Raw genomic sequence first — 57,671 nt, forward strand, 5'->3', positions numbered from 1 at the left:
CGGACGGCAACACCAACTCGGCAGCAGAGCATACGATTGCCATGATGACCGCCCTTGCACGCAACATTCCCCAGGCCTTTCTTTCGCTGAAGGAAGGCAAATGGGACCGGAAAAAGTTCGTAGGCGTGGAACTTAAAGAAAAGACGCTCGGTATTGTCGGCCTCGGACGGATCGGCGCGGAAGTCGCGCGCCGCGCAAAGGGCCAGCGCATGTCGGTCATCGCCTATGACCCGTTCCTGACCGGGGAACGTGCCAAGGAAATGGGCATTGCCGTCGGCACGCTGGATGAAGTGGTGGCCGCAGCCGACTTCATCACCGTCCACACGCCCCTCATGAAAGAAACCCGTCACCTCATCAATGCGGACCGATTCTCCAAGATGAAAGACGGAGTGCGCATCATCAACTGCGCCCGGGGCGGCATCATCGACGAGGACGCGCTTTACGATGCGATCGAATCGGGGAAAGTCGCCGGCGCTGCGCTGGACGTTTTCGAGACAGAGCCGTTCGTCGGACACCGTCTGCTCGATCTGCCGCAGGTCATCGCCACGCCCCACCTCGGCGCAAGCACGATCGAGGCGCAGGAAAGCGTCGCGATCGACGTAGGCCGGGATGTCGTGCGATTCTTCGGCGGCAATCCTGTCCGCAACCCGGTCAACATGCCGTCCGTGTCGCGCGAAGTCCTGGCGAAGATCGGGCCGTTCTTTGACCTGGCCGAAGATCTAGGCGCCTTCATCTCCCACCTGGCCGACCAGCCGCTGACCGAAGTGAACATCCGCTATGCCGGCGACCTGGCCGAGTACGATGTGCGCCCGCTCACACGCAATGCGCTGAAAGGGATCCTGAAGCGCAATCTCGGCACGCATGTAAATGATGTCAACGCCAAATTTCTCGCCGATTCGATCGGCATCGGTGTCTCCGAACACAAAACGACCCAGTCGAAAGGCTTCCAGCACCTGATCACCGTTGAAGTGAAGGCCGGCGATGAGGCGCACAGCGTATCCGGCACCTTGCTGAACGGACTCGGGGAGCGCATCGTCAAGGTCGATGACTATGTCGTCGATGTCGTTCCGGCAGGCCACCTGCTCCTCATCAAGCACAAGGACCAGCCGGGCGCGATCGGCCGCGTCGGCACCCTCCTTGCGGAAGAAAACATCAACATCGCCACCATGCAGGTCGGCCGTTCCGCTGCAGGCGGAGACGCGATCATGATGATCACCGTCGACAATGAGGTGAAGCCGGAAGAAGTCAGCCGCCTTCACAAAATTGAAGACATCCACGCAGTCCGGACGATTGATCTTTAATAGAAGATAAAGAAGGCTCCCGCCAACGGAGATCGCTGTTTAAGTCCATAGTAAAGCCGCCACTCAGATTTTTGAGCGGCGGCTTTTTTCATGATTTGCGAACTGACTTAGCCTGGCAACGGCAAAAGATAGCGGAAAACGGCGGTCTGTCGGTTTCGTCATTCGGGCACCTGATTTCGTCATTCGGGCGCTTGGTTTCGTCATTCGACGCCCAGATTTCGTCATTCGTCCTTTTCCGGGAAGCGAATGACGAGATTGAACGGATGAATGACGAGATTGAACCCGTGAATGAAGAGATTGAACCCACGAATGACGAAATGACCTTCTGCCCAAAAAATTAACGGGACCGGCTTCGGTCCCGTTTACAGCTTATCTGTTTGCATCGCTGATCACGTCTGCCAGTTTGCCGAGGTGGTCGATTTCGTAAGTCGGTTTCACTTCTGGATTCGGTTTGCTGCCTTCCCGGTTCAACCAGACGGAGCGGATGCCGGCACGGTTTGCACCGAGGATATCGGTCATCAGGTTGTCGCCGACCATCAATGCCTCATCTGCCTGTGTGCCCATTTTCTCGAGAACATGAAGGAAAATTGAGGCATCCGGTTTTCCTTTTCCGAAATCGCCCGAGATGAGAATGAAATCAAAATACGGCGAGATTTCAGGAGTGATGGTCAGTTTCTCGTTCTGGAGGCTCGGTGCACCGTTTGTGAGGAGTACGAGCCGGTAGTCTTTTTTAAGGGATTCCAGTACTTCAAACGATTCGCCAAAGACGAACGGGGCTTTGCGGCGTTCCGAGATGAACTTTGCGACCAGCTCGTTTGCCAGTTCGTAATCTTCCACGCCGACTTTCTTCAGCCCTTTTGTCCAGGCGTCCTTCTGGTAAGTCCGGATGATGTCGCGCATCCGCCGGAAATCATCCCCCTCATCCTCGAAGGAACCCCATAGACCTTCGAACGGGTTAATGCCGATCATCTGGGTGAACTCGTATGTATCATACGAAGCGTATAGCTCGCGTGCTGACTCCCGCACTTTTTCCTCAAGCTGCTTCGGGTCGACTTTGGCCTTTTCAGCGGCAAATTCGCATGTGCGGTCGAATGCCGTCTGGATGCTTTTCTTGTCCCACAGGATCGTATCGTCCAAGTCGAAAATAATCGTCCGTATCATCGGGATCGGCCTCCTTTCAACTGGTATCCATTATAGCGGATATCCGGAGCAACAGGCGAAAATATTGGAATGTTCCGCACATCCGAAAGAAGCTTGCAAAAATCGCCCCATTTTATCTTTCACCCCTATCTCTTTAGTCTGCCTATTTTAAAAAAACTCCGATTTACGACTCTTTCCTTCCGATCCCTTAGCACCATTTTTATCCTTCTCATCGTTTCCTCATGATTCTCTCATCAGGTTTTATCTTTCAGCGGATAAAGTGGCGATGACATCAAACGAACGAGGAGGAATTGACATGGATATGAAAATTGTAATGGTACCGTCAGGATTCAAAGAGTGCCTCGATGCAGAAAATGTGGCGGAGGCGATGGCGAGAGGTGCCAGGAGGCTCGGAAGCAACATCCGGGTGGAGATGCTGCCGATGATCGACGGCGGCGAAGGCTTCGCAAAGGCAATCACTCAACTGAAAAGCGGCGAGCTGGTTCCCTTGCAAGTTACCGGGCCTGTAGGGGAACCGGTGATGAGCCACTTTGGACTCTTTTCTGAACGGGGAATCAGAACTGCTGTGATTGAGATGGCGGCGGTGGCCGGGCTTACTCTTGTTCCCCGTGACATGAGGAATCCGTTGCGCACGACGACTTATGGGGTCGGGGAACTCGTCCGCTCAGCCCTTGATGCAGGTGCGAAACGCATTCTGATCGGGTGCGGGGATTCCGGAACATCAGATGGCGGCGCAGGGATGGCCCAGGCGCTAGGCGTCCGTTTTCTCGATCACCGCGGATTGCCTGTGACCGTCGTAGGAGGCGGAGATCTCTTGCAGGCGGAGCGGATTGATACTTCCGGCATCGATCCTCGTCTGGAACATGTCAAAATCGATGTAGCCTGCAACCACCGTAATATTTTGTGCGGCGGTCGAGGTGTTGCCCGGGTGTTCGGACCGCAGAAAGGCGCGACACCCGAGCAGGTCGAGGAGCTGGCAACGGCGCTCGAACACTATGGCGTACTAATCCGTGATGCAACGGGCAAAGACATCCGTTTCCAGCCGGGAAGCGGCGCATCCGGAGGCCTGGGCGCCGGACTTGCTGTGTTCACCGGTGCACAGCTGCATTCCCGTTTTGACATCATCCGGGATTACATCAATATGGAGCACGTCATCGCCGATGCGGACCTGGTCATCACCGCCGAAGGAAGTCTCGACTTCCAGACACCTGACGGGAAGATACCGGCAGAAGTAGCCCGGATCGCCAAACAGCACAATATCCCGGTCGTCGCAATTGCCGGCACAATCGGCAAGGGAGCGGACCTGAACTACGGTGCCGGTATCGATGCGTTCATGAGCATTATCCAAAAACCCGCAACCTTGGAGAAATCGATCCAAAAAGCGCCGAAATGGATTGAAGACACGACGGAGTGTGTGCTCCGCCAAATCTCAATCGGCCTTTCAATCGCGGAAAGGACCCGGGCAAATGTAGGAAGTACAGCGCAATGACGACACGGGCTGAACTTCACCGGAGGCATCGTACCGGGGCTCTTCATGTGCTTCGCAAGGTACCAAAACCGGTTCTCACGGTTGTTGGGCTACACATTCTGTATGCTGCACTGATCGCACCTGCAGGCAGCCTCGGATACGATGGCAAAGTAGCTCTTTTCGCGTTTCTGTCCGCCATGACACTCTGGGCCGGAACCCAGCTCCCAACCGGCTATGTGGCCCTCTCCCTCGTCTTGTTCATCATCTTGTTGAAAGCGGGCGAACCGGATCTGCTTTACCTGTCGATGGCGGAACCCGTTGTCTGGCTCATGATCGGCGCTTTCATCATCGGTGAGGCCTTTACCCGTTCGGGGCTCGCGGATCGGATGACACATGCGGCACTTCGCCATTTCGGGAGAAAAGGGAGCCTGGTGAATGCACTGACTGGCCTGCTGTTCGCCACATCTTTTTTCATTCCGTCCACTTCCGGGCGGGCGGCGCTGGCCAAGCCAATCCTCAATCGGCTTGGCAGCCGGTTTACCGCACGCGAACAGCATGTGCTCTCAATCCTCGCTCCTGCAGTCATTCTGATGAGCACATCAGCAACTCTTCTTGGAGCGGGTTCCCACCTGATCGGGGTCGGGCTGCTCGAGACAACTGCAGGCCAGTCGATTTCATTTATCCGATGGCTTGTCTGGGGCGTTCCATTTGCCGCAGCGGCGACATGGGTCACCGTTGTGGCCATCCGGCTGACGCTGTGGCCAAAAAATGAAACGACCGTTAAGGAAGATGGGCTTGAAACAGCCCCGCCCCCTATTAAAATGAGCGCCACAGAAAAAAGGACGCTCATTCTCATTTCAGTCATGCTGATCGGCTGGTTGACGGACGGCCTCCATGGTTACGGAATTGCTTTCGTGACGATGGCTGGGGCTGCTCTGGCGATGGTGCCCGGGTATGGTGTCCTTTCTTTTAAGGAAGGTGTCCGTTCCGTTTCCTGGAATCTGATTCTCTTTGTCGCTGCCGCAACAGCGCTTGGAACGGCCCTGATTGATACAGGTGTCGTCAAGGTGGCCGAAGAAAAGCTTTCCGGACTGCTTCTGTCTGCCGGGCAGGCCCCTGAGTGGCTGCTTGTCCTCGCGCTTGCCGCGGTCTCGGTGACAAGCCATCTCTACATCACGTCCCATACGACCCGTGCCGTGGTGCTGGTGCCGACACTGATCCTGTTTGCCCGCAGCATTGGCGCCGATCCGGCAGCGGCCGTGTTCCTTGGTCTCATCGGCATGAACTATTGCCTGACAATGCCCGTCAGCTCCAAGGCTCTGCTTTTGTTCTATGAGGAGGGTGATGCCTCCTTCAGTGTGAAGGACCTCGCCAAGCTCAGTTGTATCCTTGCTCCTGTTTACATCGCGCTTATGGTGTTGTTCTACTTCACCTACTGGAAATGGACGGGGCTGGGGCTGTAATAAAAATGAAGCGAAGCATGCCCTCTTGCATGCTTCGTTCTTGTAAGTTCCGGAAGTACACTTTCTCCCTAAGAAAAACCGTTTTTCTAAAAAACACCTTCCCGCTCCATGATGGTAATAATAAATTACTGCAACAGGCAGGGTTCTCTTCCAATCTATGCTACGATAGGGAACATATAGAGTCAGGAGGGAAACGCCATCAAAAGAATGGACCCGCAAACCCAGAATTTACTTCTTGAAGCGATGCTGGACGGCAGCCAGACAGCCGCTTTAATCACGGATCCTTCACAGGAAGATCATCCGGTCCTCTACGCCAATAAAACGTTTGAAAAACTGACCGGATATAGCCCGGAAGAAACGATCGGCCACAACTGCCGATTCCTTCAGGGGCCTGACACCGAGCTGAAAGACGTGCAGAAAATGCGCGATGCAATTAGAGATGAACACTCTGTCACCGTTACATTGAAGAACTATAGGAAAAACGGCACACCATTCTGGAACCGGGTCAATATCGAACCGGTCCGTACGGGAGGACGCCTTTTCTTTATCGGTACCCAGACCGATGTCACAGTCGAAGTGCAGCAACGAAAGAGTCTGGAGGAGAAGGAACGGGAGATCGAGCGCCTGTCCCTGCCTGTTCTGGAAATCGATGACGGCATCGCGGCCATTTCCCTGAATGGTGAAATGGGTGTCGAGCGCTATCGGCGTCTGACCGTCAAACTCAGCGAATATGTCCAGCAACATCATTCCCATTCGGTCATCGTGGATATTTCAGGGCTATACTGGGACGAGGACACGCCGGTGTTTGACCTGCTCCAGCTCCAGGATGTCCTGAGACTGATGGGATGCCAGCTGTTCGTCACCGGCATTTCCCCGAAAGCGGCACGCGATATCGGATCGGAAGTGGACAAGGACCGCAAGCTGATCGCTTTCTCCTCATTTAAACAGGCCGTGGTCTCTGCGAAAAGAGCCGGTTCCTTTTCCTGACTCGTAAACACGCAAAGCCCCTTCCGGCAGTTGCCGGAAGGGGCTTATTCGAAATTATTGAGTGACAGCAGCTTTTTCGCGGACTGTCTTGAGCGCGCCTGCCCAAGCATTCACTTCGTCAAGCATTGCAGTGACGTTTGTAAGGTGCAGTTCAGCCGGCTTGAACTCGGAGAAGTTTTCGAAGTCTGTGAACAGCGAGAGTGTAGGGTGCGTGCGCACGTCTGCCACTTTCAGTTCGCCGAGGATGCCGCGGAGGTGTTCCGCTGCACGCGCGCCGCCAGTTGAACCGTAGCTCACGATTCCTGCAGCTTTGTCGTGCCATACTTCACGTGCGAAGTCGATTGCGTTTTTCAGAGCGCCGGAGAGGCTGTGGTTGTATTCCTGAACGACGAAGACGAAGCCATCGAGGCTTGCAAGCTTTTCGTTCCATTTCGCGATTCCCGGTTCCGAACCGTCAGTAGTGCCGAGGAACGGAAGCTGGTAGTCAGCGATGTCCACGATTTCGTAGTTTGCGTCGCCGCGGCCGTCCGCGATGCCTTTTACCCACTGACCGACCTGAGGGCTTACACGACCTTCGCGTGTCGAACCAAGAATAATACCAATGTTGAGTTTTTCTGCCATGTTGTTTGGCCTCCTTGTTGTTGGTTACTTTACGTTACTTACTATACATTGGTTTCATCTCGGAATCAAGACTTTTTATCTCGAATTCCATCTTTCTCTTCGATATTTAATTATTTTGACAAACCAATCGGGTTTGATAGGATGAAATCATCTTAGTTTTGGAGGCGAATGCCATGTCAGAAGAACTGATTGCCCGTTATGCGAGCGTCCCGACTACAGCGGTTTCGGATGCAACCGGCGGGCTGAACAATATGGACTCTATGATCAAGCCGCTCCGGGAGGAATACCGGATTGCGGGACGCGCCGTCACGGTGAAGCTTCCCGGAGGCGATAATCCGGCGATGCTCAAAGCGATGCGGACGGCCAGCCCCGGTGATGTACTTGTCGTGGATGCAAAAGGTGACTTGGCGAAAGCGGTGGCCGGGGATTTTGTCGTCGGCATGATGCAGACACTCGGCCTTGCGGGGCTCGTCGTCGACGGTGCCATCCGCGATGTCCGTGATATCAAGGCGCTCGGCTTCCCTGTTTTTGTCCGGGGAACGACCGTTGCCGCTAGCAGCAAGACAGGTGCCGGTGAAGTGAATGTCCAGATTTCCTGCGGCGGAGCGGCTGTCCGCCCGGGGGATCTCATCATCGGCGATGCGGACGGCGTCACCGTCGTTCCGCGAGAGCAGGAACAGGAAATCTTGCAGGGAGCCCTCGCCAAACTGGAAAAAGACGACGCACGCGAACGGGAAGTTGCGGGAGACATTGAAGCGGTGCGCCGCTATCTGGACCAGGCAGCTTCCAAATAAACAAGCTGTGCGGCATATACGCCGCACAGCTTTTAATTTTTCACGAATACGTTTTTGTACGCCATTTCATCTTCTTTTCCAAACACATTAAAGACGATTTGGCTGAACCGGTCAGGATGGCTGGCGAGCCAGCCGCTTACCGTTTCCACTGCCACGCTTGCGGCCTCTTCCTTTGGGTAGCCGAAAGCGCCCGTTGAAATCGCACAGAAGGTGATCGTCTTGATCTCCTCCACTTCTGCAGCGGCCTCAAGGCAGGATATGTAGCAGGAGGCGAGTTGTTTCTCCTCTTCCTCTGTCGGTGTCCGGCCACCTTCAATGATGGGACCGACCGTGTGCAGGACAAACCCCGATGGCAGGTTATAGGCCCTCGTCACTTTGGCGCCTCCCGTTTTTTCCGGTTCTTGCTGCATCGCCATGATCGTATTGCAGTCCTCCCGCAACTCCGGTCCGGCGGCAGAATGAATCGCGTTGTCGATGCATTCGTGGAGAGGCTGCCAGCAGCCCAGTAGCTGCTCGTTTGCTGCGTTGACGATGGCATCCGTATCAATCAGCGTGATATCTCCTCGCCAAAGCGACATTTTGTCCGCATGCTTTACGGAAGTCCCCGGGAACTCGTCCGATGTCATTGGCAGTGACGATGCCTCGGCCACTCCCCTTTCCTTCAGTTCAAGCTGCAGCAGCCCATCAAGATTGTTCAGGAAGTCAGGTTCCATCGGATATGGCGGTCTGATGTTCAGCAGTCCCCGGAGCAGCTTGCGCTTTTCTTCGTAAGACTTAGGAATTTCTGCGCTTTCCGGCATTTCCGGCTCCCCGAGCAGTCCTTCGATCAAACTTTCCGTGACCCGGACGCGCTCCAGCGGATTGACCGGATCGATCGGAATGGACCGTTCATGAAGGTGAATGGCCGGGCCGTATTCTTTAATCGTCAGTTGTGCCATGTTGATCAGCTCCCTCTCGTGAATCCATTTATCTTCCTTGCTCATTTTCCACGCCGGGACGGCAGCTCCTCCCCAAAATCCTAAAAAGACTCCGGACAGATACACATCAATCGTGATGATAACCACTTAACCTTTATACGGGTTTTCTCCCGTTTCCAACAATGCCTTTAATCCTTGGAACATCAGGTCCCAACCGTGTTCCGTACTGTCATGATACTCTTTGCGAAATCCATCATCCCCTTGAGGGATCGTAGCTTTCGATAAACTCGACAAATTTCCTTACCGCCTTCAGTTTCAGCGATTTTTCGTGGTAGAACATCCACGAGCCTCTCCTGATCAGTTGCCCCTCCCGGTCTTTCAACTCGGTCTTATGGATATCTTCCATGTTACGGACGACGAGACTCGTGACGATCGAGTATCCCAGACCGTTCCTGATCATTTCCCTGCAGCTTTCTGCTTTGTCCATGACCATTGAAATCCTCGGAACTTCACGGAAGTTCACGTCCCACCATGAGCTGATCATCGTATCCAGCTTTATGTCCTTTTTATAGTCGATCCGCGGCGACGCAGGCAATTCTGCAAGCGGAATCGGCTGTTTCGATGCGATACAGAGCGTTTCTTCAAAAAGCAGATGTTTTCTTCCCTGCCACTGATAATCCCCCCTGATGAAGCTGACATGCACATCGTCATTCCGGACCTGGTCATACATGTCCCTGCTCCATCCGGTGGTAATCTGGAAATCCACTTCCGGATACTTTTCCTTGAAGGCGCGGATGACATTGAAAAGCAGGAAACTGGTCAGGAAATTGGAAACGGCGATCTTGATCGTCCCTTTGACCTCTTCTTCCATATTCCACAGCGTGTCCTTCATCACCTCATACTCCTTCAGGATGGACCTTGCACTATCGGCAAGGTACTCACCCTCCGGAGTAAAGTGAATTCCCTTCTTTCCCCGGAAGACGATCCGCACATCAAAGCCGGCTTCCATCTGCTTGAGCCGCTTGGTGATCGTCGACTGGGAAAGCTGCATGTTTTCAGCAGCTTTCGTGATATTCAGATGCCTGGACAGCTGGTCGAGAATTTCCCAGTCCTGATTGTTCATCGCTTCTCCTTTCAAAAAATCAGTTTGGATACATATACGGCCAGTGTGACGCTCAATGCGCTGAGCGCAGTCGTCACTAGAACAATCTGGCCGGCCAATTCGGGATAGTTATTGTATTCCAGCGCGAATTGGGCGCTGTTCCGGGACGACGGAAACGAACTGGCGATAAAGAGAGCCTGTGCCACGATCCCGTCCAGTCCGAGCAGAAAGATGATGCAAAGCGATACGGCAGGATTCATCAAAAGCCGGCCTATACTGCTGGCAATGATCACTTTATTTATTTTCCCGATTTTGATGAAAGCTACCTGTGCGCCGAGGGCCAAGAGTGCAACTGCAAGAAAGGCATCCGCTGACCGTTCAATCGGCTCCATGATAAAGAACGGCAGCCCGATATCCAAGCTTTTCAGAACCAGTCCGAGAAGCAAGGCATGCAGTACCGGCATCTTCAGGAATTCACGGATCGCCTTTACCCCGCCGTGCCGGGCGGACAGCGAATTGTACAGCCCATATGTATAGGTGATGAGGTTCTGGATGATCATCACGATCACCTGTACCGCGACTCCGACCGGCTGGCTCTGGAACACCAGCTGGCTTACCGGAACGCCGTAATTGCCCGAGTTCATCAGGACCACGCTGTTCTTGAAGGTGGCGTCCATGCCCCTGTCCAGTTTCAGAAGCCGCGACATGCCCGAGGAGATTCCGGCCATGACCGCCGCAACAAGCAGCTGGACGATGACGATAGTGAAAAACATGTCGCCCGTGATCTGACTGTCGTAGACATTAATGAATGCAACGACCGGAAGAAAATAGTAGGTCAACAGCTTTGAAAGTGTCGACAGATTCAAGTTGAATATTCTGTGCATCATGGCACCTGCCCCGATCAGGACAAAGACGGGAGCGATGACTTTCAGGAGGATGGTGAACAATATCTCCATACGGAAAACCCCAGTTCATTCTATAAGTCTTGTTTATTGTGGTGTGCATGTTCTTCTTTCATAAAGTCGATGAACGCGCCGACCAAACTGATTTCTCGGAACTCCCCCGGATAATACAAATAGATGCCCGAGGAAATCGGCAATCCGTTCCGGCTGGTAATTTCATGGCGGTGCAGCTGGTCGCTGTCACCGATGATCATCTCCGGCAGAATGGCGTAGCCGACACCGCTCTTCACCAATTCCTTGGCCGTGTCCGCTTTGTCTACATGAAATCCGGTCTTAGGCGGATCACTGAAATTCTCAGCCCACCACTGCTCCGCCAGTTTCTCGGAATGATGCTCCGTCTGGTATTCGATTCTTGTCAGATTAGGCAGCTCTTCTTTCCGGATTCTTCCCGTCGACACGGCGACAAGCGGGTCATTCATCAAGAGTTCGGCCTGGTGCACCCAGTTGAATTCGCCGTTCACGATCCCGACATGCACCTGCTTGTCGTTCACCATGCCAATGATTTCTTTGCTCCACCCAGCGTACACCTGGTAGTTAATCTGCGGATACTGCAGGCGGAACCGGCTCAACAAATGTGGCAGGCGATTCCTTGAAAAGTGATTGGACACCCCGATTTTCAGCGTTCCGGCCACCTCGTTTTTCATCCGAATAACGTTTTTTCGGATCTGGGCAAAACGGTCAAGCATCCGGTCCGCCTGGCCGGCCAGGTACTCGCCCTGCTGAGTGAAGCTGACTCCCCTCCTGCCCCGTCGGACTATCTCCGTTCCGAACGCCTCTTCAATCTGTTGGAGCCGCTTGGTCAGATAAGGCTGGGAGAGATATAGCTCTTCTGCTGCTTTTGTAATATTGCGGTGGGCAAACAGCGTCTTCAAAATCAACCAATCCCGCTCTTCCATTGCGCTCATCCCCCGATTCTTCCTAGCTTTTTCATTATAATCTCCACAGTGACATAATTAAAATACCGTTTATTCATCAATAAGCATGAATAATAGGAATGACTAAAACCCGACCCGGCATTTGCCGGATCGGGTTTTCATTGTTCTTCAATTGTACGCACACTTAAGTAAAGTCCCGGGGAATCTCAACTTCCCAAGTCTTGTCGAACACTTCCTTATCGCCTTCATAGGCGGTCAGGCGGTTCGTCAGGTAATAGTTTTTCTCGTCAGCGGTCATGACACTCTTCGTGACCAGATGGGTCTGCCAGTCTCCCCGGCCGACATCCAGCGTCCAGTCGCATTCGACCTTGGCACTGAGCGGGTCTCCGCCTCGGATCGTATAGACGTTGCGGTTTGTGCTGCCGTATTCCAGTCCGTTGACATGCAGGCGGCGCGAACCTTCATCGGAGAAGTCATCAAGCGTCCAGATGTCAGTGACCACATCATGCTTGATCTCGCGTGTACGGCCGGCCTCCCGTAGGATGTCTTTCGTCAGGACAGGAGCGGTTTCGGCAGGAGCGAACGGCTTCAGTTCCGCATCAATTGCCTTTTCCCCGCGGACCGGAAGCGAGAGGTATGTGTTCTCTGAGGGGTAGACGGTGAGTGTCGCTTCTTCCGGCGACGGCCAGGCATGCGGCCAGTAGTTCGGTGAAATGGCAAGTTTCCACTGGTGCCCCTTGGCAAGCGTGTAGCCGATGACATCCATTTTCACGTCAACTTTGTACTTCTTGCCCGGCTCCAGCGCTTCCGGGAATTCATCGTTGTCACGATGGGACAGGTTCAGCATCCCCCATGTCACCCGTGTGGATGAACCGTCCGGAGCAACGTCGTTCAGGCGGACCGCGATCAGTGCATCCGGTTTGTCGGAAGACAATTCCACGCTGAAGGTCGGGTGTCCGAGAATCGGCGTGTCCTGCTTAACCGGTTCAGATTCAAATACCACGGCATAGCCGTTTTCATTCCGCTGGTCGGCAGGCAGATCACCCGGCTGCCCGAACGGACAGTAGACACCCGCGTGCATGCCGTGCTGCTGGACGCTTCCGACCCGAATGTCCGAGCAAGCTTCCGGTTGCAAGATCAATTTGTTTTCACCCAGGTAAAGACGCTGGTCATTGATCGCTGCAGGCGGCCACTGTTTTTCAGCGATCCAGTGACCCGGCCGGTAGTCATAGCTTGTCTGCGGCGGCACGCTGTCCTGAAGGTAAGCCCGGAGCATCGGCTCTTCCATGATGCCGGTGTCCTCCCCCTTCAGCCACTGATCCCACCAGCGCAGGCATTCCTGGAGAAATCCGATCTGAGGGCCGGGCACGGCCATCTCCGGATACTCATGCGCCCACGGCCCGATGAGGCCCTTACGCGGTACTTCGAGATTTTCGAGCATTCTCGGAATCGCATTTGGGTAGCCGTCCGCCCATCCGCCGACCGCAAAGACAGGGATTTCAATCGCCTGATAGTCCTCATTGACAGAACCGTGTTTCCAATAGGCGTCGCGGCGCTGATGACGGACCCATTCCTCGACGAATGGCGGAGTGTTCTCCATGCGTTCCAGCCAGTTCGACTTCCAGGACTCGCCGACCACTTCGGGATCTTGCGGCCGGGCGTTGTAGGCGAACATCGTCGAGGCCCACCAGAGCATGTCCGATGCCAGCATGGCACCGCCTTTGTAATGGACATCGTCCGCATAACGGTCGTCCGTCGAGCAGATGGTGATGATCGTCTTCAGCTGTTTTGGACGGCGTGCAGCCACCTGCAGCCCGTTAAAGCCTCCCCACGACTTACCGATCATCCCGACACTTCCGGTCGACCATGGCTGCTGTTCAATCCATTCGAGGATTTCCAGCGCATCGTCCTGTTCCTGCTTCAGATACTCGTCATAGAGGATGCCGTCCGAATCACCGGTCCCGCGAATGTCGACGCGGATGCTTGCATAACCGTGCCCTGCAAAATACGGGTGCCGGAGCGAGTCACGCAGTGCCGTGAACTCGTTTTTTCTGTATGGCAGATATTCGAGGATGGCCGGAACCGGATTTTCCTCTGCCCCTTCCGGAAGCCAGATCTTGGCGGACAGCTTTGTCCCGTCCGACATCGGAATCCAGATGTTGTTCAGTTCTTTTATTTTATGGGGAAATTCGTCCCGAACAGAGCGGTTTGTTTCTCGTACGTTAAATACCAACGGTTATTCCTCCTTGGAAGCCTGAGTGATTACATACCCTGATTTTTTCGGGAAGTCCTTCTTGAGCCACCTGACCAACGAGACAATCAGCAGAAGGTAGAACAGGAAGATCGGGACAGACACCACGACTGCCGATGTCTGGACAACCCTTAATCCGCCGACAAGGAGAAGTGAAATCCCCATCACCGCGAGCACGCCGCCCCAGATCATCCGGTGCCAGCGGGCCGGCTCCTGTCCCGGACGCATCTCTTTCGTCGCGATGGCCGCAAGGACGTATGTCGCCGAGTCCAGCGAGGTGGAAAGGAAAATCACGGCAAGGACAATGAAGAACGGCAATACGATGGCACTGAGCGGCAATGAACTCAGAATCTCGACAACTGCTGCGTCGCCGCCTTTTTCCGCAAGAATATCGGTCAGGTTCAGTTTGCCGGTCAATTCGGCATTCATCGAGTAGCCGCCAAAGACCATGAAGTAGATCCATGCCCCGATCGATCCCCATAGAAGCATGTGCATGATCAATTGGCGGATGGTCCGGCCCCTTGAGATCCGCGCAACAAACAGTCCCATGAATGGCGCCGTAGCCGCGAACCAGGCCCAGTAAAAGACTGTCCACGCCTGAGGGAACCCGCTTTGCCCGATCGGGTCCGTATAGAAACTCATCATGGCGAAGTTCTGGATCATCATGCCGAAACTGTTCGTGAAGTAAGTCAGGATAAACAGTGTAGGACCGGCAAGGAGCACGAAAATCGCAAGTGCAAGAGCGAGGTAGACGTTCAGGTCGCTCAGGCGGCGAATCCCTTTATGCAATCCGAGATAGGCACTTGCCGAGTAAACCACAGTGATCAGGATGACCAGTATGGCATCCAGCATCAATGACGGTTCGAGTCCGAACACTCGGGCGACAACCTGAGACACCATCGGCACGCCCAGTCCGAGCGTCGTTCCCAGTCCGCCGATCAGGCTCCAGATCACGAGAATATCGATCACCTTGCCCAGCCAGCCGTCTGCGTATTTTCCGAGCGCACCGCGAAGCGCAACGCTCATCTTCAGCGAAGGCTGCTTCCTGATGAAATAGGAATAGGCAATGACAACTGTCGGGAATGCGTACAAGGACCATGCGGAAATTCCCCAATGGAACAGCGCATAAGTTAGCGACCACTCGGCCGCCGCCTGGCTGCCGGGTTCAATTCCGAATGGAGGTCCGGAGTAGTAGTGGAGCGGCTCCACCATGGACCAATACATGATACTTGTCCCCATCCCCGCCGTGAACAGCATCGTGCCCCAGCTGAATGTCGAGAACTCCGGCTTTCCATCGCCCAGCCTAATCTTTCCGAAGCGGCTGAACGCCAGCCAGATTAATAATACAAACAGGCCGATCGTGAGAAACTGCCAGGCCCAATCCATTTTAAACGTGATGCCGGTCATGATCTGATCTAGTACCGGCTCTGCACTTTCCCTGAATACTACCAGGGACACCGTGGCCAATAGGACGACAATAATCGCAAACCAGAAGATAAATGAATCTATCCGTGCTTTCTGCACCCAATCACCTCTCAAATGTTTTTAGGTATCCAATTGCCGATACGTATGTGAAGTCACACTTGCAATCAGAAAGAATTACAATCATGATATATAAAGTAATCATGATTATTTTTGTAACATTGATTATGCTAACATATGATAAGATGGTTTGCAAAAGCGCTTTCAAGATTTTTTCAGTTACGGAGGTGCCGGTCCGGTATGACAAACAAGCAATTACAGAAGAGCCGGATGTGGAAGTATTTCATTGAAGCGACAGTGGAAATCATCCATGAAGAAGGGATCGACAAAGTGACGATCCGCAAAGTGGCAGACCGAGCCGGTTATAATAGTGCCACTCTATATAACTATTTCAGCGAACTGTCCCATCTGAAGTTCTTCGCAGCGATGCGGCTGCTGGGTGGTTATATCGAAGAAGTGACTGCACGGATGGATGACGCGGAAACACCGCTCGACAAGTATGTGATCGCCTGGGAATGCTTTATCCGCCATTCCTTCAGATCACCCAAACTTTTCAACGCGGTATTTATCATGGACCTCGGAGACCAGCCGGGAAAACTCATGGAGCGCTATTATGAGGTGTACCCGGCAGAACTGGTCAATGTCCCTGACGAACTCCAACCCACCCTGTTTGAACGCAGTGTGATGAAGCGGGGCAAGTCCATGCTTCAGATGGCTGCCGAAGAAGGCCAGATTCCGATGGCACAGATGAATCCGGTCAATGAAAAGACGAACCTGATCTGGCAGGGCATGATGACGAGCATCCTCAATAACCGCCTTGACTACGATATTGGGGAAGCGGAACGGAATACCATGAAGTATGTTCGTGAAATTATCGAAGATGCCCGGAAATCAATCCAACCGTCATGACCAAACAGGCCCGACCCGGCATTTGCCGGATCGGGCCTGTTTGTCTTTTTATCAGGTACGGTCCCAGAATCGTTTCATCGCAAGCGCTTCGATGTACTGGTCTGCAAAATCAGGATTGTTTTCCGCCATGACGACGCCGTCCAGGTTGTTGGCTTCGGTGCTCATGGCGTATTGGGCGGCACCGGCACCAACGGCGATCGGCTTCATGAACATGTAATGCATCTTGAAGAAGTCCATCGCGCCCTGGTCGAACTTAAGCTGATTCATCTTCGCTTTGCCGCCGACGAGGTAGACTGAATCATAAAGCGTCGGGTGGACGGTCAGGAACGTGTTCGTCGGGGTCAGCTCCATGCCGTCTTTCCCTTTGACCGGCGAGAGCGTCTCGGAGACGATATCGATCACCGCTCCGACGCCTTTCAGTGCAGCCAGGGCCTTGTCGACTTCTTTCTCGTCGAACCCATCGCCGATGACGACTGCGACTCTGGAAGTTATTGCAGAGTGCGGCGAATTCAACTGGCTCAGGGACGGATAGCTTTTTTCATAGTCGACATGCTTCGTTGCCGGTGGGGTCACGCCGACGTTTTGCGCAAGCATCGCAGCAAAGTCGGTGTCGACATTCGCGAACATCTCCACCGTCTTCTGACGGATTTCCTTATTTTTCACGCCGCCGACGTGGAAGCTGAACGACTCGATCAGGTCCTGCTTCTCCGGCATCGACAGGCTGTTCCAGAACATGCGCGGCTGGGAGTAGTAATCCTGGAAGGAATCGCTCGGGTGCTCTCTCGTCACATAGCCTTCGACCTTCTCCTGGTAATTCTCGTACCCTTCCGGCGCAGGAGTCTCGTGAGGGGTGCCGTCCGCCTGCATGTTGTTGTGGAAGTGGACGTTGTCCTGCTCGATCGGATACTTCAGATAGCTGTCGCGCAGGTTGTGGTTCACATCAGAGATCGGGCGGTTGATCGGCAGCTCCTCGTAGTTAGCGGAGTGGTGGCGGTGCAGCTCCGTATCGCGGTAAGCGAACGAGCGGCCCTGCAGCACCGGATCATTCGTGAACTCGATGCCCGGGACGAGGTTCGCCGGGTTGAATGCGGACTGTTCCGTTTCGGCGAAGAAGTTGTCCTGAAGACGGTTCAGCACCATCTTGCCGACGACCTTCGGCGGCACTTCCTCCTCCGGCCACAGCTTGGTATCGTCCAGAATGTCAAAGTCGAACTTGAACTCATCTTCCTCATCAATCAGCTGGACGCACAGGTCATATTCCGGATACGCGCCGCTCTCAATCGCTTCGATGATGTCACGGCGGTGGAAATCCGGGTCAACGCCGCCGATGATATTCCCCTCATCCAGCGTGACAGAGTGGACGCCAAGCTTCGGCTTCCAAATAAAGCGGACAAACGTGGACTTGCCTTTTTCATTGATCAGCCGGAACGTGTTGACCGGGAACCCTTCCATCATGCGCCAACTGCGCGGGCGGCCGCGCATCGACATGAGCCACATGACCATATGCGCCGACTCCGGGTTGCTCGTGACATAGTCCCAGAAATTATCGTGCGCGACTGTGGCCTGCGGCATATGCTGCTTGGGCTCCGGTTTCGCTGCGTGAGTCACGTCCATGAACTTCATGGCATCGGCCAGGATGAACACCGGGAACTGGAGCGCCAGCATATCATAGTTGCCTTCTTCGGTGTAGAACTTCGTGGCAAATCCGCGGATGTCGACCGCCGTGTCCTTGGAACCGCGATTCCCGACAAAGTTTGAGAAGCGCACGAAGACCGGTGTTTTCTTGCCCGGCTCCAGGAATTTCGCCATCGTGTAGTCCTTCATCGATTCCGTCGCCACGAATTCCCCGTGGACACCGTAGCCCCGGGCGTGGACGACTTTCTCAGGGATCCGTTCACGGTTAAAATGGGACTGCTTTTTGTAGAAGTGGAAATCCTGCATGAGGAGCGGGCCGCGCTTGCCCGCTCGAAGTGTTTTCTGGTCATCCGCAACTTTACTGCCGTTGATGTCGGTCATCGGCTTACCCGTGTTCTGCCTCCTGAACTGCTCAAGCTGCTTGTCTTTTTCATTGCCACCGTTTTTCTGATCCATGTTTTCACCCTTTTCCAGTAATCATTTCGTTCAGTAGACGAGGACTCCCGTTTACGTGACCCCCCACATCTGGTTCTCTTCCCTTTTCCCTATAGATTGATAGTTTCAAACAATAACGGTTGATTGATTCTGAACGTAATTTAAAAGGCGGCCCGAAGATTTTCTTCGGGCCGCCTTTCACGTCATGAAATTTTATCGTGGGTTCTGTTTTCCTGGGATTGGTTATAATACTGGACGCTGGTCATCGCACCTTCCGACACCATTTCCGCATCATCGATGTCGGCCGGCTTGCCAAGCTCTTTTTTGTAATCCGGGTTGAACACACGGATTGCCTCGTCAATTTGTTTTTTGACATTTCTTCTGTTTTCTTCATTTGTGAGATACGCTGCCCCGGCAACCAGTCCGGCTGCGCCCACCAACTTTGTCAGTTTCCCCATTCATCTCAGCATCCTTTCCTGCCCATCTGCCAATCATTTTAAATGATTGAAAGCCAATTACTCTATTCCCTTATCTGCTGCTCCTTAAACAACGCAACCGGCCGTAGCAGTGAGCCCGATTGGTTCCCTTTGGAGTAATTGAACAAAGCCTTGGTCAACCAGACGCTGAGATGCCTTCCAATTTCTATCCAAAAAGCCACCATCCGCTTGAGGATGATGGCTTTTGTTCTGAACGTATGTGATTTAGACCATGCTTGGTTCTTTCGTTTCTTTACGGATTGTCTTAAATGCCGTTGCCCATTCGTTGACTTCACCGAGCATCGTATTGACGTTCTCAAGATGCAGCTCGGCCGGCTTGAACTCCGTAGCATTCTCGAAGTCGGTAAAGAGCGAGAGGGTCGGGTGCGTCCGGACATCGGCAACAGACAGTTCACCGAGGATGCCGCGAAGGTGTTCCGCTGCACGCGCGCCGCCCGTCGAGCCGTAGCTGACGATGCCTGCCGGCTTATCCGCCCACGCTTCCCGCGCCGTGTCGATTGCGTTTTTCAGGACGCCTGAAATGCTGTGGTTGTACTCCTGGACGACGAAGACGAACCCATCAAGGCTTGCGAGCTTCTCGTTCCACTTTGCGATGCCAGGCTCCGAACCGTCTGTCGTTCCGACAAACGGGAGCTGGTAGTCTTGGATGTCGATGATTTCATAGTTGGCATCATTGCGACCTTCCGCGATGCCTTTGAGCCACTCACCGACCTGAGGGCTCACACGGCCTTCGCGTGTAGAGCCGAGGATGATACCGATTTTGAGTTTTTCCGGCACTACTGGTGCCGCTTCCTGTTTTTTGCCGAATAGTTTAGAGAAAAATCCCATGATGATCACTCCTGATTAATTGTTTCCAAAGTCTGAGAAACGAATTTACATTGAGCCGACCGCTTTCCGGACAGCCGGGGCGACCTCGGTGGCGAGGAGCTCGATGCTCCGGGCGACCTGCTCATACAGCTGGCCGCCGATGTCCAGCTGTGCGAGGAAGCGGGTATGGCCAAACAATTCATGCTGGCGGAGGATCTTCTCCGTCACTTCTTCCGCGCTGCCTACAAATAGTGCATGGTCCGGTCCGGTGACTTGATCGAAGTCCTCACGGCTCATACGGAAGGCCATGCCCCGCTGGCGGTTTACCTCTGCCCAATATCCTGAGTAGTACGGATAGAATGTGTCCCGTGCGGTTTCCCCGTCTTCTGCAAGGAAGCCGTGTCCGGTGACGCCGACACGGAGTGAATCCGGATCATGCCCTGCCGCCGCGCCCGCCTGCCTGTACAGATCCGCGAACGGCTTGAACCGGCCAAGCGGTCCGCCGAGGATGGCAAGTGCCATGCCGGCACCGAGCCTTCCTGCACGGACCGCACTTTCAGGTGTTCCGCCGACGCCGATCCAGAACGGGATTTCCGGCTGGACGGGACGCGGTGCGATTTCCGCGTTCCGGAGAGGAGAGCGGAAACTCCCGCTCCAGTCCACGACTTCGTTTTCATTGAGCACACTGAACAGTTCCGCGTTTTCTTCGAACAGTGCATCATAATCCGCCGTATCGAAACCGAACAGAGGGAACGATTCAATAAAGGCCCCGCGGCCGGCCATGACTTCTGCCCGTCCGTCCGACAGAAGGTCGAGTGTCGCGAAGTCTTCAAAAAGCCGGACAGGATCGACGGTACTGAGGACGGTCGTCGTGCTCGTCAGCCGGATCTGTTCCGTCGCCTGTGCGACCGCAGCGAGGACAACCGGCGGCGCGGAAACGGCATAGTCCAGCCGGTGATGTTCTCCGACGCCGAACACATCGAGGCCGAGCCGGTCGGCCAGCTTGGCCGCATCGATGATTTCCTTCAGCCGCTGGCCGGCGGAAAGCGTCTTTCCGGTATGAGGGTCCCTCACGATATCGCCGAGCGTGTAGATGCCGATCTCAAATGCCGGCTTTTCATTTGATGGATTCATCTTCCTGTTTCACTCCTGAATACAACGGGGCCATGGCCACATCTAGCAGATCCCCGCCTAGAAAATTGTTCTCAAGTTACTTTTCGTAATCAACTATATTTTAATATCTCGATTTCGTCAAGTCTATTGTGCTGAAAAATGGGGCCACAAAAAAGCCGCCTCCGATTTTTAAGTGGCTGCACATCGTTACGCGGCTGATTTGTGATAACGGCCACTGATACGGAATATGGGCGGTGCGTTTGGAGTACGTGCCCAGCAGTTGGAGTAACGCCGGTACATTTGGAGTAAAGGGCCCCGCGTTTGGAGTAACTCCGGCCCATTTGGAGCAAGCGCCCCGCGTTTGGAATATCGGCGAAACAATAATCTATACACCCGGCCCGGTCATGATTAAAATGACATAGTTGAATTCATGCAGGAAGGTTGAGCGGTTTTGCTGAAATCATATGCCTGGCTGACTTTTTGTGTACTGGTATGGGGAAGTAACTTCGTCTTCGGCAAAATGCTGGTACAGGACTTTTCCCCTGCCGCACTGACGATGCTCAGATTATTGTTCATCATTCTTTTTCTTGTCGTAATCTCCTTGCCTCGGAAGCGATTGCCTCGTTTGTCCGCGCATGACTTCCTGGTGGTCGTGATTCTCGGAATCATCGGCGTATTCATCAATCAGTGGTCCTTCTTCGAAGGGCTTCAAACTGCCGATCCTACCACTTCCGCGCTGATCCTGGCCACCGCTCCCGTGCTGACCGGATTTCTGGCTGCTGTCTTTCTGAAAGAAAGATTAACGCTCCGAATGATTGCCGGCTCATGCATCGCCATATTGGGCATCTTCTTTGTAGTGGCCCAGGGGAATATGTCGTCAATCCGGATTGACCCTGGCCTTTACTGGATCGTCATCACGATGGTGACGTTCGCCATCATGGTGATCGTTACCCGGCTCCTTTCCAACAGGGTCGATCCGCTGACGCTCACCCTTTATTCGAATATCGTCGGATGGGCGGTGTCGGTTCCATTTGTCTTCATATTGGATCGCCCGCTCAAGGTCAGCACGGAATGGTCCCATTGGATGCTGCTGATTGTGACAGCGGTTGTCGTCCACGGCGCGGCCAATCTCATCTGGAATCAGCAGATCCGGTACGTGGATGCCTCAAAAGCATCGATTTTATCCAATCTGGAGCCGTTTGTGGCAATGGTCATGGGCCTCATCCTTTTGGGCAATCCCATCACCGGCTACCAGGTCCTCGGCTCCCTGTTCATCATCGGGGGTGTCCTTTTGTCGACGTATCAGTGGAGAGTGCGACTGAAAAGCAAAAAGTGACGGCGCGTCACCGTCCACAAGAAACGCCCGGCCTGGGAAACCCGGCCGGGCACTTTTCTGTCTAACCGATCTTCGTCAAGGTTCCGAACAATGTCGTCCGGTTGTCCCCGTTGTTCTCAAAACCGATCATTTCTTTCTCGTCACAGAACAGGACGTCCCCTTCGGTGGCCATCACTTCCTCCCCGTCTACGGTGAATGTGCCGCTCCCTTCGATCACGACCAGATACAGTTCCTTTCCCGGATGGCTGTGGGCTTTCATCACCTGGCCTGGAGAAAAGTTCAGTGTGAATGCCGTGCTGTGCCCGTTTTTCATGAAATCGACTTTCGTAAACCGGTTGTCGTCATACTGCTGAAATGCCTTGAGCGCCTGATGGTCCATGTGCAAGCCTCCTTCAAAGTGTTGGTATTTGTACTATACCGTTGTCGGAAAGATCGAAAACCTGATGACCTTGTATATAATGGAGCAAGGGGAATGTATAGGGGGGCCACGGATAGAAGGGGGCATTTCATGATGGCGGGCTTTGAAGTGTTTATTTTCATCGCATTAGGTGCAACACTCCTAATGGTGATCGCGTCGATCGTTCTTCAAAAATCAATGCCGGAGAAGAAAAAACAATATCTGAGATTTGGTTTTCTGGGTCTGCTGATCCTGAGCTTAGGAATTTTTATTTTTAGTTTCTATATCGGAGGTTGGCAGGGGATCGGTTATGGCTTTATGGCCATCTCGATTCTGGTCGGCACTTTATTGGGTGGACTGATTAACGTGGTTACAGATTTCATGAGACGCAGCAAATTGATTAATAAACAAGAATAAACCTCCAAAACCATTATTGGTTTGAAGGCACTGCAAAGGGACCCTCTTTCAAAATATCCAGGGTTCCTTTTTGAATGCCGCAAGTTGCCTGACGGCCTGGCGGATCGCTTCCCCGCCAGGCGGCAGGCCGACCGTTCCGCGGGAGCGTTGCACAGATCGGTCATCATAACGGACCGTCACCTCATATGTCCTGCCCTCCAGAACCGGCGAACCTAAATCCGTTTTCCACTCACTGATCGTGAATTCGGTACTGAGGGAATCGAGGAAGGACGCCGTTTTTTCGGGATCGACGTTGTACTCATCCTTTATGTGGCGCATGCCGCGTTCGTTTTCCCCTTTAGTCGAGAGGACTTCATGGACAATAAGGCCGTCCCTGGTGATCCTGACGTCGTGGACGCGTTCCTGATTTGGCAGGAGCGGGCCGCTTTCGGTGGTTTCAATACGGATTTCGGTGATCACGGACAGGCCTCCTCTTTTTCTCAAACTGCTGACTTTCTTTTTATGATGTTCAGGTTGTTCCATCCTTTTCCGTAAGCCATCGCCATCAGGCCCAGCACCAGCGCATAAAACAGGAACTTGGACAGTTCCTCCTGTTCGGCTGTGCCGGATTGCAGACCGTCGGACAGGTAGAAGACATTCAGCATTCCATGCAGGATGGCGGCTGGAATGACTGACCGGCCGGCTTCTCTGACGTAGGTGAGCGTCATGGAGACCAAGAACAGCAGACCGATGTAAGTTGTGATTCCCGTCCACAAATCCCCATACCCTTTATAAAAAACGGCAATCGGCAAGTGCCACAGCGACCAGGCTGCAGCTATGATGACAGCCGTCCTGAACAGGGGATGGTTTTTCCGCAGATGGTGATGAAAGTTCCCGCGCCAAACCACTTCTTCCAATAATGCGGACAAGGTCGCAACGGTCAGGCCGATCACGAACAACAGACCCAGTTCCTTCTCCTGCTCAAACAGGAACTGTATGCCATGATAGCTGAGATAGACGTGAAAAGTGATTCCCAACAAGACCGGAAATAATATAGAAAACAACATGCTCTTCAAGTTCGGACGGAACAGTCCCAGTGTGGATCTGACCGGGAGTTTACAATAAACAGCCTGATATGCTAAAACGACGATCAGCGGGACTGCCATCACCGCTCCCAGAAACGCGCGTCCGTCCTCCAAATTGACAAGGACCGCATGGACAAGGAAAGTGACCAAGAAGATGAAGGCTATAGACGTTCCAACAATATTCTTCCGGTTTTGCTTCACCCACCCACTCCCTCTCAGCTACTCTTCAGCAATCTTATCCAACACAGTATTCATTACGGAGTTTGCCTCCTCGTTTACATTCTTTCCTTAAGTGGTGCCTGCCTCCAACGCTCCCATTGCCCTCTTTTTCATTTCTTCCACATCCACCGTCTGCCGTTTTCCGGATCCCTCAAGCACACAGCGTTGGACGGGCAGATTCAGGATGCGGTTCATGAACCCCAGTTCGTCCGGATAATCCACTATCAGCTCTCCTGTTTCAGGATAGCCGTGCTCCTTCTGCCAGTCGATCAGCCCTCTGCAGAAGTTGGGGTTATTGGGGATCTCAATCTGGTCAAATAGATTTTCCGGCAGCAGATGTCTCGCAATGTGATAAAGGCCGTGGGCTTCCGTGCACAGGCTTTTGTAGAGTTTCGGCCTGTCCACTCTCCTGGAAGTCTTACAGACATTGCCCAATGCTTCTGTAGCCCGATCTGCATCCCGGTCCGCAATCGCCAACAGATATTCCATGATCGCTTTTTCCCACAGGCCTTTTTTCTGGCCTAGCAGTTTCGTCCCTTCCGTATAAGCCGCATCCAGCCATTCATCATTCCGGTACCATAAAGCCATCAATAAATTACTTGTTTTCACAAAAGGCGGATAGCCGTTCTTGCCCAGACCCAGTTCTTCCGGTAAACAGGCTTCAACCGTCTCCACGTGATTGGAGGCCATGGCGTCCAAGACCTTCCAAAAGTTCCCGCTGTGGTCATATCCTCCAGAGCTGAATTTTGAGAGTTCATGCTTGCTGTTGTGGTAAATCGCGTTATGGAGCATTTCGTAGTCCTGTTTCTGAAAGGCCAGATATAACCCGGTCAGATATGGATTTTGCAAAAGATATTTATAGCCGAATGGATCGATTTCTTTCCCGGCTTCCGTTGCTTTTTCGTGAAGTCTCTTATAGGTTTCTTTCTGTTCTTGCAGATACTCCTCTAAATCCTCGTAGGTATACAGGTATTCTGTCACTTCCGGGTCACGGTATAGCTTCAGGTATTCTTTAGCGATCTTCTCCAATGGTCTCCCCCTTTCCGCTTGAGCCAGTCTTCTCCCATAGCGCAAGATCTTCTTTCAGGATGGAATACATGTAAAGGTCGTCGAATTTGCCCCGCCCGTATTCATAATGGCGCAGGAGCCCTTCCCTCAGGAATCCGTTTTTCTCGACCAGCCGGAGGGAAGGTTCGTTTTTAGGTTCGATCAGCGCCTCGATCCGCTCCAGCCTCAGTTGGTCGAATCCATACCGGACAACCGCCTGCAGCGCCTCGCTTGCAATCCCTTTCCCCCAATGCTCCCGGCTGAGTTCATAACCGATTTCAGCCCGGAAATGCTTGGGCTCCCGGTTATGAAAGCCGCAGCTTCCGATCATTTTTCCGGTCTCCATGAGCGTGATGCCCCACCGGATGCCGCTGCCTTCTTCGACAAGGGATCGGTACCAATGGATTTCATCCAGTACGTCCTCCGTCGTTTGGAAAGGTTCCATGCCGGTATATTCCATCACTTCAGGATCCGACAGGTAGCGCAGCATATCGTCTGCATCAGCGGGAGTGGCTGCCCTCAAGTGCAGCCTTTCAGTCGTAATAACAGGAAACGGTGCTTCCATTTTTGTTACCTCCCAATAAAATGGCCGGTCCCATTGATCCGGGCCGGCCTTCTGTTATCTGTGCTGGTCCACCAGAATCGGATTACCGTCCGGGTCTTCGATCACGAAGTGGGCCGGTCCTTCAGATGATGGGTCAGCCTCCGTGATAAACTGCATCCCCTTTGCCTTGAGCTCTTCCTGAAGTTCCCTGACGTCCCTGAATGGATTCACTTCTTCGGCACTACTGTTCCATCCCGGGTTGAACGTCAGCATGTTCTTCTCGAACATCCCCTGGAAAAGTCCAATCACGCAGTCTTCATTTTTCAGAATCAGCCAGCCGCTTTCCTCGTCTCCGCCGAGCGCGGAAAAGCCGAGCTTCTCATAGAATTCCTTGGATGCCTGAAGATCCTTTACGGTCAGGCTAAGCGAAAATGCCCCGATTCCCATTGGCAAGTCCTCCCCCGGTTTCATGGTTGGATTAATTTCCGTGTACACTCTTCAAATAACGTTTCCTTGTTCCGTAAGGATCCGTATGGGTCAAGCTTTGCTTTTGCAGATCGATGACCAACTCATCGTTCAAATATCTTCCCTTGAGCCTGATCTGCCGGCTGTCTGCAATGACGGGTATGACTTCACAGTTGTAGACCACTCCGTACATCTTCAGCAGGGCGACAAATACCCGGTCCCCTTCCGAAAAGATGCTCAGCTGCCCCTGATCCGAGTGATACATTCCGATAATGGCCGCAATCAGCCGCTCATCCGGAACGATGGTAGCCGGCGAAGGGAGTGCACAATCTCTCTGTTCAAATACAACAGAGGCAATGTCTTTTGCGATCCGGTCTACCGGGGTCAAGCCGAAATTGCTCAGAACGATAACTGCCAACTCTTCTTCCGGGTAACGAAGGTAATACGACGCGAAGCCGTTTACGTCACCGAAGTGTTCCCAGCGGGTGCGCCTGCCCCCATCTTTTTCTTCGTCCGTAAAGAACCAGTGGTATCCGCACATATCGTTGTGCCGGGTGAACATCTTCACGAACGGTTCCCGACCGAAAATGCTTTCCCCATCGAGGGCCTGGTCCCAGACGAGCAGGTCTTCTGCAGTCGAATATATACTGTACGCACCAGTCGCCACTGTCATGTCGATCCACTCTGCACGCCTGATGTCCCGGTCGAGCGAGTAGCCCTGGGCATACTGGCTAATGACCGTCCTACCGCCATCACTGCCGGTGTTTTTCATGCCGAGCGGCTTAAATACCTGTTCTTGCATATAATCTCCGTAGCTGAGACCGGTCACTTTTTCGATGATGGCAGCCAGGATCGTATAACCGGAGTTCGAATATCCGGCCTGGCTGCCGGGCCCGAATTCCGGAGGCAGTTCTCTAATGGCTTCCATCAACGTTTGCATCGTGGCCGGCAGTCTCATCATCCGTGTCCAATAGTCCGGATGTGAAGCAAAATCGGCCACGCCGCTCATATGGGAAAGCAGCTGATGGATGGTGATTTTGTCGCCTGCCGGAAAATCACTGAAGAAACGGCTGATCGGGTCTTCCCTCCGAAGAACGCCCTTCTCCTCCAGATGAAGGATCGCCATCGCAGTAAACGCTTTTGACAACGATCCGATTTTGAACCTGGTGTTGGAGGAGTTAGGGACACCAAACCCATGATCCGCCATGCCATAACCTTTGCAAAAGACGGTCTTTCCCTGATGCCGGACCGCAATGGCGCCGCTAAAATAGCCGTGCGCATCCAGCGAATCTACATACTTCCTGATTAATTCTGTTTCCATAAAATCCTCCGGGTTAGTTCCAGAACCTTCATTCAAAGTCCCGTTAGGTAAAGTAAAAATCTTATAGTCGGCTTAAATGGGTGTCCTTAAAACGGGTCGGATACTTGAGTCCATAGCCGAGCATCCGGTCCATCCCGATATGGGCCAGCCAGATGAGGCCGATTGCCAGAATGCCCCCGCTGTTAAAGAGGAGCCCTGCGATGATCAAGATGATCGGGACAGAAGTGGTGTGAAAGTAGTTATACATCTTGGCGCCTGTCTTCAGATCGACCATGTACCCGAGCGCGGCAAGATCCGGTGCGAAAAGCAGGATGAAAAACATCGGCCAGCTCAATGAATGGGAAGCATACAGGTACAGGGCAAACAGCAGCATGGCCAAGCCTTCGACATGCAGAAGAATCCTCACCATGACGCCTGCCTCCTGTCAGTCATGCGGCAGCCGTATTGCCTGCGGATATCAAAAAGCAGCCGGATCAGGCTCGGGTAATACGGGATGAACGTGCCATTCTCGATCATCTCTTCAATTTGATCGGCTGTTGCCCATTTGACGTCGCGGACTTCTTCGTATTGCAGGGTGACTTGATCCAGGTCGATCTCCTTTTCGATCAGATAGATGTCATTGAACCCCCGTTCGAAGTTGATGGTCAGCTGAGGCCTGACGTTTTTCAGGTCCAGGCGGATCCCCAATTCCTCCTCGAGCTCCCTTGCCACGGCAGCCTGGCTGCTGTCCCCAACTGTTGCGCTTCCCCCGGCAGTCAGGTCCCACATGTCCGGCCAGCTGTCCTTGAACGGTTGCCTCTGCTGGATCAGCATCTTCCCTTCACGGTTGAAGATGCACACATGAACGACCAGATGAAGGTCCCCCTCTTTGAATTCGCCGCCGCGCGTCATCGTCCTGCCTGTTTTCATTCTTTCCGCATCATAGATGTCCCACAGCTCCGCCATGTCATCGCCCCTTAGTCCCCTGTTTATGGATCAATTTCTGACGCTCCAGTAGATCTCTGTCCGGTCGTCGCAGTAGAAGCCTTCCAAGTTACAGTCTTGGACGATCCGCTCCAGCCTCTTTTTGTCATTTGAGCAGATCATTGAAAAATGGCTGTCCCAATGGGTCGTGATGAGAAGAGATTGGTCATGCGTAAATAGATTATGTCTTTCCAATGTGTCCCCTGTGATCAGATCGTCGATGTATTCAAGTTTCCGCTCCGTGCAAAATTCGTCACCAACCCAGAGCCACTCGTACCCCTCTTTACTCACTGCTCCCAATACGTCATTGATCAGCAGCTCCGGCAAGAACCCTTCAGTTGGCGGAACCAGACGGTGCTCCGCGCACACTGCAAAGACTCTTTCAGCAAGCTGTTCGTCAGCATATTTTTCTTTTAGTCCGCTGATCCCAGTACGAAGGCCGATATCCAGTTGGCGAACCGATTTTATTCCGGACAGCGCTAGAAACTCCTGCCACCCGACAGCTTCACAGTGCCGCATGATCTCTTGCTTTCCCAGTCGAGGGTCTGAAAAATACTGTTCAAGCGGTAAGGTCACCGGCTTGATGAACGGATGGAAGAAGATAAAGACATCACTGAAAATATCCTGATAGAACGACTTGATCGGGACCTCATTATTTGAACAGACCGCATACCTATGCGGTGGCGGCAAGTGCCTGACTTCTTCCTCCATCCGGTTCCCCCTCTTTTCTGATAGGTAATATCATTTTCAGCCCAAGTCACTGTACGATTTCTTATCGTTTATTTAGAGACATCACATTATCCGCAATGTTCATCGATTGCCCGGATTGCCAATTCCAGCGATTTCAGCCTTCGCTCAAGAAGAGTCCGCTGGGGGCTGCCGGTCTTTGAATTAGCATATGCCTTCTCGACGGATGGAATCAGACCGCGGAGCACATCTCGGGCTTTTGATAATGCCTCTTTCCCGTATGGATAAGGCTGCCGGTTCCAAGTGCTCTCCAAGACAGCCAGCCCGATCCTCATCGCATGGAGCCGCTTCTCGATCAGGGTCGTATGGGCGCCTTTTTCCTTCATCTGCGCCAACCCCTTTTCCATCTTGCGGATGGTTGATTGGAAAGACTGGATGGACTCCGTTCTGACGGTTTCCGTAACGCTATCCAAACCGGCACCCCCTCTTCTCTAGTAATCTATTCCAATTATCACACAACCACAAATCCAGTTGAAGACGGACCAATAAAAAAACGAACCCCATTGCTGGGGCTCGCATCAGATGACAATGTCTAAAAGTTCTTCTAGCCTACTGATTTCATACGTGGGAACAATCGGTGTTTGGTTTTCCTTGTTGGCCGGATTAAACCAACACGTGTCCACTCCAGCGTTCAGTCCGCCCTGAATATCAGAAGTCAGAGAGTCTCCTACCATCAACACGGAAGAGCGGTCCGTGACCTGTAGCTGCTCAAACGCGTAATCAAAGATCTCTTTTTGTGGTTTCCGGAATCCCGTCTCTTCCGAGATGATGATCTGCTCAAACGCATCTTTGAATGGGGATTGCCGGATTCTGGACAACTGCACATCCTTGAAGCCGTTTGTAATGATGGCCAGACGCTTGTGGGACAAGGCTTCGATGACCTTCTCGGCTCCGGGGACCAGATGCATCTGTTCACCAAGAAAACCTAAGTAATCCTGATTAAAAACGACTGCATCCATATCCAGCTCATGTTCCAGAAACAATCTCCTGAACCGTTCAGACCCCAAGTCACCCAGGCTAAGTTTTCCGTTTTCCAGGTCGCGCCACAGGCCCTCACTGATTGTCCGGTAGCTATTCCTGTATCGCTCAAGACCATCAGGCAACTCATATTTGCCGAACACACTGCCGAATGCCGCCTGCTCGGACTTGTCGAAGTCCATAAGTGTGTCATCCACATCGAACAAAATCACATCATACTGTTTCATACAAGTCCCCCCCTTTTCGCCTGTTCGCTATTGCCAATCAAAATGAAAAAGCCTTCTCATTCAGAAAAGGCTCTTTACTGCTTGTCCGATCAGTCTTCAGATTCAAACTGGTCCAGAAGTGCCCGTACTTCATCGGTCGATTTTGTCTGCATTAATTGGTTCCTTAACGAGCCGGCACCGTGGAATCCTTTGACGTAGATCTTGAAGAAGCGGTGAAGGGCGGTGACGGAGCGCGGTATTTCCCCAATGTATTGATCGTGCAGGTCAAGGTGCAGCCTTAGGAGGTCCAGGTATTCCTTCGTGCTGTGCTCCTTCTGCTCTTTCTCGAAGGCAAACGGATTCTTGAAGATGCCACGGCCGATCATGACGCCGTCCACGCCGTACTTCTCCACGAGCTCAATGCCCTTCTGGCGATCAGGGATATCCCCGTTGATCGTCAGCAACGTATCGGGCGCTACACGGTCACGCAGTTCCTTGATTTCCGGAATCAGTTCCCAGTGTGCATCAACCTGACTCATTTCCTTTCTCGTACGCAGGTGGATCGAGAGGTTCGCGATGTCCTGCTCCAGGATATGCGCCAGCCATTCCTGCCACTCATCGACCTCATTAAAGCCAAGACGGGTCTTCACGCTGACAGGAAGACCGCCAGCTTTGGCCGCCTGGATCAGTTCCGCTGCTGTGTCCGGCCGCAGGATCAGTCCGCTGCCCTTCCCTCTTGTCGCCACGTTCGGTACTGGGCAGCCCATATTAATATCAAGGCCGCTGAATCCCATCTCCGCCATGCCGATGCTCATCTGACGGAAATACTCAGGCTTGTCCCCCCAGATATGCGCCACCATCGGCTGCTCGTCTTCCGTGAACAGCAGGCGGCCGCGAACGCTATTGATTCCCTCCGGATGGCAGTAGCTGTCCGAGTTCGTGAACTCGGTGAAAAACACATCCGGCCTGCCGGCGTCGGCGACGACATGGCGAAACACCACATCCGTCACATCTTCCATCGGGGCAAGCACAAAAAATGGCCGTGGTAAATCACGCCAGAAATTTTCTTTCATTTCTTACTCCAGTCCTCTCGTTGCGGATACAAGTAAACGCATAACCATTGCTGTTTTGCTCATTTGACATGCACTACTATAAACGATTTTCGATCCTTTAGTAAATATTTTGGTTACATATATTTTTCTATAAGGGCAAAAATATATGCGGTGTTTTGTGATTTACTGCTTACCTCGTGCCTGATTCCAGCCTCTTTATTTTTCCAACGATCATAGTACGAATTCACAAAAATAAAATCACTTTTGGAGATTGGCCTTTGCATGGACAGCTTGCTGGACGGCTGATTATTCGTGGCCTTGTCAACATATAAATACCCGTTATTTGTTGAAACGGTAAACCAAAGACCCGTTGATGTTTGTAATTCAGTTCCTGTTGACGGAATTTCTGTAATCAACCGATTCCACAACGCTTCGCCCTGCAATTTCTCTTTACGGACCGTTGGTGCAGCAATTGACCAATTACTGTTTACTTCAACACCGGCGTCCTTCAGAAGATTGTACAAAGGACATCTTTTTTCGACCGCCTCTTTAAGACGTTCCAAAGCCTCCTCATCTTCCCCGGTCTCGACCACGATATTCAGCTCAACAGACTGAAAATAAGTCTGTACGTCTTCCACGCCGCGGAAACCGCGCGGATCCAAGGTTCCGGAAGCGTCGTACTCGAGTCCCTCATAGTTGAAGTTTTGTTCCTTCGCCACATAAGAAGTCATGATCGACGTGCAGGCCGAGAGCGCGCCAAGGAAATACTCGAGGGGGTTGGGACCGGTGTTGGTGCCGCCGAGCCGCTCAGGTTCATCAACGGAAAAAGCCGGAAGGTCCCTCACACTGACCGTATTCTCCAAGCCCTTACCCGCTCTGCCGTTTACATGCAGTACGGCCATCTGGTTTTGTGTCATGCTGATTCTCCTGTCACGTGATTTTTGTGTTACATGCCTAGGAGCATGCGCTGCTATTGAATGTTTATAGTGTAGCATGATTTTTTCCTGGGGCGGGTTGTCTCGGATTGGGATCAAAAGCTTAGTGGTCCGAAAAAGGGATGCTCAAAAACTGGAAAGCATACGCCAATTTTCTCGCAAAGTCGAGAGGCGGTTCAACCGACTGAATATGAACATACATGATTAATGGATTTGTGAATAGCCAATGATTATGGAGCGCACTGACGATCAGCCCGTACTGCGACAATGTTCGAATGAATACTGGAACTTCCTCCTGGAGAACGGCAACTTCCGCCAGATTCAACGCACGGCCAGTTTGATCGAGAGATTCGAACGACACATTGGCCGTCATAAGCCGGGTGCTTTTTTTCCCTAGAACGGTGGTGTTCATTGTCCGATGAAGAGAAACCGTACATCCCCCTTTTTCCCACTTGCCCTGACCATTGAGAATCTGCGCAAATTGTTTGCAGAGTTGATCGTTATCAACCACTATCCCCGTCCCCTTTATCAGTTCTCCGTCATTTCTGTAGCATACGGAAACTTTTCGGGATCTGTGAAGAATGGTTTTCAGCATTTTGCCAGCGAGTTTGCCTGGTATCCGTTAGTGGAAGAACTAATGGTAGTAAAAATGGAATCGACGAGGAGGTTCATTTTGGCAAAAACAGAACAAACCGTTGCAGAATTGTTGCTTGATCAACTGGCGATGTACGGCGTGAAACGGATCTATGGGGTCGTTGGCGATGCCACGATCGGGTTCATCGACGCACTGGCCAAACAGGATAAGATCCAGTTCGTAACAACCAAACATGAGTCAACGGCTGCCTTCATGGCATCCGCCGAAGCGAAGCTGACCGGAGGGCTGGGCATCTGTACGGCGACGATGGGCCCGGGAGCGACCAATCTTCTGAACGGGCTGGGTGATGCCCATGCAGACCGCGCACCTGTCCTTGCCCTCACCGGACAGGCCCCCACTGACAAATACGGAACAGCGACTCCGCAGTTCATCAACCAGCAGGATCTAATGAAGCCGTTTGTCGCTTATTCCGAGAACCTGGCAAGTGCGGATGCGGCGGTCGACCTCCTTGAAAAAGCGGTGGCCACTTCTCTCAGGCAACGGGCGGTCACCCACCTGTCCGTGCCAAAGGATCTGTTCATGGAGAAGACAACGGAAAAACCTCGTCCATTGGCCGAAGTCATACAAGGCACCACCGTCTTTACGGCAGAAAGTCTGGAAAAGGCGGCGACCATCATGAAATCAGCAAAACGGCCGATGATTCTGGCCGGTTCCGGGGCCGCCGGGTCCTCCGAAGAACTTCAGAAACTGGCCGAATTATGGGGCGCCGGCATCCTGGCAAGCCTGGGTGGCAAAGGATTGTTTGAAGAATCCGCTCCACTCATGCTGCAAGGAATCGGCGAAGGCGGCAATCCGCATGCTTCCGAGTTATTTAAGGAATCGGATGTGGTCCTTCTTGCGGGAACCACTTGGTGGCCTGAAGGGCATGTGCCGACTAATGCCCGGTTGATCCAGATTGATCCCCACTTTAACCAGGTCGAAAAGAATATTCCTGTGGAACTGGGAATCGTCGGCACATCGGAAGAAGTGCTTCCTTTATTAAATGGGCATCTTGAAGGCTTCTCCCGTTCTGATGACTGGGTGGCCCGGTGCCAGGAAGTCAAAGAAAAATGGGCCCGGCAGAATGAGGAGGAAGGAAACAGCGAAGGATTCCCTGTCCACCCTTCACGGATCATCCGTGCGCTCGACAAAACCGTTGCGCCGGACGCCATCCTTGCGTTGGATACAGGAGACAACACCGTATGGACAAACCGCAACTTCCGGCAGACCAACCAGAAGACCGTATTCTCCGGCTACTGGCGGACCATGGGCTTCGGACTCCCTGCCGCTATGACAGCCAAACTGATCCATCCGGACAAACAGATCGTCGCGATTGTCGGTGACGGAGGACTCCAGATGGTGCTCGCAGATCTGATGACCGCCATCCGGTACGGACTCGATATCACTGTCGTTGTCCTGAACAACGAATCCCTGCAGATGGAGAAAGACAAAATCGATGTAATGGGGACAAAAGACATCGGAACAGACCTCACCAACCCTGACTTCGTCAAACTTGCAGAAGCGTGTGGTTGGAAAGCATTCCGACCCGAGTCGGATACGAAGATTGAATCAGTGCTGGAAGAAGCACTCAATTCAAACGGTCCGTCACTCGTGGATATCCCCACAGCTCAGGTATTTTTCCCTGAGACGGAATAAACAGAAACGGCGGCCGTAAATCAACGGACACTCATCTTTTCTACAGGCTCATCCATGTGTACAGGATTCAAAAAAGCCCGTTCACAGTTAAGTGGACGGGCTTCCTCGATTACTCTAGAATTTCACCGCTTCAGGAATATCTGACAACTGCACTTCATCGTAGGGAGTTAGCTCATTTTCTTTATTCAAGTACAAGTACAGCATCAAACAAACGTCTTCATGCAGCACTTTCATTGCTGTGAACTACACGGCGACAGAACCGTATTGTTGACATTTGTTAATTTAATACTTTAAATTTTTTTCATCTGAAATATACTTTTGGAACATACCCTTATTATAATCTACTGTATACCACCATTCATGATAGTGGCTTTTAGCAACTTTTTCAGCATAGACGCCCCACATTAACGAGTAATCATTTTCTTCAATGAATTTTATTAAATTTTCCTTTTTTATTAACAAACAACTGTCATATCCTAATAGTCTAGCATCAAAACATATTATATCTCCATTTTCATCTTGCCAGACTCCTTCAGTTTGTTGTTTTAAAGCAAAATGATCAACAATAATTTGAGCTGGCAGTACATAAGTCACACTATCGCCGTCATCGAATGAGTGATCTGTTTCCCAGAAATACTCATGACAAGCAGGTAATACATCATTATCCTTGTAGCTGGCTCTCTCTTTTTCAAAGTCACTATAAGATTCACTCCAATAATGCTCATAAGCAAAAATATTGTATGAGCTTGGCAATGGTACGCCATTGCCATCAATAGACTCCCTTCTTCTCTTTACAACTTCCTCTTTATTGCTACTTTTAACAAAAAATGCACTTGCCCGGAATATTATCGAGTCTCTTTCATTATAAGGAACATCCTCTTTTTTTATTGCCCAATTAAAATGTGAAAATAATGCAAGAAAATTAGTGTTATTAAGCTCTAACTCCAAATACTTATGTGTATCATCGAAAAGTGAACCATCTTTTACCCATTCAATTGTTGTTTCTGTTGGTAGCTGGCTTGGAATTAATTCTAATTCTTTTTCTTTAATACCTTTCAATAAAAAAGTTGGATCAATATCACGCATAGTTGGTTCCCAAGGTCCAGAGTATTTTGGATTAAAGGTTTTGTTAACTTTAATTATATGTTCTTCTTCATTAAGAATATCCTCGATTTCTTCTTCTAGTTCTTCCTTACCTTCAATTACAGCCCACTGTTTTAGTATATTTCTCTCTTTATATTCTCCATATTCCTTCGTATATATTTTTTCTTCTTTAAATGTCGGAAAGTTATCAGTCAGCTTTGCCATTAATTCATGGAATGCAATCCATTGATATTTCTTGCCAATCCTTTCAGTTACATTCGAATGTCTATCAAAACTACTGACACGCATGTCAAATTCCCCATGTAGTCCGATATCATACCCCATTTCAAAAACTCTTTTTATCGCTATATTACTTAGATCTTGGTCACTATCAAATTGATTTTTCCATGCTGTAACTTTTGAACCAAAAACATATCTACCGAAATCTCCATATCCACCGACACCTCTACCATATTCAGTTGTCATAGAAGAAATTATTCTATTAACTGAGTATGCTTCTCGAGTGTTATTATCTTTAGTATATTCTTTTTCTAATTGATCAATTTCATCGTTCGTAGGGATTTTTTTATACCACTTGCTCTTATAAGGTGGAGTAATTTTTTCTCTATCTAATTCAGGTAAGTCATAGCTTAATAATATAAATTCAATTGTTTGTCTAGCATAATCTCTTAATAAAACATGTGGATATACTTCACTCTTGCAAAAAATTTCTTTGTATATATATTTTGCAATGTTAGGATGTACTTGATGATTCTTGCTTCTAACTACCCCTCCCAATACAGCTGCATATAGTCTCTCTAAAATGTATGGATCATCAACAGAATTAAATTTGTGCAATATGTTTAGTACTGTTTCGGGGAACTCTTTAAATAAAATTACTAAACTCTTCGTACTAGAATCCCTAACCTCTTTATTTGTAGAGCTTAAAAACCAAATCAATGTTATTTGGTATAATTCCACTGTCTTAGGATTTATCCTAGTGCTATTTTCCCTAACCCAGTTAATAATTTTTAAAATATCGATATTCCTACTTGATATTTTTGTAGTCCAAAAAGCGTCTCTTATCGGCATTGCGTTTCCTGACAAGATTTTAAATAATGCATTAGCGTTTAATGGATGTTCTAATACGCAACTTTTCTGAATTAAAACATCTAAAAAACTTTCTAGAGTATATTTATAATGGAATATATGTTTGTTTATATATTCTTTGGTGATTTCAGTAATGCTTGATCCATCTCTCCAAATTAAGCTATTGTTAAATGACTCCATAAAAGTAAAGTCTTCTTTATATGTAGGGAAAACTTCAAATAACTCAATATGAAACTCATCTGCTAAGACAACCATTAATGCCTCTAACAATCCAACGTTAAAGGATACATCGGCTTCTGTGTTAAAGTATTTTTTGATATTTTTATCTGTACTAATGCTTTTAATTAATTCTTCTCTCGTCCGGTCTTTTGTTTTGTATCGTTCCAGTAGATAATTGGCCAACAAATAATCACCCATGCGCTCATAGGCAAAATAGACAATTCGTTCTCCTTTATAATCAACCGAGTCCATTAATATATTTTCCTGAATTAAGGCTTCTAACACTTTTGTTTCAAATCTTGTAAAGTCTGCAGCAACTTGTCTTATTGCTCTATAAACATCCATATAATCCATTTCTCTATAAACAGACTTATGTTGTACGCTTATTACTTCCCGAAGTATCTCATGTACTACAGTAAGATTTGAGTCAAAATCCAACCTATTATAATCAGACAACTTTTTATTTGCGTCATCTATTATAAATGCAAACAGGTTAGATATTTTAAGGTTCTGATCAAATGAATTATGATCTCTACTGGCATGTAATTCACATACAAGTTTCAGAAATAACGGATTGTTATACTCTGGGTTTAATAAAGGGAAAGCTGGTTCTTCAATTTTATAGTAGGAACAAAAAGCTGTAATTGGACTATAGTTGTCTTCACTAAAACCAAAATGCTCGAACTTCGTTATTTTATTAGTATCTATAAAATTTTCTGGGAGTATTTTGGATATAAAAGGAGTTCTAATCGAAAAAACAAATGAAATACTTGGATAATCTTTTATCTTGTCTATGAACTTTTGGAGATGATTTCTCCAAAGTCCCCCTCTTCCTTCTCCTTCATTTAATGCATCTATTATAAGAATCGCACGTTTATTAGTCCTCACTGCTTCCCTATTTATTGTTGAAAGAAATAGTTCAGTTGATCCTGTAAAATCCAAACTTTCTAGCATTTGTTTTAAAGGATCCATTTGACTCGAAAAATGTTGGCCCAAAAAAAGAAAGACAATATGGTTTTCTGCTCTTTTCTTTATTGCCATATCTGCTAATAAATGCGACTTACCAATTCCAGCTTCTCCGCAAAATAATAAGTATGGATCATATAAACATTGGTAACATGTTTTATTTAAAAATTTCTTGAAGCTCAAAATTACCTTATCAATCTCTCCGAAATACTTTATTAGAGTATCTTTATCTTCTTTTTCAATGTTAGCTTCGTAAAAAGGATACGGATCTGACGATGATTGAATCTTATCCAAAACTAAGTGTGCTTCTTTTAACAGGCTAAGCATTTCCTCGAACTTTTTATCACTATCGAGAAATTCTCTAATCTTAGTTAAATCCACATTTATTCGGTTCATAAATTCACGATAAATCTCTTTGCCCTTGAGACTTCTTAAATTGCTTTCAATATTTTCCTCAATGCTATAAACAATCTTATTAAAATATTTGTAGTTTTCTTCTATAAACCACTCACTCATTGTTAATGCTTCAAATACAAGCATATTTTCGGTCTCAATGTTTAGCTTAGGGGTATAGCGTGGACCTAGGGATGATATGCTAGCAGATAACTGATTATCAATTAAATTGTCCCTTAATATAGATGTATCTTGGCTATTAATATCTAATTCCTTCGACATTAGTTCTATTATTTTATTCTGACTGTCGATATTTAGATCTAGAAACCTTTTAGTTAAATCTTTTGTTAATAAAATATCTTCCTTTGGGCTGAATTTAATATTATACGGATTATAAAATACAGCGTTTTTAATGTTTTCATTCTGCTGCCCAATAAACAAAAACTTCATTTCATGGTCATTTTTTTTATAATCAGCTATTATATCTTTCGATAAAGATGATTCTATTTTTTTCTTTGTACAACTAGCAGAAACCTGAATTATTATTTTTAACTTACGATCAATCAAATCAATTCCTGCTGCATTTTGATTTTCAGCATTCATGTTGGATAGATTAAATTCGAATAAATAGTTTAGTAAATCCCTATAAAAATTTTCTGCATGAACATTATCAGATAATAGGTTTAATCGACCGTTTTCTTTTATATATTCATTTAGACTTACTAAATATTTTATAAACAAAGCCGTATTTTTGTTTCTATTCATCTCATCATCCATCCCCCAGTTTAAATTAACCAAATTCAATTAGTTTTAATGTGCTTTAGATTTTTATTCCTTTATTCCTACTCTTCATACCTCCCCTTTAAATAAGAAGTGAGAGGTTGAACTAAGAATTTACTTATAATTTTCATTCATAAAAGTTTAAGTTTTATTGCAACATACCTTCATCTTAATTCCAAGTTGCAAACTGCTTCAACATGACTAGACTGCGGAAACATATCCACCGGCTGGACTTCCTTCGTTTTGTAACCGCCGTCTTCCAGGATGCGGAGGTCGCGGGCGAGTGTGGCTGGGTTGCAGCTGACGTAGACTAGGCGCTTCGGTCGGTACTCGAGGATGGTCCGGAGCAAGTGCTCGTCGCAGCCTTTTCTTGGCGGGTCGACGACAAGAACGTCAAATCGTTTGCCTTCTTTGTACCAGCGCGGGATGACGTCTTCAGCCGCTCCGGCTTCGAAATGTGTGTTCGTGAAGCCGTTGACTTCTGCGTTGCGCTTGGCATCTTCAATTGCTTGAGGGACGATTTCGACGCCGTACACTTCCTTCGCCTGCTTGGCGAGGAAGAGCGAGATGGTGCCGATGCCGCAGTAGGCGTCGATGACGGTTTCGTTCCCGCTGAGGTTGGCGTAGTCGAGCGCCTGCGAGTACAGGACTTCGGTCTGGTCGGGGTTGATCTGGTAGAACGAGCGGGCGGAGATTTCGAATGTGACGCCGCCGATTTTGTCGGTAATGACGGGCGGTCCGTAGAGCGAAATGGTCTCATCGCCCATGATGACGTTTGTCTTCCGGTCGTTGACGTTCTGGACAATCGATGTCACATCCGGCACGACACTGCGGATGAGTTCGACGACTTCGTCCTTCTTCTTGAATTTGCGGTTCCGGGTGACGAGGACGACCATCGTTTCACCGGTCGCCTTCCCTTTCCGGATGACAACATGGCGCAGGAAGCCCTTGTCCTTTTGTTCGTCATACGCCTTGATGCCAAGCTCGTGCAGGCTGTGCTTGATCGTGCGCATGACGACATCGGCTTCGGTCGACTGGATCAGGCACGTCTCGGTGTCCATGATCGTGTGGGTGCCTCGGCGGAAAAAACCTGCGACAACTTTTCCGTCCCGCTCGGCAAACGGGATTTGTGATTTATTCCGGTAGCGCCATGGATGCTCCATGCCTTTAACTGGATGGACCGGGACATCAGGAAGCTTCGCGATCCGGTCCATGACGTCTCGGACCATTTTGCGCTTGCGCTCCAGCTGACCCTCGTATGAAAGGTGCTGGATCTGGCAGCCCCCGCACTCCGGGAATACCGGGCACGGCGGCTCGACACGGTTTTCGGACGGTTCGACGATGTTGAGGAGCTTTGCGAATCCATATTTCTTGAGGGTTTTGGTGACCTTGAATTCGACGGTTTCGCCGGGAAGCGCGCCGGGGATGAAGAGCGGATAGCCGTCGATTTTTGCCACGCCTGAACCGTCATGGGTCAGGTCGGTGATTTCGCCGATCAGCCGGTCGTTTTGTTGGACTGCGTAAGCCATATATAATTTCCTCCGATTCAGTGCAGTTGGGTTTATTTTATCAGAATGTGGCATTTTTTATTAGAGAAAGTCAGTCTGTCCGTCGGATAGAAAGAAAAATCGTCCCTTCCCCTTCTCTCCACAACGAAAGCCGCCCCGCTTGCAGGGACGGCTTTTTTCTCACTTCTTCTTTTCCTTCGGTGGCCTTGTCGCCGCTCCGTCCATCGGGGCGACGATGAAGGCGAGGAAGATCGCGCCGATCAGCACGATGAATGGTGCGTAGAACATGAGGAATTCATCCATTGGGTTTGCCTCCTTCGCCCTTTAGGCGTGTTCGTCTTTTTTGCGCCCTTTCACGTAGTCCTTGTTGAATAGGAACAGGCGCAGGAGCAGGTACAGCGACGGGATGAGCAGTCCGAGCCCGAGGATGAAGGCGATGATGAGTGCGGTCGCCATCGCCGTGTTCGTGAAGCTGTCGTGAATCGTCAGGTGCGGATACAGCAGGTACGGGTAGTGCGCTATGCCGTATCCGTAGAAGGCGAGCGCGAACTGGCCGATCAGGAGCCAGACCGCGAGGCCGTAGTTGTGCCGTTTCCAGAGCAGGTAGACCGTTCCGATAAAGAGTGCGCCGGACAGCGCGAACATCCACCATAGGCCAAGCAGTTGATTGTAGTGTTCCGCGTTGTGGCTGCGAAGCTCCCAGACGATGCCGCCTGCGGTGATGATCGTCGGCAACGACCAGATGAGCGCGTACTTCCTGAGCAGTTCCGTCGCGTCACGGTCCCCCGCCTTGTCGGCATACCAGGTGAGGAACACCGCCGAGATGTAGAGGGTCGCTGCAATCGACAGGAAGACGATCGACCAGGTGAGCGGACTTGTGAACAGTGCCCCGTAATCCAGCACCGGCTGGCCGTCGACCATATCGATAAAGCCGCCCTCAGAGATCGTGAGCACGATCGAGAGTGACGCCGGGAGCAGCAAGCCGGCGAGCCCGTACATGAACGAGTAACCCTTATGGCCGCTTGCGCCGTACGTTTCAAATGCGTAATACGATCCGCGTATTGCCAGCAGGATCAGCGCGATACTAAGCGGTACAAGCATCGTCGTGCCGTAGTAAAATGCCGTCGACGGGAAGAATCCGACCATCCCGACAAAGAAGAACACGAGGAAGACGTTCGTCACTTCCCACACCGGTGACAGGTAGCGCTGGATGACGTTCGTCAGGATGTGCTCCTTCCCCGTCAGCAGGCTGTAGGCGTTGAAGAATCCCGCGCCGAAGTCTATGGCGCCGACGATGATGTAACCGAACAGGAACGTCATGAGGACCGTGATGCCAAGCACTTCAAGGCTCATCGGTGATCACCGCCTTTCCGGGTACCTTCACGGACTTCCGCTTCGCGGTCGGCAATCTCGCGTTCGACCGGGTTTTTGCGGAACATCCGCCTCAGCACGACGACGCTGCCGACACCGAGGATCAGGTAGAGCGTCGCGAACAGGTAAAGCATCGTATCGACATGGCCGCTCGTCGTGGCGGCCTCCGGCACTTTCATGATGTCTCGCAGGATCCAAGGCTGGCGCCCGACTTCCGCGTACCACCAGCCGGCTTCGATCGCAATGACTGTTAGCGGGCCGCCTGCGACGATGAGCCAGCGGTACCAGCGTGAGTGGATAAACCGCCACCTCATGTGTTTGCCGAGCCAGTACAGGCCGGAAACCATGATCATGAGCATCCCGATCGTCACCATCGTGTCGAACAGATAGTGGATATAGAGCGGCGGGATCTCGTCTTCCGGGAATTCGTTCAGCCCGATCACTTCCGCCGTCGGGTCAGAGTGCGCGAGGATGCTGAGTGCGTACGGAATCGTGATGGCATACTTTACTTCCTGGCCGTCGAGCACGCCATACAGCATGAGCGGCGCCTCGCCTTCCGTCTCAAAGTGCCATTCCGCGGCAGCCAGTTTTTCCGGCTGGTACTCGGCGAGGTATTTCCCCGAGAAGTCCCCGATAATCGCGGCGCCAATCGAGAAGATCAGTCCGAGTTTCATCGTGAGGAACAGCGCCTTTTTGTGGTACACGTGATCCGAGCCCTTGAGCAGCCGGAAGGCGGCGATGGCGGCAAGGATGAATGCGGATGTCATATAGGCGGTGATGACCACGTGCGCCACCTTCGTCGGCATCGCCGGGTTGAACATCGCGACAAGCGGCTGGATGTTGACGAGCTCGCCGTCCACTAGATCGAAGCCCTGCGGCGCGTTCATGAATGCGTTCACGATGGTGATAAATACAGCCGAGAATGATGCCCCGAGAGCAACCGGGACGAGCAGCAACAAGTGCTTTTTCTGATTGTCGAACCGGTCCCATGTATAGAGATAGATCCCGAGGAAAATCGCTTCAAAGAAGAAAGCGAACGTCTCCATGAACAGTGGAAGCGCGATGACCTGCCCCGCCAGCTCCATGAAGTTCGGCCAGAGCAGCGACAACTGCATGCCGATGGCTGTCCCGGTCACGACCCCGACCGCGACTGTAATGACAAATCCCCGCGCCCAGCGGCGTGCGAGGAGAATATAATGTTCGTCGTTTTTCTTGATGCCCACCCACTGCGCGATCATGATCATGAGCGGTACACCGACGCCGATCGTGGCGTAGATGATATGGAAGCTCAGGGTCAGCTCTGTAAGGACCCTCGAGAAGAATACCGATTCTTCATTTCCCATTCCGTCTTCCCCCTCGTTTAATGTGCATGATTATAGGGTATGTACACTTAGTCATCCCCCGAAGATCCTGCCGGCAATCGACAGCAGCATGATGGCTGCCACGGCGAATGCGAGCCACATGAGCCAGCGTTCCTGTTTCTTGTACACGGGGCATCCCTCTCTTTCTTAAACCAGTATACCCTTGGTTTATGGGGGAATAACGCAGGAAATAAGGCAGATTTCCGAGCTTGCTATGACAATTTGGTTGAGGTCAAGTGACAGATTCTTGACACTTAGTGTTGCGAAATTTCTAAGAATTAGGTATAATGTATGAATCACACAAAGGAGGTGCCGGCCGTTATGATGGTTGAACTCAGGAAGAAAGTATTGGCTTATATTACTCGCGGAGACGGGCCGGGCCAGCAGTTGCTCGTTTACACGATGAAGGATCATCCCGAATCGGGTGTGCAAGTGCCGGGCGGAACGATCGACCGCGGCGAACTTCTGATGGATGCGCTTTATCGCGAAATCGAAGAAGAGACAGGGATCCTGAAGGATGACCTGGTCCTTATCGGCAAGCTAGCGAAAAACACGTACTTCCCCCGTCACCGTGACCGGAAATACGAGCGCACCATTTTCCAGCTTGAGTATAAGGGGAACGGTCCCGATGAATGGGAGCACACCGTTACGGGAGAAGGCAAGGACCAGGGACTCGAGCTCCAAATCCGCTGGATGCCCCTCAGTGACATCCCCGACCTTGCAGAAAAACAGGATATGGCGATTGACGCCTTATAATGAAAGACGAAAAGATCCGGCCGCGAGCCGGATCTTTTTTGCTGTTTGTGGGGCGGGGACGTTGCGTCACTTTCGGGGAGTGTTTCGTCACTTTCAGGGGGCGTTGCGTCACTTTCGCGCCCTCTTTCATCACTTTCGGAACGCGATTCATCACTTTCACTTTGGCAACCGTCTCAGCCGCCCCTTATACCTCCATATATAGGTCGTCGTCTTGCTCTGGCCGACCTTCTTTAGCGGATATTTTCTGAGCAGATTAGCCGCAGCTGTCTGCGACATGCCAAACAGATGTTGGACTTGCTCGTTCGTAATCGAAGAGCTCCGCAGCAGGAACCACCTCTCCAAAGTATGTGTGTAGGGATCCGTCGTCTCCCATCCACACCGGCATACCCATCGCCGCTTTGTGACTCTCTCCAACTTTCTCCAACACTTCGGGCAGACGGGCTTCCAAAAAAGTTCAGTGGCGGCTAAATCGACTTTTTCGATCAAGGGAAATGGCATATAAGGTTCATTCCGATTGCGAATATACTCCGCCAGCTCCCTGATCTCGTTTTGAGTCCGTCCCCCGCCGGCGTGATAATCACCTAAAATATGATTCCTTATTTGCCGGATTCTAAATATCTTGCCGCCACGGGGAGGCTTTTCAATCATCGCGCTTCCGGTCATCACCACTGCCCCGTCAACGGCGCATGCGATATCGTGATCATAAAACCATTGTCGCAGGTTGGCCATCTCTTCCTGCAGCTGGAGCATGGGGCATTCATAGCTTGCGACAAGCCTCCCCTCGGCATCCAACTTATCCAAGCGGGATGGATCGGATTCGAATCTGAGCCGATCCGCCATGTTCTTTGCTTCATAAATCATCGCGTGAAAAGGTGTCAGCACAAGTACATCAATCTGTGCGTAATGCCTTGGTGCCAGCCTTAGATTGACGTCCCATAAAACCTCGACCGGCAGGTTCAAGTTGAACAGATATTGAAGCACCTTCCGCTCCCCCGCCATACCTGCCCTCAGCGAATACAGTCTCTTCTCAATAACACTTCTTGACCGTTGTTCCAGTCCCGGCATATTGAGCAGCATATCCAACGCGGCCTCATGCAGTAATTGAACCGATTCCCCCAAATCCCAACCTCCGCCCCCACGTTTCCCCCACCATAGCACGCATTACGTTAATAGAGAATACCGCTGGAATGCCGGTAATCCGAGCACTTTATGATTTTGACATCGAAAACTGTTCCATATTCGAATTATGACCCACTATATCGCCTCAAAATTGAAAGATGGCTTTTTCGAAAATAAATGGTGATTCGTCACTTTCAAGGGCTGATTCATCACTTTCGGAGGTCCTTTCATCACTTTCACGGTCCCTTTCATCACTTTCGCACCCTCTTTCGTCACTTTCGCATTCCCCCAAACAAAAAACCCCCGCCGAAGCGGGGGTTCACGCAATCACACTCTGTCCTGTTCCTTGATCTGATCGATCGGGACGAACATTTCAATGTGGCGGTGGAGGTTCTCGAAGCGTGCCGGCAAGAGACCGCCGAATTCGCCGTCGAGGTTCAGCTGCACTTTCTCATCGGAAGTGACTTCAATCTTTGACGGTTTGGCATGGATGACGAGCGGGTCGTTCAGATGCTCGCCGCGGAGCGCCAGACTGACGACACGGATGAATTCATAGAGATTGCATTTTTTCAGGATGAACATGCTGAACCGGCCGTCGTTGATGCTGGCGTTCGGTGCCAGTTTTTCAAAGCCGCCGACCGAGTTGGTGAGTCCGACAAGGAACAGCATTGCTTCGTCATCAAACACTTCACCGTCGTATTCGATCCGGACGCGTGATGCTTTGATGGAAGGGAGCATCTCGATGCCCTTCAGGTAGTAGGCAAGCTGCCCAAGAACGGTCTTGAGTTTGCTCGGCACCTCATAGGTGAGCTCGGTGATCTTGCCGCCGCCTGCGATGTTGATGAAGTGACGGTCGTTGACGATGCCGACGTCGACCGGGATCGTTTCACCGGCGATGATGATATCGAGCGCATCGTCGATGTCCCGCGGGATATGGACGGCACGGGCAAAGTCATTGGTCGTCCCCATCGGGATCAATCCGAGCTTCGGCCGTTTTTCGTAGCCGCTGACACCCGCGACGACTTCGTTCAGCGTGCCGTCTCCGCCTACTGCAATGATGATGTCAAAGCCTCGCTCGACAGCGGCCTTGGCAGCTTCTGTCGCGTCACCTTCGCAGGTCGTGGCGTGGCAGGAGGTTTCATAGCCGGCCTCCTCCAGACGGACAAGCACTTCCGGAAGGTGCTTTCGGAAAATTTCGCGGCCTGACGTCGGGTTATAGATGATGCGTGCACGTTTGGTCATGGTTGTCCTCTCGCTTCTTGAGTACTTATATAGGATATGACGGCGGGTCCCGTCAAATGTTGCGGTGTCCACCAAAAAGAAGCCGGCGGTCGCCGACTCCCCTTTCCTTCATCATATGCCTGTCCGGCTGAACGCGCAAGCCGTAAGTTCAGTCCTGTTTCTGAAGCGCCGTCATGAATGTGCGGCGGATATCTTCGTAAACCCACAGCCAATAGTCCGCATTGGTTGTGTACTCGACGTAGAGATTCTTGAACAGTTTCTTCTGCTTTTCCTCGAAGTCCGGAGCGTCCTTCGGAGGTAGTGTTTCGCGCTGCTCCATCACGTATTCCTGTACCTGTGGCGCACGCGGGCCCCACTTAGCCAGCACGTCCCCGTCCTTGTCCAAAAGGAGATAGACTGGGATCGATCGGCCGCCGTTCGTGAGCCAGCGGTCGATCAGTTCAGTGTCCGCGTCGCGGTAGGCGATGCGCGCCTCGATGCCGGCCGCTTCGACGATGTGCCGGAGAATCGGGTTGTTCATCATCGCATCCCCGCACCAGTCTTCAGTGATGACCAGAATATGCGGCTGCTTTTCCTTCAGGAGCCCGATGAGCTCATCGCCCTGCGGCAATTTAAAGCTTTCATATACTTTCTGGCTGTTTTCCTTATGGGTCGTCATGCCCTCCATATAATCGGCGAGCGTTTTTCCTTCTTCATAGTATTGCTGTTCCGTTTTCATCTGACATCCCCTCCTGAATCCAGTTTACTGAATTTCAGTCAAAGGGACCATCATTCAGTTTCAATATTGAATCACTTCTGGATAACGCCGCAGGCGATCCGCTCACCGGCGTCCCCGGACGGCTGCGAGGTGTAATCATCCTCTCCGCCATGGATGACGAGCGCTGTGCCCTCTTCTGTGAACAGGGTATTGTCGGCATCTTCCTGCAGGGAGATCTGATCCGTGTCGAACTCTACATTCGCCGTGCCGTCTTCACCAACTTCTATATTCTCGAAATCACCGGCATGAGGGCCGTTTTCGCTGTCCTTGCCGTGTTCAGTGCCGCCGGGGTTATAGTGGCCGCCGGCTGACTCAAAGTCGGGTGCTTCACAGCTTCCTTTCTCATGCACATGGAAAGCGTGTGTGCCGGCCGGAAGGTTTTCGACGGCCAGTTCCACATGGACGGTTCCTTCACCAAGATCACTGAACACCGCCTGACCCGCCGGTTGTCCTTCCACATCCTCCAACTGCACAAGAACATCCTCCGCCGGATTATGGCCGGTATCCTCCTGCACGGTTTCTGTTTTTTCGGTGTCCTCGGTGCCCGTGTCCGTTTCTCCATTGTCCGTCCCCTGGTCCTGTCCTCCGCAGCCGGCCAATACTGCCGCCAGCAATCCGCTTGCCATTCCTCCAACCCACAGCTTCTTCATTTACACCTCTCCCTTCAAAAATACGCTCCCTCTTCTATTGACCAAGAGGACATGAATAAACCGGGAGAGAAGGTCTGTTTATGTAACGTCAATAAAGGCCGGAAGTAACGATAGCTGTGATAAGTTCCCCGCTTCAAGATAAAGACTAATAGATTTGACCCAATGGGCGGTGAATCCATATGCTGTCGTGAGTTTACATGTTGGTTGCCCGAGTCTGCATGTTCCGTCCCTGAGATTGCACATTCACCACCACGCAACCCTATCCAAAGCAAAAAGACCGCCCAAAAGGACGGTCTCCGAAATCAGCGTTTGCGGATTTCCTGGTTGATGAGTTTGTTGACGAGCGGCGGGTTCGCCTGGCCTTTCGTCGCTTTCATGACCTGGCCGACGAGGAAGCCGACGGCACGGTCTTTCCCTTCCTTGAAGTCGTCGATCGACTGCTGGTTATTATCCAGCACTTCGGTGACGACTTTCAGGAGTTCGCCTTCGTCGGAGATCTGGACGAGGCCCTTCTCCTTGACGATCTTCTCCGCGTCGCCGCCGTTGTCGGCGAGTTCTTTGAACACTTTCTTCGCGATCTTCGAGGAGATCGTGCCTTCCTCGATGAGCTTGATCATGCCCGCGAGGTTGTTCGGCGTGAGGCCGGTGTCGGAAAGCTCTTTCTGGTTCGTGTTCATGTAGGCGGAAACCTCGCCCATGAGCCAGTTGGAAGCCAGCTTCGCGTCAGCGCCGGCCTGGACCGTCGCGTCGAAGAAGTCGGACATGTCCTTTGTGAGCGTCAGGACCATCGCGTCGTATGCCGGGAGGCCAAGTTCGCTCACGTAGCGCTCTTTCCGGGCATCCGGAAGTTCCGGAATTTCTGCACGGATGCGCTCCATCCACTCATCGTCGATGGACAGGTCGGTAAGGTCCGGTTCCGGGAAGTAGCGGTAGTCGTCGGAGCCTTCCTTGACACGCATGAGGATCGTCTTGCCGGTGGACTCGTCGAACCGGCGGGTCTCCTGTTCAATGATGCCACCTGCAAGCAGCACTTCCGCCTGGCGCTTCTGTTCGTGCTCGAGGCCCCTGCGGACGAAGTTGAAGGAGTTCAGGTTCTTCAGCTCGGCTTTCGTGCCGAACTCTTCCTGGCCATAAGGACGCAGCGAGATGTTGGCGTCACAGCGAAGAGAGCCTTCTTCCATCTTCACGTCGGAAACGCCCGTGTACTGGACGATCGATTTCAGCTTTTCAAGATACGCGTAAGCCTCTTCCGGCGTGCGGATGTCCGGCTCGGAAACGATCTCGATCAGCGGCGTGCCCTGGCGGTTGTAGTCGACGAGGGAGTAGCCTTTGTCGGTGTGGTTCAGCTTGCCCGCATCTTCTTCGAGGTGGAGGCGCGTGATGCCGATGCGCTTTTTCTTGCCCTCGACCTCAATCTCGATCCAGCCGTGCTCGCCGATCGGCTTGTCGAACTGGGAGATCTGGTAAGCTTTCGGGTTGTCCGGATAGAAGTAGTTCTTCCGGTCAAACTTCGTCTCCTGATTGATCTCGCAGTTCAGGGCCATCGCGGCCTTCATGGCGAACTCGACAGCGCGCTTATTGAGCACCGGGAGAACGCCCGGATAGCCGAGGTCGATGACATGTGTATTGGTGTTCGGTCCCGCGCCGAAATGGTTCGGAGCCGGGGAGAAAATCTTCGAGTCTGTTTTCAGTTCAACGTGGACTTCAAGTCCGATGACGGTTTCAAAGTTCATTGTTCCAATCCCTCCCGAATTTCCGGCATCCGCTTGTGGAAGTCGGTCGACTGCTCGAACGCGTGAGCGACACGGTAGACGGTCGACTCGTCAAAGTGGCGGCCGATGATCTGGAGGCCGAGCGGCAGGCCATTATCGAATCCGCAAGGGACCGAAATCGCCGGTACGCCGGCAAGGTTGACCGGAATCGTCAGGATGTCGTTCGCGTACATCGTGAGCGGATCGTCGATCTGTTCACCGAGCTTGAACGCAGGGGTCGGCGAAGTCGGGCCGATGACGACGTCGTACTTCTCGAATGCGTTCGTGAAGTCGTCGCGCACGAGTGTGCGGACCTTCTGTGCCTTTTTGTAGTAGGCGTCGTAGAAGCCGGAGCTGAGGGCGAATGTGCCGAGCATGATCCGGGTTTTGACTTCGTCGCCGAAGCCTTCGGAACGGGTCTGCTTGTAGAGGTCTTCCAGGTTCTCGATGCCTTCCGCGCGGTATCCGTAGCGGATGCCGTCAAAACGTGCCAGGTTCGAGGATGCTTCGGAAGAGCTCAGCAGGTAGTAGGCAGGAAGCGCGTACTTCGTATGAGGCAGCGACACTTCCTCCACTTCCGCACCAAGCGATTCCAGAACTTTGATGGCGTCTTTGACCGCGTTGCGGGACGCTTCCCCGACGCCTTCACCGAGGTACTCTGAAGCGATGCCGATCTTGAGGCCTTTGATGTCGCCAGTCAGTGCCGATGCAAAGTCCGGCACGTCGATATCGAACGACGTGGAGTCAAACGGGTCATGGCCGGAGATCGCGGACAGCAGGAATGCGTTGTCCTCGACCGTGCGTGTGATCGGGCCGATCTGGTCAAGAGATGAAGCGAACGCGACCAGGCCGTAGCGCGATACGCGGCCGTATGTCGGCTTCATGCCGACGACGCCGCAGTAGGCCGCCGGCTGGCGGATGGAACCGCCTGTGTCGGTGCCGAGCGTGAACGGCACTTCGCCTGCTGCAACCGCAGCGGCGGAGCCGCCGGACGAGCCGCCCGGGACATAGTCAAGATTCCAAGGGTTCGCCGTCTTTTTGTAATACGAGGTCTCGGTAGAGCCGCCCATTGCGAATTCGTCCATGTTCACCTTGCCGACTGTGATCAGGCCTGCATCATCAAGCTTTTTCGCAGCCGTCGCATGGTAGATCGGGTCAAAACCGCCGAGCATGCGGCTCGCGCACGTCGTCTCGAGGCCTTCTGTCACGATGTTGTCTTTCACGCCGACCGGCAGGCCGTGAAGCGGGCCGCGCTGGTCCGCCGGCGTGTTGTCGAGCTCGGCGGCACGCGCCTTTGCCTGCTCTTCATTGAGCGCAAGGAAGGCCTTGACGTCGCCGTCGACTTTGCCGATGCGGCGGAACGCCTCGTCCGTCAGTTCGACGGCGGACACTTCCTTGCTATGTAGGAGCTGCTGGAGCTCTTTAGCGGAATGATTGAATAGCGTCATCTTTCTGTTTTCCTCCTCTGTCCGTCAGCCCAGGATGGACGGCACTTTGACCATGCCATCTTCATGCTCGGGTACGTTTTTCAGCATCAGGTCGCGGTCGAGCCCTTTGGACGGCTTGTCCTCCCGGAGCACATTCACGAGCGGTACCGGGTGTGTCGTCGGTTCGACGCCCGATGTGTCCACTTCGTTCAACTGCTCGGCAAACTCGATGATCGATGCAAGTTTTTCGGTGTAATGTTCCGCTTCTTCCTCGGTGATGGCGAGCCGTGCGAGATTCGCGACGTGCTTCACCTGATCCTTTGTGATCACTGCCATAACTGTCTCCTCCAATCGTGCAAAATATCCTCTGTCTCTGCCTCCGCTATCATATCACGAAAGCCATCATCAGTTATGATAAATATGGGTGTACGGCTCGGCTTCCCCGCGCTTCTTCACGATGAGCGCTTCCGGTCCTTTCGTCGAGGTGATGCTCACCTCCACATGAATATCCGGGAAGTGATCCACGAGCAGCCCGGTCAGGTATTGGGTGAAGCCGATGATTTCCGCATTGCCGTAGAACTCGATCGGAACGTCGATGTCGAGCGAGGCAATTTGTCCATCCTTATAGAAGCCTGTGCCGATGACGTTGACGAAGGATGAAAAGTACTTCTCGACATCCTGCTTGAGATTCCGGAAGCCCGTGTCGACGTCCCGGTAGCGATCCTCGCTGGAGCTTGTCGGGAACAGCACATATTCCTCATTGACAGAGTCCCATCCCGACAGCACGTCCTTGCCCTTTTCCGCCACCCCTGTGGCAAAATAGTTCCCCGGAACGATATCGTCTTTCGGGCTCTGCCTGAACAGGCCGATGATAATCGGCACTTCCTGCAAACCTTCGATGCCCCGCATGCGCTTGACGATCTGTGCAGCGGCTTTTTTGCCGTTTTCCTCGACCTGTGCGGCAGAAAGCTTGTCGCCGGTAACGGTATTCACCGTATTCAGCGCGATTGCGAGCGAGACTCCCTCAAGGCGGATCTTGTCCTCCGCCGTGCGTTTCAGGTAGTTCTGCTCAAGGATATGGGCGATGTAACGCGGGGATTCATTGCCCGCCGGGTTCAGGCCTTCAGGATTATTTTCTTCATCCTTGCCGCCCAGCCAGGAAAGGATGGTTTCCTGGTCGAGGTACTGGCCTTCCTGGTAATAGTATTCGTCAGTCGGGAAGTGCTGCCGTGACAGGCGCATCAGCCCGCCCTCGACTTCCGCGATATTGTACTGCGAGTTCAGCATGCTCACGACAAGGCCGTATGATGCGCTTTTCTTATAAGGCAGGAGCATCCGGTAGTATTCTTCCTCCAGCTGGTGGGTCGGAATGATGACCCGCGTCTCCTGCTCCTCTTTTGCCTGGTCCGTTGCCTCTTCCGGCTGGTCGCTCTTCGGCATGCAGCCGGAAAGCAGCAGCGCGGCGATGGCGGCCGCGGTGATTGTCTTGATCTTCACTGGTGCAGATCCCCTTTGGTCACTGAATTGCTTCGATGAGTGCCGCCTCGTCCCATACTTCGATGCCGAGGTCTTCCGCCTTCTGGAGCTTCGATCCGGCGTCTTCCCCTGCCACGACGAGGTCGGTCTTTTTGCTGACGCTGCCGGTCACTTTCGCCCCCAGAGACTCGAGTGCCGACTTCGCCTCGCTCCGGGAAAACTGTTCGAGCTTGCCCGTAAGGACTACCGTCTTGCCCGCGAGCAGTCCGTCTTCCGGGATGTCCTGCTTTCGTGGGCCGTTATAGACGGTATTGACGCCAGCCGCCGTGAGCTTGCCGAGCACTTTCTGCACGTCTTCATTGTCGAAGTAAGTCACAACGGAGTCCGCCACTTTCTCCCCGATTTCGTGGATGGTGGTCAGTTGTTCTTCCGTCGCTTCCTTTAGCGCATCGAGCGTGCCGAATTCCAGGGCGAGAATTTGCGCTGCCTTTTGCCCGACATGGCGGATGCCGAGGCCGAACAGCAGCTTCTCCAGCGAGTTTTCCTTTGAACGGGTGATGGCCGACACAAGGTTCGATGCGGACTTCTCGCCCATCCGCTCAAGTTCCATCAGCTGTTCTTCGGTCAGGCTGTAGAGGTCTGACGCATCCCGGATCAGGCCTTCATTGAACAGCTGGGCGACGACTTTCTCGCCGAGGCCTTCGATGTTCATGGCATTGCGCGAGACAAAGTGAATGACCGATTCCTGCAATTGTGCCGGACATTGCGGGTTCACACAGCGCAGTGCGACTTCGTCTTCAAGATGGACGAGTTCGCTACCGCAGGCCGGGCATTCCGTCGGCATGCGGTATTCTTCTTCATCGCCGTCGCGCTGGTCGGCAAGCGACATGACGATTTCCGGGATGATGTCCCCTGCTTTCCTGATGACGACTTGGTCGCCGATCCGGATATCCTTCTCACGGATCAGGTCACCGTTGTGAAGCGACGCACGTGCGACGGTCGTCCCCGCGACGCGCACCGGCTCCAGGATCGCAGTCGGCGTGACGGCACCCGTCCGGCCGACAGTCAGCTCGATATCGAGGAGCGTAGTCACGACTTCTTCCGCCGGAAACTTGTAGGCTGTTGCCCACCTCGGACTCTTGGCCGTGAAGCCAAGGTCTTCCTGCCGGGAAAAACTGTCCACTTTGATGACGATGCCGTCGATCTCATAGGAGAGATCCTGCCGGCGGTCCTGCCACGATTCGATATAGGCGATGACTTCATCGATATCCTGGCAGCGGCGGCGTTCAGGGTTTGTCCGGAAGCCGAGCCGGTCCAGGTAGTCGAGCGCCTCGGAGTGGGCATCAAGCCCATAAGCCGCGCCTTCCCCGCCAATACCGTACATGAAGACGGAGAGGTTGCGCTTGGCGGCGATTTTCGGGTCAAGCTGACGGAGAGAACCGGCTGCCGCGTTCCGCGGGTTCGCGAATACGTCCAGCCCTTCTTCCTCGCGGTGTTCGTTCAGCTTCATGAAGCTCTTTTTCGGCATGTACGCTTCCCCGCGTGCCTCGATCGTGACGTCCTCACTGAGCTTCAATGGAATGGCACGGATCGTGCGGAGGTTCGTCGTGATGTCCTCACCGACCGTCCCGTCACCGCGGGTCGCACCCTGTTTGAATCGACCGTTCTCGTATTTCAGAGAAATGGCCAATCCGTCGATCTTCAGCTCACACACATAGGTGACGTCCCCCGCATCCGCCCGCACACGGCGGTCAAATTCACGGATGTCCTCTTCGTTGAAGACGTTGGAAAGACTCAGCATCGGCGTATCATGGACGACTTTGGTGAAGCCCGGGAGCACTTCTCCGCCGACACGCTGCGTCGGGGAGTCCGGCATGATGAGGTCCGGATGGCGTTCCTCGAGGTCGATGAGCTCACGCATCCGTGCATCGTACTCCGAATCGGGCACGAGCGGCTTATCAAGGACGTAATAGGCGTGCCCATATTCATTGAGGAGCTTGTGCAGCTCCTTTACACGCTGTTCAAGTTGAAGTTGATCTTCCATAACGGATCCCTCCGGCTCGACGATATATGAAATCAATTTGATGTTGGATATGGGTTGGCGAGGCAACCATGATACATATCAGGCGGCCATGTGGCAATTCCGGGGGCCATGCGGCAAATCGGGCAGCCATGCGGCAATTTCATGCCCCTAGTGGCAACTCCGGCCCTCTTACGCCTTTTCGATCGGTGCGAATTTGGCGAGGAGGCGCTTGATGCCGACCGGTTCCGGGAAGGCGATGTCGAGCTCTTTGTCTTCCCCTTCTCCGCGGACGCTGACGACCATGCCTTCGCCCCACTTTTTGTGCTTCGCTTTGTCGCCGGCTTGCCAGCCGACGGAGGCACCGTTTTTGCGTGCGGACGGGCGCCGGACGGCTGGGCGTGCCGCAGGGCGGCCGCCGAACCCGCCGCCGGAGATCGGCGTGCGGCTGTAGTCCGGCTGTGAGCCGCCGGCGCCGACAGTTTCGATGATGTCCTGGGAGATTTCAGTGATGAAGCGGGACGGGCTGTTATAGCTTGTCCGTCCGTAGAGCGTGCGATACTGCGCGGACGTGAGGAACAGCTTCTCTTCCGCCCGGGTGATGCCGACATAGGCAAGCCGCCGCTCTTCTTCCATCTCATCATCGTCGCCTATCGAGCGGGAGTGCGGGAAGACGTTTTCCTCCATCCCGATGATGAAGACGACCGGGAATTCGAGCCCCTTCGCCGAGTGCATCGTCATGAGGACGATCTGCTCGTTCGACGCGTTTTCTTCCTTATCTAGGGAGTCGATGTCCGCGATCAGCGCGAGGTCGGTCAGGAATGCGACCAGTGACTTGTCGCCTTCGTCTTCATCGGCGCGCTTCTCGAAGGACTCCGTGACGGACAGGAATTCGTTGATGTTCTCAAGGCGGCTTTCCGACTCGATCGTCTTCTCGTTGTTCAGCATCGCGCGGTAGCCGGACTTCTCGAGCACTTCCTCGACGAGTTCGGTGACCGAAAGGAATTCCTGCATCTGCGTGAATCCTGCAATCAGGTCGCGGAACCCGGCCGCCTGGTTGATGGCGCGTGGCTGGAGGCCCGGGATAAAGTCGACTTCCTTGAGCGCATCAAAGATCGACAGGTCGTTCTGGATTGCATAGGCCGCAATCTTATCGAATGTCGTCGCCCCGATGCTGCGCTTCGGCTCATTGATGATCCGCGCAAGCGACAGGTCGTCGTCGTTGTTCGCGATCAGCCGGAGATAGGCAAGCAGGTCCTTGATCTCCTTGCGGTCGTAGAACTTCGTGCCTCCGACGATCGTGTAATCCAAGTTCGACTTGACAAGGTATTCCTCGATCATCCGGGACTGGGCGTTTGTCCGGTAGAGGACGGCGAAGTCGGTAAGCTTGCGGTTCTCCTTTTCCTGCAGCTCGAGGATCTTCGAGACGACAAACTGGGACTCGTCCTTTTCATCGGACGCTTTGTAGACGTAGATGTGCTCCCCTTCGGCGTTTTCCGTCCGGAGGTTTTTGTCATAACGGCTCGAGTTGTTCTTGATGACGTCGTTGGCCGCCTTCAGGATCCGCTGTGTGGAACGATAGTTCTGCTCGAGCATGATGACTTTCGCGTCCGGATAGTCTTTCTCGAACGACAGGATGTTGCCGATGTCGGCCCCCCGCCATCTGTAGATCGACTGGTCAGAATCGCCGACGACGCACAGGTTCTTGAACTTGTCGGCAAGCATGCGGACCAGTTTGTACTGCGCGTGGTTCGTATCCTGATACTCGTCCACGTGGATGTATTGGAACTTGTTCTGGTAGAACTCAAGCACTTCCGGCATCTGCTCGAACAATTTGATTGTGACCATGATCAGGTCATCGAAGTCGAGCGACTGGTTTTTTCGGAGGCGCTTTTCATAAGCGGCATACACTTCGCCGGCCGTTTTCTCGAACGGGTTGAACTGATTCGCCTGTTCCTGGAACGACTTCGCGTCAATCAATTCGTTTTTCGCGTTTGAAATCGTCCCGAGAAGCGAGCGCGGCTCGTATTGTTTCGGGTCGAGGTTCTGCTCTTTCAGGATGTTCTTGATGACGGTCAGCTGATCGGAGCCGTCGAGGATCGAGAAGTTCTTGGAGTAGCCGATCCGGTCAATTTCGCGGCGCAGGATCCGGACGCACATCGAGTGGAACGTCGAGACCCACATGCGCTCGCCCGTGCCAGGCCCGAGCAGGCCGTCGATCCGCTCGCGCATTTCGCGTGCGGCCTTGTTCGTGAATGTGATCGCGAGGATTTTCGAAGGATACACCTGTTTTTCGACGATCAGGTAGGCGATCCGGTGAGTCAGGACCCGCGTCTTGCCGGATCCCGCTCCGGCCATGATGAGAAGCGGCCCTTCGGTGGTGCGGACCGCCTTCGCCTGTTCCGGGTTCATGCCATTGAGGAGATTGTTTGAAATGGTTTCCATGGGTGGCTCCTTTCTGATGAAGCGTGCGAGCAGACGGGAGTTCGCCTCCAGTCTGCTCTATTTTTATATCAAATAGTCTTTTCCGTTTCTTTCACTGCGCGGACGGTTTTCAAAGCCGCTTTCAGGTCTTCATAGATGATATTTCCGACGACGACCGTGTCTGCGTATCGCGCCATCTCGGCGGCCTGTTCCGCTCCGCGGATGCCGCCGCCATAGACGAGTCGGGTGTTGTTCAGCACTCGCGCCGTGCGGCTCACCGTCTCCGAGTCGCCATACGTGCCGCTGTACTCCAGGTATAAGACGGGCAGGCGGAAGAAATGCTCCGCAAGCCGCGCATAGGCGATGACGTCTTCAGTCTCAAGAGGCGCTTTTGCTCCGGTGAGCCTGGCCGCCTTGCAGTCAGGGTTCAGGATGACGTAACCCTCTGAGAGAATCTCGCTGAAGTCCATAAGGTCGCCGTACTCGCGGATCGCCGC

The 57,671-nt window shown here is 52.2% G+C and carries 54 protein-coding genes (2 of these 54 cut by a window edge); 11 read left to right on the top strand and 43 right to left on the bottom strand.

Going from position 1 to position 57,671, the window contains the following annotated elements; translation table 11 throughout:
- Together serA and DZC51_RS00695 are read left to right on the top strand one after the other, a co-directional pair.
- Positions 1-1,301: the 3' portion of a phosphoglycerate dehydrogenase gene (gene serA / locus DZC51_RS00690; protein ID WP_157293585.1), read on the top strand. 316 nt of this gene lie to the left of the window's left edge; only the last 1,301 of its 1,617 coding nucleotides appear in the window; its start codon lies off the left edge, out of view; its stop codon occupies positions 1,299-1,301.
- Positions 1,302-1,396: 95 nt separating this feature from the next.
- Positions 1,397-1,642, top strand: coding sequence for a hypothetical protein (locus tag DZC51_RS00695; protein ID WP_157293434.1), 246 nt, complete (start codon positions 1,397-1,399; stop codon positions 1,640-1,642).
- A gap of 28 nt (positions 1,643-1,670) precedes the next feature.
- On the opposite strand, the gene DZC51_RS00700 is transcribed toward DZC51_RS00695, so the two are convergent.
- On the bottom strand, positions 1,671-2,462 hold the full coding sequence (locus tag DZC51_RS00700) for an HAD family hydrolase (protein ID WP_157293435.1): 792 nt from the start codon (positions 2,460-2,462) through the stop codon (positions 1,671-1,673).
- A gap of 301 nt (positions 2,463-2,763) precedes the next feature.
- On the opposite strand from DZC51_RS00700, the gene DZC51_RS00705 reads away from it, so the two are divergent.
- The 3 genes from DZC51_RS00705 to ytvA all read left to right on the top strand — a co-directional run bounded on the left by DZC51_RS00705 (position 2,764) and on the right by ytvA (position 6,380).
- Positions 2,764-3,951, top strand: a complete 1,188-nt coding sequence (locus DZC51_RS00705; protein WP_157293586.1) for a glycerate kinase family protein — start codon at positions 2,764-2,766, stop codon at positions 3,949-3,951.
- A complete protein-coding gene (locus tag DZC51_RS00710; protein WP_157293436.1) occupies positions 3,948-5,393 on the top strand; it encodes an SLC13 family permease in 1,446 nt (481 codons plus the stop codon). Before DZC51_RS00705 ends, DZC51_RS00710 begins: the two co-directional genes overlap by 4 nt.
- A 207-nt stretch (positions 5,394-5,600) precedes the next feature.
- Positions 5,601-6,380: a YtvA family blue-light photoreceptor gene (ytvA, locus tag DZC51_RS00715; protein WP_157293437.1), complete on the top strand. Its 780-nt coding sequence runs from the start codon at positions 5,601-5,603 to the stop codon at positions 6,378-6,380.
- A gap of 54 nt (positions 6,381-6,434) precedes the next feature.
- On the opposite strand, the gene DZC51_RS00720 is transcribed toward ytvA, so the two are convergent.
- Positions 6,435-7,001: an NADPH-dependent FMN reductase gene (locus tag DZC51_RS00720; protein ID WP_157293438.1), complete on the bottom strand. Its 567-nt coding sequence runs from the start codon at positions 6,999-7,001 to the stop codon at positions 6,435-6,437.
- A 173-nt stretch (positions 7,002-7,174) separates the two neighbouring features.
- Here DZC51_RS00720 and DZC51_RS00725 point away from each other — a divergent pair, with 173 nt between their 5' ends.
- Complete coding sequence (locus DZC51_RS00725; protein WP_157293439.1) at positions 7,175-7,795, top strand: RraA family protein; 621 nt, start codon at positions 7,175-7,177, stop codon at positions 7,793-7,795.
- 32 nt (positions 7,796-7,827) lie between these two features.
- Here the strand turns inward: DZC51_RS00725 and DZC51_RS00730 are convergent, their stop codons facing one another.
- The 6 genes from DZC51_RS00730 to DZC51_RS00755 all read right to left on the bottom strand — a co-directional run bounded on the left by DZC51_RS00730 (position 7,828) and on the right by DZC51_RS00755 (position 15,426).
- The gene (locus DZC51_RS00730) at positions 7,828-8,733 is read right to left on the bottom strand and encodes a protein-ADP-ribose hydrolase (RefSeq protein WP_157293440.1); all 906 of its coding nucleotides are present in this window, start codon (positions 8,731-8,733) and stop codon (positions 7,828-7,830) included.
- A gap of 232 nt (positions 8,734-8,965) precedes the next feature.
- Entirely contained in the window at positions 8,966-9,835 is an 870-nt protein-coding gene (locus tag DZC51_RS00735) for a LysR family transcriptional regulator (protein ID WP_157293441.1), read from the bottom strand.
- A gap of 11 nt (positions 9,836-9,846) precedes the next feature.
- Positions 9,847-10,770 (bottom strand): AEC family transporter, encoded by a 924-nt coding sequence (locus DZC51_RS00740; protein WP_157293442.1) that lies wholly within the window; start codon positions 10,768-10,770, stop codon positions 9,847-9,849.
- Between the two features lie 20 nt (positions 10,771-10,790).
- Positions 10,791-11,681 carry a LysR family transcriptional regulator gene (locus DZC51_RS00745; RefSeq protein WP_157293443.1) on the bottom strand — a complete coding sequence of 297 codons (891 nt, stop codon included), beginning with the start codon at positions 11,679-11,681 and terminating at the stop codon, positions 10,791-10,793.
- A gap of 154 nt (positions 11,682-11,835) precedes the next feature.
- Positions 11,836-13,884, bottom strand: coding sequence for a CocE/NonD family hydrolase (locus tag DZC51_RS00750; RefSeq protein ID WP_157293444.1), 2,049 nt, complete (start codon positions 13,882-13,884; stop codon positions 11,836-11,838).
- Positions 13,885-13,887: 3 nt separating this feature from the next.
- On the bottom strand, positions 13,888-15,426 hold the full coding sequence (locus DZC51_RS00755; RefSeq protein ID WP_157293445.1) for a BCCT family transporter: 1,539 nt from the start codon (positions 15,424-15,426) through the stop codon (positions 13,888-13,890).
- A 198-nt stretch (positions 15,427-15,624) separates the two neighbouring features.
- Between DZC51_RS00755 and DZC51_RS00760 the strand changes: the two genes are divergently transcribed.
- Positions 15,625-16,293 carry a TetR/AcrR family transcriptional regulator gene (locus tag DZC51_RS00760; RefSeq protein WP_157293446.1) on the top strand — a complete coding sequence of 223 codons (669 nt, stop codon included), beginning with the start codon at positions 15,625-15,627 and terminating at the stop codon, positions 16,291-16,293.
- Between the two features lie 51 nt (positions 16,294-16,344).
- Here the strand turns inward: DZC51_RS00760 and DZC51_RS00765 are convergent, their stop codons facing one another.
- The 4 genes from DZC51_RS00765 to DZC51_RS00780 all read right to left on the bottom strand — a co-directional run bounded on the left by DZC51_RS00765 (position 16,345) and on the right by DZC51_RS00780 (position 20,801).
- Entirely contained in the window at positions 16,345-18,384 is a 2,040-nt protein-coding gene (locus tag DZC51_RS00765) for a catalase (RefSeq protein WP_157293447.1), read from the bottom strand.
- 182 nt (positions 18,385-18,566) lie between these two features.
- A complete protein-coding gene (locus tag DZC51_RS00770; protein WP_157293448.1) occupies positions 18,567-18,821 on the bottom strand; it encodes a hypothetical protein in 255 nt (84 codons plus the stop codon).
- Between the two features lie 243 nt (positions 18,822-19,064).
- Positions 19,065-19,688 (bottom strand): NADPH-dependent FMN reductase, encoded by a 624-nt coding sequence (locus DZC51_RS00775; protein ID WP_157293449.1) that lies wholly within the window; start codon positions 19,686-19,688, stop codon positions 19,065-19,067.
- A 45-nt stretch (positions 19,689-19,733) separates the two neighbouring features.
- Positions 19,734-20,801 carry an LLM class flavin-dependent oxidoreductase gene (locus DZC51_RS00780; protein WP_157293450.1) on the bottom strand — a complete coding sequence of 356 codons (1,068 nt, stop codon included), beginning with the start codon at positions 20,799-20,801 and terminating at the stop codon, positions 19,734-19,736.
- A gap of 430 nt (positions 20,802-21,231) precedes the next feature.
- Here DZC51_RS00780 and DZC51_RS00785 point away from each other — a divergent pair, with 430 nt between their 5' ends.
- Positions 21,232-22,116: a DMT family transporter gene (locus DZC51_RS00785; RefSeq protein ID WP_157293451.1), complete on the top strand. Its 885-nt coding sequence runs from the start codon at positions 21,232-21,234 to the stop codon at positions 22,114-22,116.
- 61 nt (positions 22,117-22,177) lie between these two features.
- On the opposite strand, the gene DZC51_RS00790 is transcribed toward DZC51_RS00785, so the two are convergent.
- Entirely contained in the window at positions 22,178-22,495 is a 318-nt protein-coding gene (locus DZC51_RS00790) for a cupin domain-containing protein (RefSeq protein ID WP_157293452.1), read from the bottom strand.
- Between the two features lie 132 nt (positions 22,496-22,627).
- On the opposite strand from DZC51_RS00790, the gene DZC51_RS00795 reads away from it, so the two are divergent.
- Positions 22,628-22,930, top strand: coding sequence for a YesK family protein (locus DZC51_RS00795; protein ID WP_157293453.1), 303 nt, complete (start codon positions 22,628-22,630; stop codon positions 22,928-22,930).
- A 48-nt stretch (positions 22,931-22,978) separates the two neighbouring features.
- Here DZC51_RS00795 and DZC51_RS00800 read toward each other — a convergent pair whose 3' ends face one another.
- The 14 genes from DZC51_RS00800 to DZC51_RS00865 form a co-directional block, all read right to left on the bottom strand.
- Entirely contained in the window at positions 22,979-23,389 is a 411-nt protein-coding gene (locus tag DZC51_RS00800) for a hypothetical protein (RefSeq protein ID WP_157293454.1), read from the bottom strand.
- A gap of 20 nt (positions 23,390-23,409) precedes the next feature.
- Complete coding sequence (locus DZC51_RS00805; protein ID WP_157293455.1) at positions 23,410-24,195, bottom strand: CPBP family intramembrane glutamic endopeptidase; 786 nt, start codon at positions 24,193-24,195, stop codon at positions 23,410-23,412.
- Positions 24,196-24,282: 87 nt separating this feature from the next.
- The gene (locus DZC51_RS00810) at positions 24,283-25,242 is read right to left on the bottom strand and encodes a hypothetical protein (protein ID WP_157293456.1); all 960 of its coding nucleotides are present in this window, start codon (positions 25,240-25,242) and stop codon (positions 24,283-24,285) included.
- A complete protein-coding gene (locus DZC51_RS00815) occupies positions 25,226-25,825 on the bottom strand; it encodes a GNAT family N-acetyltransferase (protein ID WP_157293457.1) in 600 nt (199 codons plus the stop codon). Before DZC51_RS00815 ends, DZC51_RS00810 begins: the two co-directional genes overlap by 17 nt.
- A 54-nt stretch (positions 25,826-25,879) precedes the next feature.
- Entirely contained in the window at positions 25,880-26,251 is a 372-nt protein-coding gene (locus DZC51_RS00820) for a VOC family protein (RefSeq protein ID WP_157293458.1), read from the bottom strand.
- 31 nt (positions 26,252-26,282) lie between these two features.
- Complete coding sequence (locus DZC51_RS00825) at positions 26,283-27,590, bottom strand: serine hydrolase domain-containing protein (protein WP_157293459.1); 1,308 nt, start codon at positions 27,588-27,590, stop codon at positions 26,283-26,285.
- 61 nt (positions 27,591-27,651) lie between these two features.
- Positions 27,652-27,999 (bottom strand): DUF4260 domain-containing protein, encoded by a 348-nt coding sequence (locus tag DZC51_RS00830; protein WP_157293460.1) that lies wholly within the window; start codon positions 27,997-27,999, stop codon positions 27,652-27,654.
- Positions 27,993-28,535, bottom strand: coding sequence for an NUDIX hydrolase (locus tag DZC51_RS00835; RefSeq protein ID WP_157293461.1), 543 nt, complete (start codon positions 28,533-28,535; stop codon positions 27,993-27,995). The genes DZC51_RS00830 and DZC51_RS00835 overlap by 7 nt, the downstream gene beginning before the upstream one ends.
- Before the next feature lie 30 nt (positions 28,536-28,565).
- Positions 28,566-29,264: a DUF2711 family protein gene (locus tag DZC51_RS00840; RefSeq protein WP_157293462.1), complete on the bottom strand. Its 699-nt coding sequence runs from the start codon at positions 29,262-29,264 to the stop codon at positions 28,566-28,568.
- Positions 29,265-29,350: 86 nt separating this feature from the next.
- Positions 29,351-29,713, bottom strand: coding sequence for a hypothetical protein (locus tag DZC51_RS00845; RefSeq protein WP_157293463.1), 363 nt, complete (start codon positions 29,711-29,713; stop codon positions 29,351-29,353).
- A gap of 105 nt (positions 29,714-29,818) precedes the next feature.
- Complete coding sequence (locus DZC51_RS00850) at positions 29,819-30,505, bottom strand: YjjG family noncanonical pyrimidine nucleotidase (RefSeq protein WP_157293464.1); 687 nt, start codon at positions 30,503-30,505, stop codon at positions 29,819-29,821.
- Positions 30,506-30,594: 89 nt separating this feature from the next.
- Entirely contained in the window at positions 30,595-31,557 is a 963-nt protein-coding gene (locus DZC51_RS00855) for a tRNA dihydrouridine synthase (RefSeq protein ID WP_157293465.1), read from the bottom strand.
- Positions 31,558-31,670: 113 nt separating this feature from the next.
- A complete protein-coding gene (locus tag DZC51_RS00860) occupies positions 31,671-32,453 on the bottom strand; it encodes an OsmC family protein (protein ID WP_157293466.1) in 783 nt (260 codons plus the stop codon).
- A gap of 121 nt (positions 32,454-32,574) precedes the next feature.
- The gene (locus tag DZC51_RS00865) at positions 32,575-32,982 is read right to left on the bottom strand and encodes a DUF1259 domain-containing protein (protein ID WP_157293467.1); all 408 of its coding nucleotides are present in this window, start codon (positions 32,980-32,982) and stop codon (positions 32,575-32,577) included.
- 162 nt (positions 32,983-33,144) lie between these two features.
- Between DZC51_RS00865 and DZC51_RS00870 the strand changes: the two genes are divergently transcribed.
- Complete coding sequence (locus tag DZC51_RS00870) at positions 33,145-34,761, top strand: thiamine pyrophosphate-binding protein (protein WP_157293468.1); 1,617 nt, start codon at positions 33,145-33,147, stop codon at positions 34,759-34,761.
- Between the two features lie 282 nt (positions 34,762-35,043).
- Here DZC51_RS00870 and DZC51_RS00875 read toward each other — a convergent pair whose 3' ends face one another.
- The 5 genes from DZC51_RS00875 to DZC51_RS00890 form a co-directional block, all read right to left on the bottom strand.
- Positions 35,044-39,309, bottom strand: a complete 4,266-nt coding sequence (locus DZC51_RS00875) for an SMEK domain-containing protein (RefSeq protein WP_157293469.1) — start codon at positions 39,307-39,309, stop codon at positions 35,044-35,046.
- A gap of 167 nt (positions 39,310-39,476) precedes the next feature.
- Positions 39,477-40,841 carry a 23S rRNA (uracil(1939)-C(5))-methyltransferase RlmD gene (gene rlmD / locus DZC51_RS00880; protein ID WP_157293470.1) on the bottom strand — a complete coding sequence of 455 codons (1,365 nt, stop codon included), beginning with the start codon at positions 40,839-40,841 and terminating at the stop codon, positions 39,477-39,479.
- Between the two features lie 159 nt (positions 40,842-41,000).
- On the bottom strand, positions 41,001-41,123 hold the full coding sequence (gene cydS, locus DZC51_RS16320; protein WP_255448091.1) for a cytochrome bd oxidase small subunit CydS family protein: 123 nt from the start codon (positions 41,121-41,123) through the stop codon (positions 41,001-41,003).
- A gap of 21 nt (positions 41,124-41,144) precedes the next feature.
- The gene (locus tag DZC51_RS00885; protein ID WP_157293471.1) at positions 41,145-42,173 is read right to left on the bottom strand and encodes a cytochrome d ubiquinol oxidase subunit II; all 1,029 of its coding nucleotides are present in this window, start codon (positions 42,171-42,173) and stop codon (positions 41,145-41,147) included.
- Positions 42,170-43,534, bottom strand: a complete 1,365-nt coding sequence (locus tag DZC51_RS00890) for a cytochrome ubiquinol oxidase subunit I (RefSeq protein WP_157293472.1) — start codon at positions 43,532-43,534, stop codon at positions 42,170-42,172. The genes DZC51_RS00885 and DZC51_RS00890 overlap by 4 nt, the downstream gene beginning before the upstream one ends.
- A gap of 339 nt (positions 43,535-43,873) precedes the next feature.
- Between DZC51_RS00890 and DZC51_RS00895 the strand changes: the two genes are divergently transcribed.
- A complete protein-coding gene (locus DZC51_RS00895) occupies positions 43,874-44,308 on the top strand; it encodes an NUDIX hydrolase (protein ID WP_157293473.1) in 435 nt (144 codons plus the stop codon).
- 156 nt (positions 44,309-44,464) lie between these two features.
- On the opposite strand, the gene DZC51_RS00900 is transcribed toward DZC51_RS00895, so the two are convergent.
- The 11 genes from DZC51_RS00900 to pcrB all read right to left on the bottom strand — a co-directional run.
- Positions 44,465-45,427, bottom strand: coding sequence for a nuclease-related domain-containing protein (locus tag DZC51_RS00900; protein WP_157293474.1), 963 nt, complete (start codon positions 45,425-45,427; stop codon positions 44,465-44,467).
- Between the two features lie 327 nt (positions 45,428-45,754).
- Complete coding sequence (locus DZC51_RS00905; protein WP_157293475.1) at positions 45,755-46,669, bottom strand: diacylglycerol kinase; 915 nt, start codon at positions 46,667-46,669, stop codon at positions 45,755-45,757.
- Positions 46,670-46,817: 148 nt separating this feature from the next.
- Entirely contained in the window at positions 46,818-47,387 is a 570-nt protein-coding gene (locus tag DZC51_RS00910) for a thioredoxin family protein (RefSeq protein ID WP_157293476.1), read from the bottom strand.
- A 71-nt stretch (positions 47,388-47,458) separates the two neighbouring features.
- On the bottom strand, positions 47,459-48,076 hold the full coding sequence (locus DZC51_RS00915) for a superoxide dismutase family protein (RefSeq protein ID WP_157293477.1): 618 nt from the start codon (positions 48,074-48,076) through the stop codon (positions 47,459-47,461).
- 302 nt (positions 48,077-48,378) lie between these two features.
- Positions 48,379-49,809, bottom strand: coding sequence for an Asp-tRNA(Asn)/Glu-tRNA(Gln) amidotransferase subunit GatB (gene gatB / locus DZC51_RS00920; RefSeq protein WP_157293478.1), 1,431 nt, complete (start codon positions 49,807-49,809; stop codon positions 48,379-48,381).
- Positions 49,806-51,275, bottom strand: a complete 1,470-nt coding sequence (gatA, locus tag DZC51_RS00925) for an Asp-tRNA(Asn)/Glu-tRNA(Gln) amidotransferase subunit GatA (RefSeq protein ID WP_157293479.1) — start codon at positions 51,273-51,275, stop codon at positions 49,806-49,808. Before gatA ends, gatB begins: the two co-directional genes overlap by 4 nt.
- 24 nt (positions 51,276-51,299) lie before the next feature.
- Entirely contained in the window at positions 51,300-51,590 is a 291-nt protein-coding gene (gene gatC, locus DZC51_RS00930; RefSeq protein WP_157293480.1) for an Asp-tRNA(Asn)/Glu-tRNA(Gln) amidotransferase subunit GatC, read from the bottom strand.
- A 69-nt stretch (positions 51,591-51,659) separates the two neighbouring features.
- Entirely contained in the window at positions 51,660-52,751 is a 1,092-nt protein-coding gene (locus DZC51_RS00935; protein ID WP_198304028.1) for a CamS family sex pheromone protein, read from the bottom strand.
- Between the two features lie 19 nt (positions 52,752-52,770).
- Positions 52,771-54,774, bottom strand: coding sequence for an NAD-dependent DNA ligase LigA (ligA, locus tag DZC51_RS00940; RefSeq protein ID WP_157293481.1), 2,004 nt, complete (start codon positions 54,772-54,774; stop codon positions 52,771-52,773).
- Between the two features lie 168 nt (positions 54,775-54,942).
- The gene (pcrA, locus tag DZC51_RS00945) at positions 54,943-57,195 is read right to left on the bottom strand and encodes a DNA helicase PcrA (protein ID WP_157293482.1); all 2,253 of its coding nucleotides are present in this window, start codon (positions 57,193-57,195) and stop codon (positions 54,943-54,945) included.
- Positions 57,196-57,263: 68 nt separating this feature from the next.
- Positions 57,264-57,671 carry the 3' portion of a heptaprenylglyceryl phosphate synthase gene (gene pcrB, locus DZC51_RS00950; protein ID WP_157293483.1) on the bottom strand. Its footprint extends 291 nt past the window's final position, so the window shows 408 of its 699 coding nt (coding positions 292-699); its start codon lies off the right edge, out of view — the gene reads right to left on this strand; it ends in the stop codon at positions 57,264-57,266.

The organism is Bhargavaea sp. CC-171006, from assembly GCF_009761675.1.
Lineage (GTDB): Bacteria > Bacillota > Bacilli > Bacillales_A > Planococcaceae > Bhargavaea > Bhargavaea changchunensis.

Coding starts and splice junctions, on each gene's coding strand:
- DZC51_RS00700 (WP_157293435.1), bottom strand. CDS start 2,462: ATGATACGGACGATTATTTTCGACTTGGACGATACGATCCTGTGGGAC.
- DZC51_RS00705 (WP_157293586.1), top strand. CDS start 2,764: ATGAAAATTGTAATGGTACCGTCAGGATTCAAAGAGTGCCTCGATGCA.
- DZC51_RS00710 (WP_157293436.1), top strand. CDS start 3,948: ATGACGACACGGGCTGAACTTCACCGGAGGCATCGTACCGGGGCTCTT.
- ytvA (WP_157293437.1), top strand. CDS start 5,601: ATGGACCCGCAAACCCAGAATTTACTTCTTGAAGCGATGCTGGACGGC.
- DZC51_RS00720 (WP_157293438.1), bottom strand. CDS start 7,001: ATGGCAGAAAAACTCAACATTGGTATTATTCTTGGTTCGACACGCGAA.
- DZC51_RS00725 (WP_157293439.1), top strand. CDS start 7,175: ATGTCAGAAGAACTGATTGCCCGTTATGCGAGCGTCCCGACTACAGCG.
- DZC51_RS00730 (WP_157293440.1), bottom strand. CDS start 8,733: ATGGCACAACTGACGATTAAAGAATACGGCCCGGCCATTCACCTTCAT.
- DZC51_RS00735 (WP_157293441.1), bottom strand. CDS start 9,835: ATGAACAATCAGGACTGGGAAATTCTCGACCAGCTGTCCAGGCATCTG.
- DZC51_RS00740 (WP_157293442.1), bottom strand. CDS start 10,770: ATGGAGATATTGTTCACCATCCTCCTGAAAGTCATCGCTCCCGTCTTT.
- DZC51_RS00745 (WP_157293443.1), bottom strand. CDS start 11,681: ATGAGCGCAATGGAAGAGCGGGATTGGTTGATTTTGAAGACGCTGTTT.
- DZC51_RS00760 (WP_157293446.1), top strand. CDS start 15,625: ATGACAAACAAGCAATTACAGAAGAGCCGGATGTGGAAGTATTTCATT.
- DZC51_RS00765 (WP_157293447.1), bottom strand. CDS start 18,384: ATGGATCAGAAAAACGGTGGCAATGAAAAAGACAAGCAGCTTGAGCAG.
- DZC51_RS00770 (WP_157293448.1), bottom strand. CDS start 18,821: ATGGGGAAACTGACAAAGTTGGTGGGCGCAGCCGGACTGGTTGCCGGG.
- DZC51_RS00775 (WP_157293449.1), bottom strand. CDS start 19,688: ATGGGATTTTTCTCTAAACTATTCGGCAAAAAACAGGAAGCGGCACCA.
- DZC51_RS00780 (WP_157293450.1), bottom strand. CDS start 20,801: ATGAATCCATCAAATGAAAAGCCGGCATTTGAGATCGGCATCTACACG.
- DZC51_RS00790 (WP_157293452.1), bottom strand. CDS start 22,495: ATGGACCATCAGGCGCTCAAGGCATTTCAGCAGTATGACGACAACCGG.
- DZC51_RS00795 (WP_157293453.1), top strand. CDS start 22,628: ATGGCGGGCTTTGAAGTGTTTATTTTCATCGCATTAGGTGCAACACTC.
- DZC51_RS00815 (WP_157293457.1), bottom strand. CDS start 25,825: ATGGAAGCACCGTTTCCTGTTATTACGACTGAAAGGCTGCACTTGAGG.
- DZC51_RS00820 (WP_157293458.1), bottom strand. CDS start 26,251: ATGGGAATCGGGGCATTTTCGCTTAGCCTGACCGTAAAGGATCTTCAG.
- DZC51_RS00825 (WP_157293459.1), bottom strand. CDS start 27,590: ATGGAAACAGAATTAATCAGGAAGTATGTAGATTCGCTGGATGCGCAC.
- DZC51_RS00830 (WP_157293460.1), bottom strand. CDS start 27,999: ATGGTGAGGATTCTTCTGCATGTCGAAGGCTTGGCCATGCTGCTGTTT.
- DZC51_RS00835 (WP_157293461.1), bottom strand. CDS start 28,535: ATGGCGGAGCTGTGGGACATCTATGATGCGGAAAGAATGAAAACAGGC.
- DZC51_RS00840 (WP_157293462.1), bottom strand. CDS start 29,264: ATGGAGGAAGAAGTCAGGCACTTGCCGCCACCGCATAGGTATGCGGTC.
- DZC51_RS00850 (WP_157293464.1), bottom strand. CDS start 30,505: ATGAAACAGTATGATGTGATTTTGTTCGATGTGGATGACACACTTATG.
- DZC51_RS00855 (WP_157293465.1), bottom strand. CDS start 31,557: ATGAAAGAAAATTTCTGGCGTGATTTACCACGGCCATTTTTTGTGCTT.
- DZC51_RS00860 (WP_157293466.1), bottom strand. CDS start 32,453: ATGACACAAAACCAGATGGCCGTACTGCATGTAAACGGCAGAGCGGGT.
- DZC51_RS00875 (WP_157293469.1), bottom strand. CDS start 39,309: ATGGATGATGAGATGAATAGAAACAAAAATACGGCTTTGTTTATAAAA.
- rlmD (WP_157293470.1), bottom strand. CDS start 40,841: ATGGCTTACGCAGTCCAACAAAACGACCGGCTGATCGGCGAAATCACC.
- cydS (WP_255448091.1), bottom strand. CDS start 41,123: ATGGATGAATTCCTCATGTTCTACGCACCATTCATCGTGCTGATCGGC.
- DZC51_RS00885 (WP_157293471.1), bottom strand. CDS start 42,173: ATGAGCCTTGAAGTGCTTGGCATCACGGTCCTCATGACGTTCCTGTTC.
- DZC51_RS00890 (WP_157293472.1), bottom strand. CDS start 43,534: ATGGGAAATGAAGAATCGGTATTCTTCTCGAGGGTCCTTACAGAGCTG.
- DZC51_RS00895 (WP_157293473.1), top strand. CDS start 43,874: ATGATGGTTGAACTCAGGAAGAAAGTATTGGCTTATATTACTCGCGGA.
- DZC51_RS00905 (WP_157293475.1), bottom strand. CDS start 46,669: ATGACCAAACGTGCACGCATCATCTATAACCCGACGTCAGGCCGCGAA.
- DZC51_RS00910 (WP_157293476.1), bottom strand. CDS start 47,387: ATGAAAACGGAACAGCAATACTATGAAGAAGGAAAAACGCTCGCCGAT.
- DZC51_RS00915 (WP_157293477.1), bottom strand. CDS start 48,076: ATGAAGAAGCTGTGGGTTGGAGGAATGGCAAGCGGATTGCTGGCGGCA.
- gatB (WP_157293478.1), bottom strand. CDS start 49,809: ATGAACTTTGAAACCGTCATCGGACTTGAAGTCCACGTTGAACTGAAA.
- gatA (WP_157293479.1), bottom strand. CDS start 51,275: ATGACGCTATTCAATCATTCCGCTAAAGAGCTCCAGCAGCTCCTACAT.
- gatC (WP_157293480.1), bottom strand. CDS start 51,590: ATGGCAGTGATCACAAAGGATCAGGTGAAGCACGTCGCGAATCTCGCA.
- ligA (WP_157293481.1), bottom strand. CDS start 54,774: ATGGAAGATCAACTTCAACTTGAACAGCGTGTAAAGGAGCTGCACAAG.
- pcrA (WP_157293482.1), bottom strand. CDS start 57,195: ATGGAAACCATTTCAAACAATCTCCTCAATGGCATGAACCCGGAACAG.